The 57,671-nt window shown below is 69.3% G+C and carries 46 protein-coding genes (2 of these 46 only partly in view); 27 read left to right on the top strand and 19 right to left on the bottom strand.

Translation table 11 applies throughout. The features are described from left to right. On the top strand, positions 1-129 hold the 3' portion of the coding sequence (locus tag AC2EWF_RS16885; protein ID WP_483640553.1) for a coniferyl aldehyde dehydrogenase. Its footprint begins 1,302 nt before the window's first position; 129 of the gene's 1,431 nt are visible here — the last part of the coding sequence; the start codon falls outside the window, past its left edge; its stop codon occupies positions 127-129. A gap of 229 nt (positions 130-358) precedes the next feature. Here AC2EWF_RS16885 and AC2EWF_RS16890 read toward each other — a convergent pair whose 3' ends face one another. Then, positions 359-1,861 carry an OmpP1/FadL family transporter gene (locus AC2EWF_RS16890; RefSeq protein ID WP_483640554.1) on the bottom strand — a complete coding sequence of 501 codons (1,503 nt, stop codon included), beginning with the start codon at positions 1,859-1,861 and terminating at the stop codon, positions 359-361. A 184-nt stretch (positions 1,862-2,045) separates the two neighbouring features. On the opposite strand from AC2EWF_RS16890, the gene AC2EWF_RS16895 reads away from it, so the two are divergent. Together AC2EWF_RS16895 and AC2EWF_RS16900 are read left to right on the top strand one after the other, a co-directional pair. Next, entirely contained in the window at positions 2,046-2,339 is a 294-nt protein-coding gene (locus AC2EWF_RS16895; RefSeq protein ID WP_483640555.1) for a YcgL domain-containing protein, read from the top strand. An 88-nt stretch (positions 2,340-2,427) separates the two neighbouring features. Then, a complete protein-coding gene (locus AC2EWF_RS16900) occupies positions 2,428-5,907 on the top strand; it encodes an ankyrin repeat domain-containing protein (RefSeq protein ID WP_483640556.1) in 3,480 nt (1,159 codons plus the stop codon). A gap of 39 nt (positions 5,908-5,946) precedes the next feature. Here AC2EWF_RS16900 and AC2EWF_RS16905 read toward each other — a convergent pair whose 3' ends face one another. Both AC2EWF_RS16905 and AC2EWF_RS16910 read right to left on the bottom strand, forming a co-directional pair. Then, entirely contained in the window at positions 5,947-7,020 is a 1,074-nt protein-coding gene (locus AC2EWF_RS16905; protein ID WP_483640557.1) for a glycosyltransferase family 9 protein, read from the bottom strand. 103 nt (positions 7,021-7,123) lie between these two features. Continuing rightward, a complete protein-coding gene (locus AC2EWF_RS16910) occupies positions 7,124-8,962 on the bottom strand; it encodes a monovalent cation:proton antiporter-2 (CPA2) family protein (protein ID WP_483640558.1) in 1,839 nt (612 codons plus the stop codon). Between the two features lie 98 nt (positions 8,963-9,060). Between AC2EWF_RS16910 and AC2EWF_RS16915 the strand changes: the two genes are divergently transcribed. Further along, positions 9,061-9,855 (top strand): glutaminyl-peptide cyclotransferase, encoded by a 795-nt coding sequence (locus AC2EWF_RS16915; protein WP_483640559.1) that lies wholly within the window; start codon positions 9,061-9,063, stop codon positions 9,853-9,855. A gap of 36 nt (positions 9,856-9,891) precedes the next feature. Here AC2EWF_RS16915 and AC2EWF_RS16920 read toward each other — a convergent pair whose 3' ends face one another. The 3 genes from AC2EWF_RS16920 to hemB all read right to left on the bottom strand — a co-directional run bounded on the left by AC2EWF_RS16920 (position 9,892) and on the right by hemB (position 13,461). Continuing rightward, a complete protein-coding gene (locus AC2EWF_RS16920; RefSeq protein WP_483640560.1) occupies positions 9,892-11,091 on the bottom strand; it encodes a glycoside hydrolase family 27 protein in 1,200 nt (399 codons plus the stop codon). A 298-nt stretch (positions 11,092-11,389) separates the two neighbouring features. Continuing rightward, on the bottom strand, positions 11,390-12,331 hold the full coding sequence (locus AC2EWF_RS16925; protein ID WP_483640561.1) for an alpha/beta hydrolase: 942 nt from the start codon (positions 12,329-12,331) through the stop codon (positions 11,390-11,392). Between the two features lie 137 nt (positions 12,332-12,468). After that, positions 12,469-13,461, bottom strand: a complete 993-nt coding sequence (hemB, locus tag AC2EWF_RS16930) for a porphobilinogen synthase (RefSeq protein ID WP_483640562.1) — start codon at positions 13,459-13,461, stop codon at positions 12,469-12,471. A 166-nt stretch (positions 13,462-13,627) separates the two neighbouring features. Here hemB and AC2EWF_RS16935 point away from each other — a divergent pair, with 166 nt between their 5' ends. The 9 genes from AC2EWF_RS16935 to AC2EWF_RS16975 all read left to right on the top strand — a co-directional run bounded on the left by AC2EWF_RS16935 (position 13,628) and on the right by AC2EWF_RS16975 (position 27,898). Next, on the top strand, positions 13,628-15,232 hold the full coding sequence (locus AC2EWF_RS16935; RefSeq protein WP_483640563.1) for a S53 family peptidase: 1,605 nt from the start codon (positions 13,628-13,630) through the stop codon (positions 15,230-15,232). 99 nt (positions 15,233-15,331) lie between these two features. Beyond that, positions 15,332-16,336 carry a glucokinase gene (gene glk / locus AC2EWF_RS16940; protein ID WP_483640564.1) on the top strand — a complete coding sequence of 335 codons (1,005 nt, stop codon included), beginning with the start codon at positions 15,332-15,334 and terminating at the stop codon, positions 16,334-16,336. Positions 16,337-16,423: 87 nt separating this feature from the next. Further along, complete coding sequence (locus AC2EWF_RS16945; RefSeq protein ID WP_483640565.1) at positions 16,424-17,107, top strand: HAD family hydrolase; 684 nt, start codon at positions 16,424-16,426, stop codon at positions 17,105-17,107. A gap of 179 nt (positions 17,108-17,286) precedes the next feature. Further along, positions 17,287-18,303, top strand: a complete 1,017-nt coding sequence (locus tag AC2EWF_RS16950; RefSeq protein ID WP_483640566.1) for a LacI family DNA-binding transcriptional regulator — start codon at positions 17,287-17,289, stop codon at positions 18,301-18,303. A 200-nt stretch (positions 18,304-18,503) separates the two neighbouring features. Further along, positions 18,504-21,008, top strand: coding sequence for a glycoside hydrolase family 3 protein (locus tag AC2EWF_RS16955; RefSeq protein ID WP_483640567.1), 2,505 nt, complete (start codon positions 18,504-18,506; stop codon positions 21,006-21,008). A gap of 33 nt (positions 21,009-21,041) precedes the next feature. Next, on the top strand, positions 21,042-22,433 hold the full coding sequence (locus tag AC2EWF_RS16960) for a sugar porter family MFS transporter (protein WP_483640568.1): 1,392 nt from the start codon (positions 21,042-21,044) through the stop codon (positions 22,431-22,433). A gap of 250 nt (positions 22,434-22,683) precedes the next feature. Continuing rightward, positions 22,684-25,116, top strand: coding sequence for a TonB-dependent receptor (locus AC2EWF_RS16965; protein WP_483640569.1), 2,433 nt, complete (start codon positions 22,684-22,686; stop codon positions 25,114-25,116). A 157-nt stretch (positions 25,117-25,273) separates the two neighbouring features. Further along, a complete protein-coding gene (locus tag AC2EWF_RS16970) occupies positions 25,274-26,863 on the top strand; it encodes a tryptophan halogenase family protein (RefSeq protein ID WP_483640570.1) in 1,590 nt (529 codons plus the stop codon). 306 nt (positions 26,864-27,169) lie between these two features. Then, complete coding sequence (locus AC2EWF_RS16975; protein ID WP_483640571.1) at positions 27,170-27,898, top strand: SEL1-like repeat protein; 729 nt, start codon at positions 27,170-27,172, stop codon at positions 27,896-27,898. 55 nt (positions 27,899-27,953) lie between these two features. Here AC2EWF_RS16975 and AC2EWF_RS16980 read toward each other — a convergent pair whose 3' ends face one another. The 3 genes from AC2EWF_RS16980 to secB all read right to left on the bottom strand — a co-directional run bounded on the left by AC2EWF_RS16980 (position 27,954) and on the right by secB (position 32,920). Continuing rightward, on the bottom strand, positions 27,954-30,968 hold the full coding sequence (locus tag AC2EWF_RS16980) for a DEAD/DEAH box helicase (RefSeq protein ID WP_483640572.1): 3,015 nt from the start codon (positions 30,966-30,968) through the stop codon (positions 27,954-27,956). A 140-nt stretch (positions 30,969-31,108) separates the two neighbouring features. Further along, complete coding sequence (locus tag AC2EWF_RS16985; protein WP_483640573.1) at positions 31,109-32,134, bottom strand: NAD(P)H-dependent glycerol-3-phosphate dehydrogenase; 1,026 nt, start codon at positions 32,132-32,134, stop codon at positions 31,109-31,111. Between the two features lie 273 nt (positions 32,135-32,407). Next, a complete protein-coding gene (gene secB, locus AC2EWF_RS16990; protein WP_483640574.1) occupies positions 32,408-32,920 on the bottom strand; it encodes a protein-export chaperone SecB in 513 nt (170 codons plus the stop codon). A 292-nt stretch (positions 32,921-33,212) separates the two neighbouring features. On the opposite strand from secB, the gene rpmB reads away from it, so the two are divergent. From rpmB to AC2EWF_RS17005, 3 genes are all read left to right on the top strand, one after another. Beyond that, positions 33,213-33,449: a 50S ribosomal protein L28 gene (gene rpmB, locus AC2EWF_RS16995; RefSeq protein WP_367843115.1), complete on the top strand. Its 237-nt coding sequence runs from the start codon at positions 33,213-33,215 to the stop codon at positions 33,447-33,449. An 11-nt stretch (positions 33,450-33,460) separates the two neighbouring features. Continuing rightward, a complete protein-coding gene (rpmG, locus tag AC2EWF_RS17000; protein ID WP_181303365.1) occupies positions 33,461-33,628 on the top strand; it encodes a 50S ribosomal protein L33 in 168 nt (55 codons plus the stop codon). A 212-nt stretch (positions 33,629-33,840) separates the two neighbouring features. After that, the gene (locus tag AC2EWF_RS17005; protein ID WP_483640575.1) at positions 33,841-34,383 is read left to right on the top strand and encodes a DUF3016 domain-containing protein; all 543 of its coding nucleotides are present in this window, start codon (positions 33,841-33,843) and stop codon (positions 34,381-34,383) included. Positions 34,384-34,459: 76 nt separating this feature from the next. On the opposite strand, the gene AC2EWF_RS17010 is transcribed toward AC2EWF_RS17005, so the two are convergent. Next, entirely contained in the window at positions 34,460-35,650 is a 1,191-nt protein-coding gene (locus AC2EWF_RS17010; protein WP_483640576.1) for a DesA family fatty acid desaturase, read from the bottom strand. A 166-nt stretch (positions 35,651-35,816) separates the two neighbouring features. On the opposite strand from AC2EWF_RS17010, the gene AC2EWF_RS17015 reads away from it, so the two are divergent. From AC2EWF_RS17015 to AC2EWF_RS17040, 6 genes are all read left to right on the top strand, one after another. Further along, positions 35,817-36,578 (top strand): ABC transporter ATP-binding protein, encoded by a 762-nt coding sequence (locus AC2EWF_RS17015; protein WP_483640577.1) that lies wholly within the window; start codon positions 35,817-35,819, stop codon positions 36,576-36,578. Next, positions 36,575-37,330, top strand: coding sequence for an ABC transporter permease (locus AC2EWF_RS17020; protein WP_483640578.1), 756 nt, complete (start codon positions 36,575-36,577; stop codon positions 37,328-37,330). Before AC2EWF_RS17015 ends, AC2EWF_RS17020 begins: the two co-directional genes overlap by 4 nt. Continuing rightward, positions 37,330-38,685: a GldG family protein gene (locus AC2EWF_RS17025; protein ID WP_483640579.1), complete on the top strand. Its 1,356-nt coding sequence runs from the start codon at positions 37,330-37,332 to the stop codon at positions 38,683-38,685. Before AC2EWF_RS17020 ends, AC2EWF_RS17025 begins: the two co-directional genes overlap by 1 nt. After that, the gene (locus AC2EWF_RS17030; protein WP_483640580.1) at positions 38,682-39,176 is read left to right on the top strand and encodes a hypothetical protein; all 495 of its coding nucleotides are present in this window, start codon (positions 38,682-38,684) and stop codon (positions 39,174-39,176) included. The genes AC2EWF_RS17025 and AC2EWF_RS17030 overlap by 4 nt, the downstream gene beginning before the upstream one ends. Further along, positions 39,176-40,003: a bifunctional DNA-formamidopyrimidine glycosylase/DNA-(apurinic or apyrimidinic site) lyase gene (gene mutM, locus AC2EWF_RS17035; RefSeq protein ID WP_483640581.1), complete on the top strand. Its 828-nt coding sequence runs from the start codon at positions 39,176-39,178 to the stop codon at positions 40,001-40,003. The genes AC2EWF_RS17030 and mutM overlap by 1 nt, the downstream gene beginning before the upstream one ends. A gap of 170 nt (positions 40,004-40,173) precedes the next feature. Further along, complete coding sequence (locus AC2EWF_RS17040) at positions 40,174-40,773, top strand: nitroreductase family protein (RefSeq protein ID WP_483640582.1); 600 nt, start codon at positions 40,174-40,176, stop codon at positions 40,771-40,773. 57 nt (positions 40,774-40,830) lie between these two features. Here AC2EWF_RS17040 and AC2EWF_RS17045 read toward each other — a convergent pair whose 3' ends face one another. The 6 genes from AC2EWF_RS17045 to asnB are packed head-to-tail and all read right to left on the bottom strand — an operon-like array spanning position 40,831 to position 47,564. Continuing rightward, positions 40,831-41,883 (bottom strand): hypothetical protein, encoded by a 1,053-nt coding sequence (locus AC2EWF_RS17045; RefSeq protein WP_483640583.1) that lies wholly within the window; start codon positions 41,881-41,883, stop codon positions 40,831-40,833. Further along, positions 41,880-42,857, bottom strand: a complete 978-nt coding sequence (nadE, locus tag AC2EWF_RS17050) for an NAD(+) synthase (RefSeq protein ID WP_483640584.1) — start codon at positions 42,855-42,857, stop codon at positions 41,880-41,882. Before nadE ends, AC2EWF_RS17045 begins: the two co-directional genes overlap by 4 nt. Before the next feature lie 22 nt (positions 42,858-42,879). Further along, the gene (locus tag AC2EWF_RS17055; protein ID WP_483640585.1) at positions 42,880-43,767 is read right to left on the bottom strand and encodes a N5-glutamine methyltransferase family protein; all 888 of its coding nucleotides are present in this window, start codon (positions 43,765-43,767) and stop codon (positions 42,880-42,882) included. 9 nt (positions 43,768-43,776) lie between these two features. Beyond that, positions 43,777-45,342, bottom strand: a complete 1,566-nt coding sequence (locus tag AC2EWF_RS17060) for a class I adenylate-forming enzyme family protein (protein WP_483640586.1) — start codon at positions 45,340-45,342, stop codon at positions 43,777-43,779. Continuing rightward, positions 45,339-45,584 (bottom strand): acyl carrier protein, encoded by a 246-nt coding sequence (locus AC2EWF_RS17065; RefSeq protein WP_483640587.1) that lies wholly within the window; start codon positions 45,582-45,584, stop codon positions 45,339-45,341. Before AC2EWF_RS17065 ends, AC2EWF_RS17060 begins: the two co-directional genes overlap by 4 nt. Before the next feature lie 39 nt (positions 45,585-45,623). Beyond that, positions 45,624-47,564 (bottom strand): asparagine synthase (glutamine-hydrolyzing), encoded by a 1,941-nt coding sequence (gene asnB, locus AC2EWF_RS17070; RefSeq protein ID WP_483640588.1) that lies wholly within the window; start codon positions 47,562-47,564, stop codon positions 45,624-45,626. Between the two features lie 476 nt (positions 47,565-48,040). Here asnB and AC2EWF_RS17075 point away from each other — a divergent pair, with 476 nt between their 5' ends. Further along, positions 48,041-49,120 (top strand): polysaccharide deacetylase family protein, encoded by a 1,080-nt coding sequence (locus AC2EWF_RS17075; RefSeq protein WP_483640589.1) that lies wholly within the window; start codon positions 48,041-48,043, stop codon positions 49,118-49,120. A 61-nt stretch (positions 49,121-49,181) separates the two neighbouring features. On the opposite strand, the gene AC2EWF_RS17080 is transcribed toward AC2EWF_RS17075, so the two are convergent. Then, positions 49,182-49,955 (bottom strand): hypothetical protein, encoded by a 774-nt coding sequence (locus tag AC2EWF_RS17080; protein ID WP_483640590.1) that lies wholly within the window; start codon positions 49,953-49,955, stop codon positions 49,182-49,184. A gap of 85 nt (positions 49,956-50,040) precedes the next feature. Further along, positions 50,041-50,661, bottom strand: a complete 621-nt coding sequence (locus AC2EWF_RS17085; protein ID WP_483640591.1) for a thymidine kinase — start codon at positions 50,659-50,661, stop codon at positions 50,041-50,043. A 97-nt stretch (positions 50,662-50,758) separates the two neighbouring features. On the opposite strand from AC2EWF_RS17085, the gene AC2EWF_RS17090 reads away from it, so the two are divergent. Together AC2EWF_RS17090 and AC2EWF_RS17095 are read left to right on the top strand one after the other, a co-directional pair. Continuing rightward, complete coding sequence (locus AC2EWF_RS17090) at positions 50,759-52,738, top strand: UvrD-helicase domain-containing protein (protein ID WP_483640592.1); 1,980 nt, start codon at positions 50,759-50,761, stop codon at positions 52,736-52,738. 77 nt (positions 52,739-52,815) lie between these two features. Further along, on the top strand, positions 52,816-54,405 hold the full coding sequence (locus AC2EWF_RS17095; RefSeq protein ID WP_483640593.1) for a tetratricopeptide repeat-containing sulfotransferase family protein: 1,590 nt from the start codon (positions 52,816-52,818) through the stop codon (positions 54,403-54,405). A 9-nt stretch (positions 54,406-54,414) separates the two neighbouring features. Here AC2EWF_RS17095 and AC2EWF_RS17100 read toward each other — a convergent pair whose 3' ends face one another. Then, on the bottom strand, positions 54,415-55,449 hold the full coding sequence (locus tag AC2EWF_RS17100) for an AI-2E family transporter (RefSeq protein WP_483640594.1): 1,035 nt from the start codon (positions 55,447-55,449) through the stop codon (positions 54,415-54,417). Between the two features lie 135 nt (positions 55,450-55,584). On the opposite strand from AC2EWF_RS17100, the gene AC2EWF_RS17105 reads away from it, so the two are divergent. Next, complete coding sequence (locus AC2EWF_RS17105) at positions 55,585-56,448, top strand: 5'-nucleotidase, lipoprotein e(P4) family (RefSeq protein ID WP_483640595.1); 864 nt, start codon at positions 55,585-55,587, stop codon at positions 56,446-56,448. 356 nt (positions 56,449-56,804) lie between these two features. Further along, positions 56,805-57,671, top strand: the 5' portion of a protein-coding gene (locus AC2EWF_RS17110) for a hypothetical protein (protein ID WP_483640596.1). It continues 78 nt past the right edge of the window; 867 of the gene's 945 nt are visible here — the first part of the coding sequence; the start codon lies at positions 56,805-56,807; its stop codon lies beyond the right edge, outside the window.

Genomic DNA, 57,671 nt, shown 5'->3' on the forward strand with positions numbered 1-57,671 from the left:
GGCTTCCGCACGTTCTCGCACCTGAAGCCCGTGTTCCGCCAGGCGCGCTGGAACGGTGCCGGCCTGCTCAACCCGCCCTACGGCGCGCGCTTCCGGCGCGTGCTGGGTCTGCTGCTCAGGCGCGGCTGAAGCCCGCAGTCCACGAAAAAGGCCTCCGCGCGAACGGGGAGGCCTTTTCTGATCTGATGCCCAAACCCTGGCCTGATGCCGGGAAAATGCTGTCGTGCATTTTGCCGACCCGCCAAGTCCGGACTGCGTCCGGCCCCGGCTCCGCGCGTCGATCACTGAAATGACCGGCCCGCGAACGATCCGTCCATGGATCATGCTTTCAGGCCGTCAAAAGGAGGCCTGAAAGCGGTCAGAACTTGTACTGCGCCGACAGGCTCAACAGATTGCCGTAGTCGTCGAAGCTGCCGGTAAGCACGTCGCCGGTGGCGCTGGTGGAGCCATTCACGCCGGCATGGCTGACGAAGATGTGCGCGTACGAGGCATTGATCTCGAAGTGCTCGCTGGCCTTGTAGCCGATGCCGAAGGTAGCCATGCGACGCGCGGCGTCAGGCACCCGCGGATCGCGGTTCGAGGCATTCATCGGCGCCTGGTCGATCGCCACGCCGGCACGCAGGGTCAGCTTCTCAGTGGCGTAGTACTCGCCGCCCACCGAGGCATACCAGGTGTCGCGCCAGTTGAACGGCAACACCGTGGTCGGCTGCGCCGGGTTGGCGTAGTTGACCGTGAGCTGGCGCAGCACGCTCCACTGCGTCCAGGCCAGGTCGAAGCCCAGGCCGAACTTTTCTTCCTGGTGCCAGTAGCTCAGGGTGGCGACGGCCGGGTTGGTGAGGCGGGCCTTGCCGCTGGTGTGCTGGAACGGCGGGATGCTGCTCGACAACGCCGGGTTGGCCAGCAGCAGGTCGTAGCCCGGCGTGGTGGTGAAGTTGGCGGTGCCATCGATGTCGTGGGTGATGCGCGAGCGATAGTCCAGCGCCACGCGGTCATTCGCGGTGGGCTTCCAGTACGCACCGACCTGCCAGCCCCAAGCCCAGTTGTTGCCCTTGACCTGGGCCAGGCCGTCCGAGCCCGGCGGGGTTACCGCCGCCACGCCGGCCGCCGCCGCCTGGCCCTGCGCCACCGCCGCCTGGATCATCGCGGCAGCCTGCGCCGGCGGGATCTGGCCAGCGGCCGCGGCCGCCTGGATCTGCGCCACCGCCGCCTGCGTCTGTGCGCCGATGCCCTGCTGGATGCCCAGGCCCACGGCGTTGAAGTTGATCGCGTTGGTCAGGTCGGCATTGGTGCGCTCGGCGATAGCGCTGGCGCCCACGCTCCACTGGTCGTTGATCTTGAACGAGGCCGACAGCGTGCTGTCGAACGACTGCAGCTTGGTCTTGATCGCGTCGTAGCGGCCCATCCAGTTGCTGTCGTATTCGGTCTGGAAGCCGAACGGCACGTCGAGCGCGATGCCGAGGTTCACCCGGTCGCTGACCTTGGTGGAAATGGCCAGCGCCGGCACCGGCAGCGTGGTGCCGGCGTCGCCGCCGTTGCCACCGCTGATCGGGTTGCCCAGCACGTCGTGCGCGCTGCCGCTGAACTTGGCGCTGAAGTTGATCGCGGTGATGTCGGCCTGCACATACGTACCGTCGAGGTCGCTCATCGCCGCGGGATTGTTCGCCACCACCGACACGTCGCCACCGGCCGTGGCGGAACCCGCGTAGGCGCGTCCCATCGCCTTGGCGCTGTTCTCTTTCAGCTGGAAGGCACTGGCATGCGCCATGCCCGGTGCGATCAAGGCGCCTGCAACGGCCACGCTCAGCGCGGCCAGCGCCAGCGGACGGGAGGCGCTCGAGAGGGAACGGAAGGACTTGTGCATCACGTGCTCCTGCAGATCGGGATGGGCGGCCCGCATGTTTCGGCTGTATCACACGAAATTCATACGGATGTTTAACATACGTGTACGCACTGTGCCCGCTCGCCCTGGGTGTTGCAAGTGCTGGCGCAGCAATCAGTATCCACCATGATAATGGCCGGTTGCGCCACACACCGAGGGCAGGATCATGCAATGTTTCGTCTACGCCAGCCGCCGCAAATCCGATACCTACCTGTGGCTGGCCGAGCGCGATGGCTTCGGCGTACTGCCCTCGCCGCTGCGCGAGATGCTGGGAGAGCTGCGCTTCGCACTGGAGCTGCCGCTGGATGAGCAGCGTCGCCTGCCGCGCGGGGACGCCGCGCAGGTGCTGGCGCATCTACGCGAACGGGGCTGGCACCTGCAACTGCCACCGGAGGGCGCACTGGCCGGTTCCAATCACCCGGCGTACGGCGCCACGCTGCGCGACGCGAAGCAGGACTGAGCTCGCCACGCCGGGTGCCGCAGCGCACCGGCCGAGGCGTTAACGCGAGGTTACCGTCTGTGGCCGTCACGGTTCCTATACTGTAACGATGACCCAGCCCAAATCGCGCCGACGCCCTCCGTTCCTGCAGGCTCTCGCCTGGTTCGTTCCCGGATTGATCGCCGTGGCGTTGGCCGGCCTGGTCGCCCACCCGCTGACCCTGATTCCGTTGCTGCTGGCGAACGCGCTGACGATGGCCGCGGTCTGCCACGCGATCGGTTTCGATCCCGAGCCCAGCTTTGCGCGCACCGTGCTGCGCCGGGGCGCCGCGCACCTGGTGATGTTCACCGGCTACGCGGTGATCGTATTCCTGCTGGTGGCGTGGCCGATGCTCGCGCTCTCGCAGACGCACAGCCTCGCAGCCACGCTGGCGCTGGTCGCGACCCTGGTGCTGGCGCTGGCCGTGCTGTGGCGGCCATGGCCCGCATTCGGCCTGGTGTTCGTGTGGGACGACGCCTATCCCGCGCGGCACGACGGCTCGTGGATCTTCACCGCCACGCTGCGCAGCCTGATGTTCGGCCGCCACCTCGCACGCGAGGAACGCTTCTTCAGCCACTTCCTGCCCGCGGCGCTGGCCCTGTTGACACTTTCCTGGGGTGCGATCGCGCTGAGTGGCCTGTATGGCATGCTGCCGTCGGAAATCCGCACCGCGGCGCTGGCGCTGTACGGCGTGCTGCTGTTGCCGCTGGGATGCCTGATCGTTGCCAACCGCACGCTGCGCACCCTGCTTTGCGCGCAGCACGACCGCCATCGCCAGCGCGCTGCAAGTGCCGATGCACCCGGCGCCAAGCCCGCCACGCCGGTGGCCGCCACCCCGCTGAGCGAACAAGAGCGCACTGCCGGCACGCCGGAACAGGCCGCCGCCCTGCTCGCCGCCACCCGCGACGGCGACGTCGAGCGCGCGCTGGCCCTGGTCGAAGCCGGCGCCGACCCGGCCACCGCGCCGCCCGCCGCGGACCGCGACCAGCGCCCGGTGCTGATGCTTGCCGCGCTGCTGCCGGACACCCGCCTGTTGCGCGCGCTGATCGCCAAAGGCGCCGACGTCAACCGCGCCAGTGGCGGCCTCACCCCGCTGCTCGCCGCCACCCGCGACAGCTGGCACGGCCGCTCCGAAGCAGTGATGACCCTGCTGGCGAATGGCGCGAATCCGCTCGCCGCAGACGCCGAAGGCCGCACCGCGCTGCACGGCGCGGTGCTCAGCGAGGAACCGATGGTGGCGGCGATGCTGCTGGATGCCGGCGCGCCGATCAACGCGCTGGACCAGGCCGGTGTCAGCCCGCTCGCGGTAGCCTGCCGCGCCGCGAACTGGCCGCTGGCGAAGTTCCTGCTCGAACGCGGCGCCAAGCCGGCGCCCGCGAACGGCGAGCCCGCCCTGGTCGCCGCCGCCGGCATCGCGGACGACGATGCGACCGGCGTGAAGCTGTTGCTCAAGCACCGCGCCTCGGTGAACGCAGTAGACGCGCGTCGCCGCAGTGCGCTGATCACCGCTGCCGCCGAAGGCCACGAGCAGATCGCCCGAGCCCTCTGCGCTGCCGGTGCCGACGTCACTCTGGCCGACCGCCACGGCAGCACCGCGCTGATGGAAGCGGCGCGCGCCGGCGCGGTGGGCATCGTGCAGCGCCTCGCCGAAGCGCAGCCCGACGCGCGCGCCCGCGACAGCCATGGCCGCGACGCGCTCACGCTCGCCTGCCAGTCGCCGCGCGCCCACGCCGATACCGTGCGCGCCCTGCTCGCACTGGGCGCCGAACCCAAGACGCCGGGCAGCGACGGCCGCAGCGCGCTTGACCACGCGGCGGCCGCCGGTCGCTGGGACCTGGTCGCCCTGCTCGATCCGGAGACCCCGCTGCCGGCCAGCCTCGGCGATGCGGCGATCGCCGATGGCGCCGACACCCCGGCGCATCTGCTCGATGCGCTGCGTTTCGGCCACTGGGCGATCGTTTCCGGGTTCGCCGCGCGCGTGCGCGACTGGCCGCAGGCGCAGCTGGCCCGGCTTTACCTCGACCTCGCCCAACCCGGCCAGAGCCAGGCCCGGCGCTGGCTGCTGGACCATGGCCTCGACGCAGAGGCAAGGCTTGCCGCGCAGCAGCCCGACGACGAGCACGACGACGAAGCCGTGATCGCCGACGATGAGCGCGCGGCGCTGCCGCCGCTGGGCCGGCGCCTTTTCGACGCGCTGCTGCCGCAGCTGCCCGCCGCCACCGAGGCGGTGGAAGACCTGTTGCAGGCCGGCGCCACGCCCGCCGGCGCCGGCCTACTCGCCCAGGCCCTGCAGCGGCTGGGCGGCTCCGCGCAAGGTGCGGCGCTGCCGCTGGCCCTGCTCGAACGCGGCGCCGATCCGTTTGGCGCGGACGCGCGCGATCGCACGCCACTGCAACTGGCCGCGGCGAATGGCCACGGCGAGCTGCTGCAAGCCCTGCTGGCGCGCGGTTGCAATCCGAACTGCCGCGACCGCGACGGCCGCACGCCGCTGTCCGCCGCGCTGGAACACGGCGAAGCCGCGCTGCCGCTGGTGCGTGCGCTGATCGCCCACGGCGCCGACGCCGAGGCCGCCGATGCCAACGGCGAGACGCCGCTCGGCCTTGCGCTGGAGCACCCGGCGATCGAACGCTGGCTGGACTGGGGTACCTGGCCGCGACCGCGCCGCCTGCTGCGTGCCGAAGACCTGCCCGCCGCGGCGCAGGCCAACGCGCTGGTCGCGGTGCAGCGCCTGCTGGAACTGGGCTTCGCGGTCGACACCGTCGACGCGCACGGCGCCAGCGCACTGCTGCATGCCTGCGGGGCCGGCCATCGCGAGACCGCGGCCTGCCTGCTGGACGCCGGCGCCAACCCCGCTTTGGCCTCGGCGAACGGCATCACCCCGCTGGCCGCCGCCGTGGCCGGTGGCCGCGAAAGCACGGTGGCGCTGCTGCTGGAGCGCAACGCCGACGTCGACCAGCGCCTGCCGAACCAGAGCACCGCGCTGATGGTGGCCGCGGCGATGGGCCGCGCCGAGCTGGCCGAGGCGCTGCTCGCCGCCGGCGCCGACGTCAATGCCGTCGACGCGCGCGGCCACAGCGCCCTGCACGCCGCCGCGCAATACGGCTTCGAGCACAACGACAGCCTGCGCGCACGCCGCCTGCTCGACGTGCTGCTCAGGCATGGCGCCGACGTCAACCGTGCCGACGGCGAAGGCAAGACCGCGTTGCTGCTGTTGCTCGGCGCCCAGTTGCGCCCCGGCAGCGACTGCGACGCCACCCACCTCGGCGCACTGGTGCCGGTGCTGCTGGAAGCCGGCGCCGATGTGGCGCATGCCGACCAGCGTGGCGTGACCCCGCTGCACGCCTGCGCGATACACGCGCTGCTGCCGCCGGCCCGCGTGCTGCTGTCGCGCGGCGCCGAACGCGCCGCCGCCGACGCTTTTGGCCGCACCGCCGCCGACGTGGCGCGCCAGCTCGGTTACGTGGACATTGCCCACGAACTGGCGGTGCGCAGCAGCGCGATCCCCAGCGTACGCCAGACCCTGCGCCAGCCGGCCCAGCCTGCAGAGTGACGGCAGGCGCCGGTTGATCGACCGGCGGCGCCGACGTGATCAGGCCACTGCGCGCCAGCGCGCCTGCCGCGGCGGCAGGCTTCGCCAGGCGTCGGCGACCTGCGCCACCGTGAGGTTATCCACCCGCGAGTCGCGTGAGGCGCCGCCCAGCACCGTCACTGCGCCTCCCGGCGCGGCGCGCGGCGCCTGGTGCGGGGCCGCCGCGCTGTCGAACATCACCGCCAAGGGACAGCCCAGCGCGGCGGCGAGATGCGCCAGGCCCGTGTCCGCCGACACCATGCTGTGCGCGCAGGCCAGCAAGGCCTTCAACCGTGACAGCGGCAATTCGTCGGCAACCGACACCACCGCTTCGCTGGCCGCGATGGCGCGGATATCTTCCAGGCAGTCGGCTGCCCGCGGACTGCCGCACAACAGCACCCGCGTGGAGGGCATCGTCTCCAGGATCGTCCAGGCCAGCGCTGCCCAGTGCTGCACCGGCCATGCCTTGTCGTCGTCCTCGATCGCGCGCATGCCGCTCCAGCGCGGACTGCGCTTGATCGCCGGGTGCAGCAGCACCAGCGGGTGGCCGTGCAGGCCGCGGGCGCGCAGCCAGCGCTCGCAATCGCTCCGTGCCGCTTCGTCGATGCGCAATTGAGGGGCCGCACCGGGATCGATCGCCAGCGCATCGCAGCGCCCGTGGAACGCGGCCGGCGTGTCGTCGCCGAAACGCAGCAGGTGGTCCACTGCGTGTTCGTCCTCGCATGGCGGCGTGCTGCCCAGGTATGCACAATGCCCCGCCGGCACGCCCGCAAGCCCGAGCATGCGCTGGATACGCAGCAGCGCGGGCAGCTGCGGCTCGCAGACGTAGACCGGCGCCTCGAACCGTTCGCGCAGCCAGCCGATCGCACGCCAGCGCTCGCGGCTGAGCAGCAGCGGCCGACGCGGCGCCTGCAGGGCGAACACCTCGGCCACCTCGGGCTGGTCCGCGTACAGTTCCGCCGGCCACGCGCCGACCGCGAGCAGGTCGCAGGGCTGGCCGTAGCGCTGCTGCAATTTGTGCAGCAGCGGCTGCAGCAGCACGGTGTCGCCGAGGCGACCGAAGCGGATGACGAGCGGATGCGCGGGCTTGGGCATGTCCGTCGAAACGCCGCTGGCCGGGCCGCGTTGACGGCAGGAAATTGCGTCCGCGGAAACCTGCACAGGCCGCGGAACAGGGTGAAGGCATCTTGCGGGCAGGTCAGTCCGGACTGGTCAGCGGCGTGTCCGGATGGCGCTCGCGCGCCTCGCGCGCCTGCGGCTCGGCGTCGGCCTCGAACAGCCTGTCGAGATCGGCCAGCGCCTCCTTCGTGGTCTGCACCAGCTTGGCTTCGTCGTCGTAGACGAGGTACTGCGCCTTGATGAGTTCGGCATCCTGCCGCCGGAAGCGTTCCACGCGGTCCGCCGCGCGTTCGGGCGTCAGGCCCAGCGCGATCAGCGTCTGCTTGCTCATCTTCAGGCTGGAATACAGCGTCTCGCGGATCGGCTCGTCGATGCCCAGGTCCATCAACCTCCACACGTGCTGACGGTTGCGTGCGCGCGCCACGATCTTCAGGTGCGGGTACATGCGTCGCACCACCCGCGCCACGTGCAGGCTGGACTCCGGTTCGTCACTGGCCAGCACGAACACTTCGGCCTTGTCCGCCTGCGCCGCGCGCAGCAGTTCGGGCCGCGCGGGGTCGCCATAGAAGATGTCGTTCCAGCGGCCGAAGCGGCGGATCAGGTCCATCTGCTCGACGGAGTGGTCCAGCGCCACGAACGGGATGCCCTCGGCACGCAGGATACGCGCCACGATCTGCCCCATGCGGCCGTAGCCCGCGAGGATCACCCGTGGCGAGTGCGCCACGATGGTGTCGAAATCGCGCGCGGGCTTGCGCACCTTGTTCGCGCCCAGCAGCTTCGCCAGCCCCGCCACCAGCAGCGGCGTCAGCGCCATCGACAAGGTGATCGCCAGGACCAGCAGGTTGTGCAGGCGGGTGCTGACCAGCCCCTGCTCGTCGGCAAGCTTGAGCACCACGAAGGCGAACTCGCCGCCACAGGCCAGCAGCACGGCGAGACGCAGCGCGTCGCCGCGCTCCAGCCCGCCCACGATGCGCCCCAGCGGCCACACCAGGGCGCCCTTCAGCAACAACAGCGCGGCCACCACGCCCAGCACCAGCAGGGGCTCGCGCAGCAGCAGCGAGATGTCCATTGACATGCCCACGCTGATGAAGAACAGGCCGAGCAGCAGCCCCTTGAACGGCTCGATGTTGGATTCCAGTTCGTGGCGGTATTCCGAGTCGGCGAGCAGCACGCCGGCGAGGAAGGCGCCCAGCGTCACCGACACGCCGGCCACTTCCATCAGCAGCGCCACGCCCATCACCACCAGCAGCGCAGTGGCGGTGGACACCTCCACCGCGTCAGCCTTGGCCACGAAGCGGAACACCGGGCGCAGCAGGTAGCGGCCGCCCACCACCACCGCCACGATCACGCCCACCGTGCGCAGCGTGCCCGCGAGATCGAAGCCGTGGCTGGCCGTGCTGCTGGCCAGCAGCGGCACCGCCGCGATCAGCGGGATCGCCGCCAGGTCCTGGAACAGCAGGATCGCGAATGCCTGCCGCCCGTAGGCCGTGCCGGCCTCCTTGCGTTCACCGAGGATCTGCAGGCCGAACGCCGTGGAAGACAGCGCCAGGCTGCCGCCCACGATCATCGCCGCGCCCGGCACCAGGCCCAGCAGCCGCCAGGCGATCACGGCGATCACCGCGCTGGTGGACAGCACCTGCAGCAGGCCGGTGCCGAACACCGAGCGACGCATCACCCACAGCCGCTGCGGCGACAGCTCCAGGCCGATCACGAACAGCATCAGCACCACGCCGAACTCGGAGATTGCGGCGACACCCGCCGTGTCGCCCACCAGCCGCAGCGCCTGGGGACCGATCGCGATGCCGGCCAGCAGGTAACCCAGCACCGAGCCAAGCCGGAAACGCTTGGTCAGCGGCACCGCGATCACCGTGGCCAGCAGGAACACCACGGCAACCTGCAGGAAATGATGGCTGTCCACGTGCACTCCGTTCCGTTCGCGGGTCCCGATTATTCCACGTGCCCGCATTCACCTGCTGTGCTGCCACGCCAGGCCACGGCGTGGGATCATCCACGGCCATGAAAATCCTTGCCGCCATCGCCATCGCCATCGCCGCATTCGCCCTGGCTTCCGCCGCCCCGGCACGCGCTCACGGCCACCTACCCGTGTACGGCTACCGCGTGGTGCACAGCTATCCGCATGATCCGCAAGCCTACACCGAAGGCTTGCTGTATCTGGACGGTCATCTCTACGAGAGCACCGGCCAGGTGGGTGCCTCCAGCGTGCGCAAAGTGGAGCTCGGGACGGGCAAGGTGCTGCAACAGTCCCCCACGCCCTGGCCGGACTATGGCGAAGGCATCGCGGTGTGGAAGGACAAGCTGATCCAGCTCACCTGGAGGAACCAGCAAGGCTTCGTCTACGATCTCGCCACCCTGAAGCCGCTGGCGCGATTCCCCTACGCCGGCGAAGGCTGGGCGCTCACCAGCGACGGCCAGCGGCTCTACATGAGCGACGGTACGCCCACCATCCGCATCCTCGATCCCGACACGCTGCAGCAGACCGGCAAGATCGACGTCACGGCCGACGGCCAGCCGCTGCAGAACATCAACGAGCTGGAATGGGTGAAAGGGCAGATCTACGCCAACGTGTGGCTCACCAGCCGCATCGCGCGCATCGACCCGGCCAGCGGCAAGGTGGTCGGCTGGATCGACCTGGCCGGGCTGGGCCCCAAGCCGGAACAGCTGGCCGACCCCACCAACGACGTGCTGAACGGCATCGCCTACGACGCGCAGCATGACCGCCTGTTCGTCACCGGCAAGTGCTGGCCGAAGCTATACGAGATCAGGCTGACCGGGCCGAAACGCAGACACTGAGTCCAAGGTCTCCTGCGGCCACCACGCGGCCGGTGCTTACCCGGCCCGGATGCGGTACATCGCGCTGGCGTGGGGCTGCAGATTGACCGCGATGCTGCCGTCGCCGCTGCGCCCGCGGTGCAGCCACAGGTCGCGTATCTCGTAGCGCCCCGGCTTCAGACCGATCTCGGCCGGAGCCATGTTGACGTCCTGTACACCGTCGGTCTCGTTGAACACCACCACGGCCCGGCTGCCGTCCTTGAGGGGCTTGACGATCACGTGGATGCCGTTGGCATCGCGCACCTGGCGCCCCTGCACGCCGAGCGGGTCCTGGTCGACGGCGATGACTTCCTTGTTGAGCAGTATTTCCAGCGCCGCCGGCTTGATCTTGCGCAGGTCGGTGCCGATCAGCAGCGGCGACGCCATGATGGACCACAGACTGAAATGGCTGCGGTATTCCGCGTCGGTCATGCCACCGTTGCCCACCTCGAGCATGTCCGGATCGTTCCAGTGCCCGGGGCTTGCGTAGCGATCGAGCAGCACGTTCTGCCTGAAGACTTTCAGCATCGACGCATAGCTGTCGCTGATGTCGCCGGTGGTGCGCCAGGACTGTGCGTTCACCGGCGGCTTGCCGGCCCACAGCCAGGGCTTGTTCTCGCCCCATTCGCATACGCTGAAGAAGATCGGTCGGCCGGTCGCGCGCAGCGCTTCCGCCATCGCGGTGTAACGCTGCAAGGCGGGTATCTTCTGGTTGTTGCAGTTGTCGTACTTGAGATAGTCCACACCCCACGCGGCGAAGCTCGCGGCATCCTCCTTTTCGTGCCCGAGGCCGCCTGGGAAGCCGCGGTTCTCCTGCAGCGGCTCGCAGGTGGAGGTGCCGGCGCTGGAATAGACGCCGAACTTCAGGCCACGCGAGTGGATGTAGTCGGCCAGCGCCTTCATCCCGCCCGGGAAGCGCCTGGGGTTGGCCTGCAGCCGACCGTTCTTGTCGCGCTGCCAGTCAGCCCAGCAATCGTCGACGTTGACGTAGCGGTAGCCGGCGTCACGCAAACCCAGGCTGACCATCTTGTCCGCGATGCCGCGGATCATCTGTTCGTTGAATTCATCGCGACAATGGGTGGAGTTCCAGTTGTTGAAGCCCATCTGCGGAACGGCGCCAAGCCGCGCCGGTGCACTGGCCGCGGCCTGCAGCGGCAATCCAAGGAGCAGTACCGGCAACAAGGCCAGCTTGGCGACGAGCAGGTTCACGCGTTTCATGGGCGGATCTCCCGAGGCATGGAATTCCGAATCATTGCAATAGACATGTGTGCGACGGGAGCCCGTGCCCAGGCAAGGCAACCACAGCACTGCCGACTATCCATCAACGTGCACGCCGGATGGCCTCGTCTCAGCCCCCCTCACGCGGAACGCAAAATTATCATATAAGCCTACAATATTACCAAGCTGCACAGCAGCATTTGCTGCGACGCAGGGTCACGCGGATCGATCTCGCGGGCATCTTCGTCAAGCTGCCGGAGGTACGGGCGCAGCGCCATGAAGGCTGCGCCACGCCTGCTCAATGCGGCAACACGCCTATCGTGCGCAGCCACGCCTCGGCAAGTGCGGGCCAGCCGGTGATCGGCTGCGGCGTTCGGCGCAGGCCGAAGGCGTGGCCGCCGTGCGCATACAGGTGCAGCTCCGCCGGCACATGCGCCTTCGCCAACGCGGTGTAGTAGACCAGCGACTGGTCCACGCCATCCGTGTAATCGTCTTCCGCCTGCACCAGGAAGGTGGGTGGCGTCTCGCGCGTCACCGGCACGTTGCGGTTAGGCGTCCTGCCGTCGTCCGTGAGGTGGCCGGGATAGATCGCCAGCGCAAAATCCGGCCGGTCACTTTCCTTGTCGGCCGCATCCACCGGCTGGTACAGCTGGCGCCTGAAATCCGTGCTGGTTTCCGCCACCAGGAAGCCGCCCGCGGAGAAGCCGATCACACCGATCCGCTGTGGATCGACGTGCCACTCCGCCGCGTGGAAGCGCACCAGTCTTATCGCCCGTTGCGCGTCCTGGAGGGTAGGCACCGACAGCGCAAAATCGTCAGGGTAGGTTTTGCGTCGCCAGTCGTAAGGCAGGCTGGGCACGCGGTACTTCAGGAGCACGCAGGTGATGCCGCGGAAGGTCAGCCAGTCGCAGATCTCGGTGCCTTCGAGGTCGATGGCCAGCACCTGGAAACCGCCACCGGGAAACACCACCACGGCGGTACCGGTGTTCTTGGCCTTGGGTGCATAGACGGTCAGCGTGGGCCGGCTCACGTTGGCCACCGCCGCCCAGGGCCGGCCGGCGATCAGATGCCCCGTCCGCGAGGTTTCCGTCTCTGGCCCCGGCATGGCCTGTGCATCGGGTACCGCACCCGGCCACAGCTGCAGCTGCTCGTGCCCGGCAGCGGGCTGCCACACGTCAGCCTTCGCTAGCACACTCATGCAAGAAAGCAGCAGGCACAGCAACACGATCCGCGGCTTCATGGCACTCCTTCGCCCTGGCGCTCGACCAAGGCTGCACGGTCAGGATGGGAAATCAGGTGGAACCCCACTCCCATGCTGCATGCCACGCGGGTGTCGCCGCGGCCGGTTTCAGGGAAATTCTCGGACAGGCGTTGCGGCTACTCACCGCGCAGCCAGCGCGCCGCATCCAGCGCGAAGTAGGTGAGGATGGCGTCGGCCCCCGCACGCTTGAACGCGGTGAGTGTTTCCAGCACCACGGCCTTCTCGTCCAGCCAGCCGTTCTGTGCGGCGGCCTTGAGCATCGCGTATTCACCGCTCACCTGGTAGACGAAGGTAGGCATGCCAAAGGCGTCTTTCACCCGGCGCAGCACGTCGAGGTAGGGCAGCCCCGGCTTCACCATCACCATGTCGGCGCCCTCGGCGATGTCCAGCTCCACCTCGCGCAGGGCCTCGTTGCTATTCGCCACGTCCATCTGGTAGGTGTGCTTGTCGCCCTTGCCGAGGTTGGCTGAGGAGCCCACCGCATCGCGGAACGGGCCGTAGAAGCTCGATGCGTACTTGGCCGAGTAGGCGAGGATGCGGGTGTGGATGTGGCCGGCTTCTTCCAGCGCCTCGCGGATCGCGCCGACGCGGCCGTCCATCATGTCCGAAGGTGCCACCACGTCCATGCCGGCATCGGCCTGGGCCAGCGCCATCTTCACCAGCGCCTCCACGGTGGGCTCGTTCATCACGTAGCCCGACGTGTCGATCAGGCCATCCTGGCCGTGGGTGGTGTAGGGGTCGAGTGCCACGTCGCCGATCAGGCCCAGATCGGGGTATTTCCCCTTCAAGGCCCGGGTGGCGCGGTGCATCAAGTTGTCAGGATTCCACGCCTCACGTGCGTCCTCGCTCTTCACGCCCTGTGCCGGCGAGGGAAACAGTGCAAGCGCGGGAATGCCGAGGCGCACGCATTCCCCGGCCAGCTTCAGCAGCTCGTCGATCGAGAGGCGATCCACGCCCGGCATCGATGGCACTGCCTCGCGCCGGGCCTCCCCGTCGATCACGAAGGCCACCATGACGAGGTCGCCGGGCAGCAGGCTGTGCTCGCGCATCAGTGCGCGGGAGAAAGCGTCGCGGCGCATGCGGCGCGGACGAATGGCGGGAAAGCTCATGGGGCGGTCTCGCGGAAGATTCCGGGCATTTTAGCGCCGTGCCGCGCAACCACGGCCCCGCGGACGCTTTGCCGCAACCGCACCACACGAAGCGCCAACATCTGGCCTACGTCCCGCATACACGGTTCGGCGCAGGCTCGCCACGACCACCACGGGAGGCACCTCCATGAACGCTACCGAGCGCCACCTTGCCCGCGCCGGCCATCCCTTTCCCGCCGGGACGCGTTACCTCGGACCGCACAGCAGCCGCACACCACTAGAGGTCACCGTGGTGTTGCGGCGCATGGGGCAGGCGCCGACCCCGGCGTCATGGCCGCGGTCGCCGCGCTGGCCGCGCGGCGAATTCGGCGCGCACTGTGGCGCCGACCCAGCCGACATCGAGCGCCTGCGCAACCATGCCCGCGCACACGGCCTGGTGGAAACCGGTTGCGATCCGCACCGGCGCGTGCTGCACCTCAGGGGCTCGGTGGACGCGCTGCAACGAGCGTTCGGCGTGCAGCTGGGGCGCTACCGGATGCCCGGCACGCGGCGCTACGTGGTGGGCTGCGAACACGCCCCCGCCCTGCCGGCCGACATCGCACCGTCGGTGCTCGCCGTGCTGGGGCTGGATCGCCGGCCCGTCGCGAAGCCGCACTTCCGCAAGGCACTGGCCACGCCGAACCAGACCTACACGCCGCCCCAGGTGGGACAGCTGTACGCCTTTCCCGCGGACACCGACGGCAGCGGCCAATGCGTGGCACTGATCGAGCTGGGGGGCGGTTTCCGCAAGACCGACCTCGCCACCTATTTTGCCGCCCTGGGCATCGCCACCCCGCCGGCGGTGACCGCGGTGCCGGTGGCCGGCGGCAAGAACAGCCCCGGTGGCGCGGCCGATGCCGAGGTGATGCTGGACATCGAAATGGTGGGCGCACTGGCGCCGGGTGCGGCGATCGCGGTGTACTTCGCACCCAATACCGACCAGGGCTTCTACGAAGCGATCTCGCAGGCCGCGCACGACGCGACCCGCAAACCGTCCGTCATCTCGATCAGCTGGGGTGGGCCCGAGGACAGCTGGAGCGCCAGCTCGCTCGCCGCGATGCAGAGCGCGCTTGAGGACGCCGCCGCACTCGCCGTCACGGTGACCGCCGCGTCAGGCGACAGCGGTTCCGGCGACGGCGAGAGCGACGGCCAGCCACATGTGGATTTCCCCGCCTCCAGCCCCTGCGTGCTGGCCTGCGGCGGCACCACGCTCACCGCCAGCACCCTTGCGATCACCGGCGAAACGGCATGGAACGAGACCGCCACCAACGAGGGCGCCACCGGCGGCGGCGTCAGCGTGGACTACGCACTCCCCACATGGCAGCAGGGCGCTGGCGTGCCGAAGGCGCCGAACGGCTACGCAGGCCGCGGCGTACCCGACGTGGCGGGCGACGCCGACCCCCTCACCGGCTACCGGGTGCGGGTGGACGGCAAGGACGAAATCATCGGTGGCACCAGCGCAGTGGCGCCGCTGTGGGCCGCGCTGGTGGCCCGCTGCAATCAGTCGCTGGGCCGCGCGGTGGGCGACGTGCATGCGGCGCTGTACCAGGCGGCCGGCGGTACGGCTTTCCGCGACATCACCCAGGGCAACAACGGCAGCTACGCCGCCCGCCCGGGCTGGGACGCCTGCACCGGGCTGGGCAGTCCGGACGGCCAGGCGCTGCTGGCCGCGCTGGCGGCGCAGAACCCGCCGGCCGCAGGCGCGCCGCCTCACCGACCGGGCAGGCACCATCCCGGGCACGGGCACGCCTGAACCGCCGTTCGCGCACCATACGTATGCACACAGTAGACGGGCACCGGCCTGACAAGGCACGCTTGCCCTTTGTGCGATGCCACACAGGCTTTTCCCCCGATGCCCCAAGGAACCCCCTCCACCCTGCTTGCCGACCTCGGCGGCACCAACGTGCGCTTCGCGCTGGCCGGCGCCGACACCGCGACGCCACTGGTCATGGACAGCATCCGGCGTTACCGGGTGAAGGATTTCCCCTCGCTGGCCGACGCCGCGCGGCGCTACTTCGCCGACACCGGCTACGCCGCGTCGCAGGCGGTGATCGCCGCGGCGGGGCGCATCGCCGGCGGCGAGACGGTGAAGGTCACCAACAATCCCTGGGCGATCGCGGCGCACGCGCTGCAGGCCGAGCTGGGCATGCAGTCGGTGCGGCTGGTGAACGATTTCGCGGCGCAAAGCATGGCGGTGCCGCTGCTGGCCGCCGACGCGCTGTCGCCGGTGGGTCCGCTGGGGGCGCCCGCGCTGGGCCGGCCGCAGCCGCAGACCTTCGTGGTGATGGGGCCGGGCACCGGCCTCGGCGTGGCCGGCCTGCTGTGGCGCGACGAACAATGGATCGTGCTGGAGAGCGAGGGCGGCCATGCCGGCTTCGCCGCCCACACCACCGAGGACGTGGAGATCCTGCACCGGCTCAACGCGCGCTTCGGCCGCGTCTCCAACGAGCGCATGATCTGCGGCAACGGCCTGGTGAACCTCTACCTCGCGCTGGCCGACATCACCGGGCAGCCGGCCGAGGACTATAGGCCGGAGGACATCACCGCGCACGCCGAGGACGGCAGCGATCCACTGTGCGTGCGCACGGTGGAAACGCTGGCCGGCATCTTCGGCAGTGTCGCCGGCGACCTGGTGCTGAGCCTGGGCGGCTGGGATGGCGTCTACCTCACCGGCGGCGTGCTGCCCTTCCTGCTGCCATGGCTGCATCGCGGCGGCTTCCGCGAACGCTTCGAGGCCAAGGGTCGCTTCCGCGAGACGATGGAGCGCGTGCCCACGCTGGCCATCGTGCACCCGGAACCAGGCCTGCTCGGCGCGGCGGCGATCGCCCTGCGCGCCGCAGGCCAGCGCCTGACCTGATCTTTGCGACCATCCCTGGCCGTACATTTCGAAGCCGCCCGCCTGCGATCGCAAACTTCCACGCCCCACTCCCCGCACGGATCCGCCATGCCACGCCGCGACAGCGCCTTCCTGTTCGACCTCGACGGCACCCTCGTCGACAGCGTCTACCAGCACGTGCTGGCGTGGAAGGAGGCGCTGGACAGCGAAGGCATCGACCTCTCCGTGTGGCGCATCCATCGCCGCATCGGCATGAGCGGCGGCCTGTTCACGAACATGCTGCTGCGCGAGACGGGGCAGACGATCGACGAGGCACGCCGCCAGCGGCTGTACGACGCCCACGCCGACGCGTTCAACCGCCAGCACGCGCAGGGCGCGGTGAAGCCGTTGCCCGGCGCGCGCGAACTGCTGGACTACCTTGCCGCGCAGGAGATTCCCTGGGCGATCGCCACCAGCGGCCAGCTGCGCACCGCCCGCCACAACCTGGAAGCGCTCGGCGTCGACCCTTCAAAGGTGCCGGTGGTGACCCGCGACCAGGTGCGTCACGCCAAGCCCGATCCCGACCTGTTCCTCGCCGCCGCCGAGCGGCTGGGCGTGGACATCCACCGCGCCATGGTGGTGGGCGACAGCGTGTGGGACATGCTCGCCGCCCGGCGCGCCCGCGCGCTTGGCATCGGCCTGCTCTCCGGAGGCTACGGCGAGGACGAGCTTGCCCGCGCCGGGGCGTTCCGCGTGTACGAGGATCCGGCCGACATGCTCAGGCGCATCGACGAGGTGGCGGCGCGCGCCTGAGAGCCGGTCCAAGATCTCCACACGCGCGGCGTCGGTGTGGTGCGGCCCCTGGAACAGGGGAGCGCGCTGCCACCTGCGCCTCCACGGCGAGGCGGTGCGAACTAGGTGGCGACCCTGGACAGGCTCTAATATCCGGGCCATTGCGCGTCACCGGACAGCGGCAGGAGATTCGAAACACCATGCGAGTGCGGCTGGAAGATGTGGCGCGCGCAACAGGCGTCTCGCCCAAAACGGTCTCCCGCGTCCTGAACGAGGAGCCATCGGTCAAGGAAGCCACGCGCCAGAAGGTCCTGGCCGCGATGGAGTCGATGAACTACCGCCCCAGCCTTGCCGCACGCGGCCTCGCCGGCAGCCGTTCTTTCTTGGTCGCGATGCTGTACGACAACAACGACAATCCCGCGTCGACCTATCTGGCCGAAATCCAGGATGGCGTGCTCGGTGCCTGCGAAGCCCACCGCTACAGCATGATGGTCTGCCCGCTGCGCCTGCGCGGACAGGATTTCGTCCGCCGCGTCGACGCCCTGGTGGCCGACCACCACGTCGATGGCGTCGTGTTGACGCCGCCGCTCACCGACAACCGCAAGCTGCTGGCGCGGCTGCGGGAGCACGGCGTGGCGCACGCCTGCATCTCTCCGGTGCGCCACAAGGATGTCGTCGGCGTCTTCATGGACGAGCAGAAGGCGGCCAACGACCTGGTCACCCACCTGATCGGCCTCGGCCATCGGCGCATCGCACACGTCGTGGGCATTGCCGACCACGGCGCCAGCCGCTGGCGGCAGGCCGGGTACAAGGCCGCACTGACCGCCGCCGGCCTCTCCGTCGACCCTCAGTACATCGTGCAAGGCGGATTCACCTTCGGCTCGGGCGTCGTCGCGGCGCGCCAGCTGTTCACCCTGAAACATCGGCCCACCGCGATTTTCGCGGCGAACGATGACATGGCCGCCGGCGTCATGTGGACGGCCAACGAAATCGGCCTCAAGGTGCCACGCGACCTTTCCGTGTGCGGTTTCGACGACACGCCAATGGCGACCCAGCTCTGGCCATCGCTCACCACCGTGCGGCAGCCCAGTCGCGAGATGGGCAGGCTTGCCACCCAGCAGCTGCTGGAGCAAGTGCGCGGACGCGGCGAGGGGCGACTGGTGCAGATTCCCTACGAGCTGCAGGTCCGCGCATCGACTGCCGCACCGCCGGACTGATCGCGCAGCGGCCCGCACCCATCCGGCGTACCCGCGGGGCCACGGGCTTGCGCCGGAAGAATTCCCGAGGCGGCTCCGGCGGCTGAAGCGCCCGGGCGCGCGGCGCTCGCCGGTTTTTTTGCAGCAAAAGTTGACAGCGCTGTCATTTTTGCCGGACATTACCGCCTCGCCAGCGGCCGATGCCGCCGAGGAGCGCGCGAATGACCGTCCGACACCCGCCACTGCCCCGAACCTTGCTCGCCGCGATGCTGGCCTTGGCGCCCATCGGCATCGTGCTGGGCGACGGTTCCGCGGCCGTGCATCCCGCCCTTTGGCCGCAGGCCCACTGGCCGCTGCCGCCGGATGCCGCACTGGAACGGCGGGTGCAGGCGCTGATGGCGAAGATGTCGGTGCGGGACAAGGTGGGGCAGCTGATCCAGGCCGACATATCCAGCATCACGCCGGATGACATGCGCCGATACCATCTCGGCTCCATCCTTGCCGGCGGCAATTCCAAGCCGGGCGGTGGCCGCTTCGCCACGGTGGCGCAGTGGAAGGCGCTGACCGACGCGTTCTACCACGCCGCCATGGATACCTCGGGCGGCCACGCGGCGATCCCGCCGTTGTTCGGCATCGACGCCGTGCACGGCGACAACGGCACCATCGGCGCCACGCTGTTCCCGCAGAACTCCGCGCTGGGCAACGCCCGCGACCCCGAACTGGTGCGCGAGATCGGCGCCGCGACCGCGGCCGAAGTGCGCGCCACCGGCTTCAACTGGAGCTTCGCGCCCACGCTCGCGGTGCCGCAGGATCTGCGCTGGGGCCGCGCCTACGAGGGCTATTCGCAAGATCCGCGCGTGGTGGCGTCCTACGCCGGGGCGGCAGTGGAAGGGCTGCAGGGCAAACCCGGCACGCGCGAGTTCCTGGACGACGCGCACGTCGCCGCGAGCGCCAAGCATTTCCTCGCCGACGGCGGCACGAAGGACGGCAAGGACCAGGGCGATGCCGAGATCGACGAGCAGACCCTGGTCGCCGTGCACGCCGCCGGCTATCCGCCCGCCATCGACGCCGGCGTACAGACCATCATGGCCTCGTTCTCCAGCTGGAACGGCGTGAAGATGCTGGGCAGCAAGGGACTGCTGACCGACGCGCTGAAGCGGCGCATGGACTTCCAGGGTTTCGTGGTCGGCGACTGGAACGCGCACGGCCAGGTCCCCGGTTGCAGCAACGAGGATTGCCCCGCCGCATTCAACAACGGTGCCGACATGCTGATGGCGCCAGACAGCTGGCGCGGCCTGTACGAACACACGCTGGCCGAAGTGAAGTCGGGCGTGATCCCCATGTCGCGCGTCAACGACGCGGTGGCGCGCATCCTGCGCGTGAAGTTCCGCATGGGCCTGTTCACCGCCGGCGCGCCGTCCGCGCAACCACTGGCGCGCGACGCCGACCGCATCGTCGGCAGCGCGGCGCACCGGGCGCTGGCGCGGCGCGCCGTGCGCGAATCGCTGGTGCTGCTGAAGAACGATGGCAACCTGCTGCCACTGGACCCGCACCAGCACATTCTGGTTGCGGGCGAAGGTGCCGACAGCATCTCGCAGCAAAGCGGCGGCTGGACGCTGACGTGGCAGGGCACCGGCCTCCGCAACGCGGACTTTCCCGGTGCGCAATCGATTGGCGCCGGCATCGCCGAACAGGTGAAGGCCGCCGGCGGCGAGGCGGAAATCGCGCCCGACGGGCACTACGCGCGCCGGCCCGACGTGGCCGTGGTGGTGTTCGGCGAGTCGCCCTACGCCGAGTTCCAGGGCGACATCGCCAACCTGTTGTTCCATCCGGGTGACGACCAAGACCTTGACCTGATCCGCCACTTGCGCGGACAGCGCATCCCGGTGGTCGCGGTGTTCCTGGGCGGCAGGCCGCTGTGGCTGAACCGCGAGATCAACGCGGCCAACGCCTTCGTCGCCGCCTGGCTGCCCGGCAGCGAGGGCGGCGGCGTGGCCGACGTGTTGCTGCGCAGGCGCGACGGCCGGATCGACTTCGATTTCCGCGGCAAGCTGGCATTCGCGTGGCCCGCCACCGCAGCGGCCGGCCACGGCAAGCCGCAGTTCCCGCTGGGCTACGGCCTCACTTACGCGGACCATGTCGTGTTGCCGAAGCTGCCGGAACAGTCCGGCATCAGCGGCGACACCGTGCGCGTGGACGACTACCTGGAGAAGGGCAAGGCCGTTGGCGGCTACACACTCTCGCTTGCCGGCGCGGACGGCAGCGCAACCGTGGTGACCGCAACGCCGGCCGCCGCGACGGATGGCAGCCTGCGCATGACCGCGCTCGACTACAAGGCGCAGGAGGACGCGCGTCGCCTCGAGTGGAGCGGCGGCCCGGCCTCACTCACGCTTGCCGCCGCCAGGCCGCTCGACCTCAGCCGCCAGACCAACGGCGACGTGATGCTGATCGCCACGCTGCGCGTGGACGCGCAGGGCGCCCGGCCGGCGTGGATCGGCATGGGCTGCGGCAAGGACTGTCGGGGGCGCATCGAGCTGGGTCCATCGCTCGCGCTGGCGCACTGGCAACGTGTAGGCATACCGCTGAAATGCCTGCGCGCCGCCGGCGCCGACATGCACCACATCACCGAGCCCTTCGTGCTCGGCGCCGACAAGGGAGAACGGCTCTCGATCGCCAGCGCGGCCCTGGGCACCAACGCCGACCACGTGCTCGACTGCGCGCGCTAGCGCAGTCCGCAATGCCTGCCTGAAGGGGAACCCATGACCGACACCCTCGCCATGGCGGCACCCAGGCGCAGCGGTTTCGCGACCATCCTCACCTGCGTGCTGGCGGCCCTTGCCGGCCTGATGTTCGGGCTGGACATCGGCGTGATCTCGGGCGCCACCCGATTCATCCAGGCCGAGTTCAAGGTGTCCAACCAGGTCATCGAATGGATCGTCAGTTCGATGATGCTGGGTGCGGCGATCGGCGCCGTCGCGGCCGGCTGGCTCTCGGCGACACTGGGTCGCAAGCGGTCGCTGGTCCTCAGCGCCCTGCTGTTCGTGGGCGGATCGCTGCTGTGCGGCCTCGCATGGTCGGCGTGGATGCTCGCCGGCGCGCGCCTCGTGCTCGGGCTGGCCATCGGCACCGCAACGTTCACCGCTCCGCTATACCTTGCCGAAGTGGCGCCCGGACGCATCCGTGGCGCCATGATCTCCAGCTACCAGCTGATGATCACCATCGGCATCTTCGTGGCCTTCCTCTCCGACACGGCGCTGAGCTACGGCGGTGCGTGGCGCTGGATGCTCGGGATCGTCGCCCTGCCCGGCGCCCTGTTCCTGCTGGGCGTACTGGGCCTGCCGGAAAGCCCCCGCTGGCTATTGCTGCGCGGGCGCCGTGACGAGGCCATGGAGGTGCTGGAAAAGCTGCGCGAGGATCCGGAAGAGGCACGCCGCGAGGCAGACGACATCGCGCTGCAGCTGGAATCGCCGCAACACGGCTGGCGGCTGTTCCTGTGCAATGCGCACTTCCGCCGCGCGGTGGGGCTGGGCGTGCTGCTGCAGGTCATGCAGCAGCTCACCGGCATCAACGTGGTCATGTACTACGCGCCGCGGATCTTTGCCGGCATGGGTTTTGGCGGCGGGGCGCAGATGTGGGCAACCACCATCGTCGGCCTCGTCAACATGCTGGCGACCTTCGCCGCGATCGGCCTGGTGGACCGTTGGGGTCGCAGGCCCATCCTCTACTTCGGCTTCGCCGTCATGGCGGCCAGCCTTGGCGCAGCGGGCGCGCTGATGCAGGCGGGCACGCCGACACACGCCCTGCAAGCCGCCGCGGTCGCCGCGCTGCTCGTCTTCATCGCCGGCTTCGCGATGTCCGCCGGGCCCGTGGTCTGGACACTGTGTTCGGAGGTGCAGCCGCTCAGGGGACGCGACTTCGGCATCGCCTGCTCCACCTGCGCCAACTGGATCGTCAACATGGCCGTGGGCGCCAGCTTCCTCAGCCTGCTTGACGGCATCGGCACGGCGCGGACGTTCTGGCTGTATGCGGCGCTCAACCTGGTCTTCGTCGCCTTCACGCGCGCCTGGGTCCCGGAAACCAGCAGCGTGACGCTGGAGCAGATCGAACGGCAGCTGATGTCCGGGCGCCCCCTGCGCAGCCTGGGTCGATGAGTCCGCCGCAGCACGACGCGGGAATCACCGGACCGCTTCATATGCGGGCGGCGAGCTGGCTGGTGAATACATCCAATAACCGCATTTCGCACTGCAGCATGATTTGCCCATAGATCGGCGCTAACATGAATTTGACAGCGCTGTCATACATATGTGAGACAGCGCTGTCATTGGGGAAGTGGAACCAAGCCGCCACGGCCACGCCGATGGCACACACGTCAGTCAAGAACAAAGCCGGAGGGGATACCAAATGAAGTTGCGCTACTCAGCGTTGTACGTCGCCCTGTCGCTCATTCTTGCCCCGGGCCTGGCGCAGGCCACGGATCAGGGCACGACACCGCAGGACTCGACGTCCCAAGCCGCGCCGGCCAAGGCGAACAAGCCGATCAAGCAACTCGACACGGTGGAGGTCACCGCGACCAAGCGCGAAACCCCGCTGCAGAAGACCCCTGTCGCGGTCAGCGCGATCAGCGCGGACACGCTCGACAAGCAGCGCGTGATGACAGTGCAGGACCTGACGCCGCTGGTGCCGGGCCTTCAGGCCACCTCCGAAGGCGACCACGGCGTGGTCACGCTGACCATGCGCGGCATCGGCAACGACAGCGCCAAGACCGAGTACGCCGATCCCGAAGTCGCGATCTTCGTCGACGGCGTCTACACCGCGCGCGCCGAAGCCGCGGCCGGCCTGCTGCTGGACATGGACAGCGTGGAAGTGCTGCGCGGCCCGCAGGGCACGCTGTGGGGGCGCAACTCCACCGCCGGCGCGATGAGCTTCCAGACCGCCAAGCCGGACATCGGCGGCGACGCCTCGGGCTATGCGCAGATCGAGGCCGGCAACTACAACCAGTCGGGCGTCCGCGCCGCGGTGAACCTGCCGATCAGCAATACCTTCGCGATGCGCGTCGCCGTGGTGCACGAGCAGCACGACGGCTACGTCGACTACCAGAACCCGGCCACCGAACTGCCCAGCGTGGCGCAGCAGCAGGCGGCTTACCTCGCCTCGGGCGGCACCCTCGCCAACTTCCGTGCGATCGACCCGAACCAGTACGAGCAGAACGGCGCCAAGTACAACGCACAGGACCAGTCCGCCGCCCGTGTGAGCGCGCGCTGGCGGCCCAGCGACGCGTTCACGTGGGACCTCTCCTACGAGTACTTCATCGACCGCGGCACGCCCGACCTCAGCCTGATGCAGACGCCGCGCCCCGGCCAGTCGTTCTGGTCGGCGCTGATCGATACGCCGCCCTACCTGCACCGCAATTCCGGCACGCTGCGCAGCCGCATGGACTGGAACATCAACGACAGCATGGAGTTGAGCTACATCGCCGGCGTCAACCGCTTCTCCGGCCAGGGCAACTTCGACCAGGACGTCGGCGTGCAGGTGCCCACCAGTTTCACCACGGGCGCGTCCTACCAGGCCGACCGCACCAACTCCTCCAACTACAGCAGCTACAGCCACGAAATCGACCTGAAGTCGCGCGGCCAGCAGGCGGTCGACTGGATCGTCGGCGCGTACTACGGCCACGAAGACAACAACATCCGCTTCGACATCCCGATCATGAACGGTACGCAGTTCGGTTCGGTGTCGTGGCAGGGCTCGTTCATCCAGCCCGAGGAACTGGTCAATTCCACGGCCTTGTTCGGGCAGGCCACCTGGAACGTGTCCGACCGTTGGCACCTGACCGGCGGCGTGCGCTGGTCGAGCGACGAGAAGCGCAACGTCGACGGCCGCGGCTGGGGCTGGGATTACGATGCCAGCGTGCCGCAACTGCCGATCGCGCCGAGCACCATCCCCGGCCCGGCGACCGGCTTTGCGGTGTCCACCTACAACGATGCCAAGTACAGCAAGGGCCAGTGGACGTGGCTGGGCCGCATCGACACCGACATCGGCGACCACGGCATGCTGTATGCCAGCGTGTCCACCGGCTACAAGTCGGGCGGCACGCAGGATGCCGGCACGCTGTACAAGCCGGAGACGCTGACCAACTACGAGATCGGCGCCAAGTTCTCCTTCCTCGACGGCCACCTGACCTGGAACAACGCGGCCTACTACGAGAACTTCAAGGACTTCCAGCTCTCCGCGCCCATCACCTACCCGAACGGCAACCGCGGCCTGGGCTTCTCGAACGTAGGCGGCAGCACCAAGGTGGCCGGCTTCGAGTCGGAACTGGCTTACCAGGGGCAAAATGACCGCGCGAACCTGGTGCTCTCCTACATCCCCAAGAAGACCCTGGGCACGCTGGTGTACGCCGGCAGCAACGACTACCAGGGCCTGCCGGCATGCGCGCCGCAATCGGGCATCGCCAGCTGCATGGACATCTCCGGCAACGACCTGGCGCACGCACCGACGGTTTCGCTGTCCGCGATCTACGAGCATGATTTCGTGCTGCCCAGCGGTGCCCGCGTGACGCCACGCTTCAGCGGCCAGTACCAGAGCATGCAGTGGCTCAGCCCGTTCAACCTGGGCAGCGGCGACCAGCAGAAGGCCTACTTCCGTGGCGACCTGTCGCTGCGCTACACCGAACCGCAGGATCGCTGGTGGATCAGCGTGTATTCGCAGAACGTCACCGACGTGAAGGTGCGCACCAACGCCGGACGCTTCCAGATGCCCGACGGCAGCTTCGAGTACGTGTCCGAATACCTCGCGCCACGCACCTACGGCATCCAGTTCGGCACCTCGTTCTGATGCCATGCATGGGCGGCACCGGGCAGCCGGTGCCGTCTACGGTTTGCCATTCTGCGGCGGCGCCCCCTTCATCGAGCGAGCGTCGCCCTCCCTCCCCGGGATGGCGATTTGCCGGGCCCCGGCCGGGGCCCGGCGTTTCTTCTTCGAAGGAGCGAGCATGAAGCGTTTGCGCAAGGTACTCGTGGTGGGCGGCGGCACCGCCGGCTGGCTGACTGCCTGTTACCTGGCCAAGGCGGTGAATGCCGCCGACCCGGCGAGCGTCCAGGTACACCTCGTGGAATCCGACCGCATCGGCCTGATCGGCTTCGGCGAATCCACCTTTCCGTCGATCCGCGGCACCTTGTCGGCGATCGGCCTGGACGAGCGGCGCTTCCTGGCCGAAACCTGCGCCACCTACAAGCAGGGCATCCGCTTCCACCACTGGGTGCGGCCGCCCGGCATGCCCGGCAAGGAACATTTCTTCCATCCCTTCAGCGTGCCCAGCCAGCGCCCCGGCGGCCCCGAGCTGCTGCCGTACTGGCTGCTGGGCGCGGCACCCGCCGGCCTGGGTTTCGCCGATGCGGTGACCATGCAGAGTCTCGTGGTGGATCGTGCACGTGCGCCCAAGCGCCAGCGCGACCCCGATTACCAGGGGCCGATGAACCATGCCTACCAGTTCGACGCCGGCCGCTTCGCCATGCTGCTGGCCGATCATGGCCAGCAGGCACTGGGCATCCAGCGTCACGTGGCGACCGTGGAACGTGCCATGCTCGACGACAGCGGCGGCATCGCCCGACTGGTCACCACCGAGCTCGGCGAACTGGAGGCCGACCTGTACGTGGACTGCACCGGCATGCGCGCCAGCCTGATTGGCGAAGCCCTGCAGTCGCCCTACCGCAGCTGCGGCGACGTGCTGTTCACCGACCGCGCGGTCGCCATGCAGGCGCCCTACCCGCGCCCCGATGCGCCCATCCCCTCGTTCACCCTGTGCACCGCGCAGGAATCCGGCTGGGTCTGGGACATCGGCCTGCAACAGCGGCGCGGCGTCGGCTACGTGTATTCCTCGCGGCATACCGACGCGACGCGTGCCGAAGAAACCTTCCGTCGCTACCTGGGCAGCGCGGCCGACGGTCAGGAGGTCACCCACATCCGCTTCGACAACGGCTATCGCCCGGAGGCATGGCGCGGCAACTGCGTGGCCGTGGGGCTGTCCGGCGGCTTCGTGGAGCCGTTGGAATCCACCGGCATCGCGCTGATCGAACTGGCGGCCTATCTGGTCACGCACCTGCTTCCCGGCGACCGCGACGACATGGGCCGCGCGGCGCGGCACTTCAACGCGATGATGTCCGCGCGCTACGAACGCATCGTCGATTTCATCAAGATGCACTATTGCCTGAGCCAGCGGCGCGACACCACCTTCTGGGTCGAGAACGCCGATCCAGCAAGCATCCCGCCGAGCCTGCAGGACAAGCTGGCGCAGTGGCGGCACCGGCCGCCGCACCGTCTCGATTTCGTCGGCGACCTCGAGATGTTCCTGGTATCGAGCTGGCAATACATGCTCTACGGCATGGAGTTCGAGACCAACCTCGAACCCCTGCGCAACGCCTACCCGCGCGGCGCCGAAGCCAGCCGCGAATTCGCCATGATCCGGCAGGCCGCCATGCAGGCCCTGGACGACCTGCCGGACCACCGCGCCCTGGTCGAGCAGCGTTGCGACGAATACCGCCGGCGCCTGCACGCACGCACTGCGGATGCGGCCATCGCCTGAGCCTCGCGGAGGAGGCGGATACGAGGGGATGTTCGCGCGCCCGGCATCGACCTGCTCTCCAACGGCTACAGCGGCTACGGCGAGAGCGAACCCCTCCGTATCGGCACACTCCGCGGATATGGGGACCCGGCCGACTTGCTCCGGTGCATCGACGAGATAGCGGAGCACGGAAGGCCTAAGTCACCTCTAAGCTCCCAGGCGCAGGCTCGCCAAGTCAATCGACGACACCCGGAGACTTGCCCGCGACACAGGCCCTCGCGGCCGGCTGACCACGGCAAGCACCTGCACACTTAAGGAGGAGCAGTCATGAAGCAGTCCCGGAACTGTCTGCGCAAGGTCTCCTTTGCCATCGCCGTTGGCTGCCTTCTCGCACCAGCATGTGCCTTGGCCGCGTCGTCTTCGACGCCCGCACCGCCGATGGGAAAGAAGATCTACTACTGCCACGAAGGCCTGGAACAGTTCATGCCAGGCGATTACTACGCCTGCCGCGCGAAATACTACTTCCAGCGCGGCCACTATCACCTGGGGCTCGCAGACCTCGAAGAATCCGCCCACTGGGCCAACAAGTACGCGCAATACACGCTGGGCCTGCTCTATTCCAACGGCGACGTGCCCGGCATCCCACAGAACCGCCCGCTGGGCCTGGCGTGGCTGGCGCTGGCGACCGAACGGAAGAACCGGCCGGTCTATCAGAAAGCCTACGAGCAAGCCTATCTCCGCAGCTCGCCGGCAGAGGTCGCCGAAGCGAACCGGCTCTTCAAGCAATTGCGTCCCGAATACTGCGACCAGGTCGCCGGTGCCCGCGCCATGCACCGCTTCGTGCGGGAGATGTGGCCCTTCGAGCTGGCATCGCACGAGGGTGGCATCAGCTACGTTTCGGACTTCACCGATTACCCGGAGCCGGCGGCGAAGGTGGTGCAAGCGCTGTATCAGCGCGCCAGCAGGGATTTCGACGGACTGCAGGGCAACGTGACCGTGGGCACGCTGCAACCACTCGGCGACGCTCAGGCACCAGCCGGGTCCTCGACGCACTGAAGCGCCTGGCAATCAGCGGGCGCGACGCGGAGGATCGATTGCTGGCGCCGGCTAGCTAACCCGGCGCCAGCAACGCATCCAGGTCGTCCTGGTCGAAGCTGAGCTTCTCGCGGCTGCCGCCGCCTTCGAGCACGGCCTCGGCAAGTTCGGCCTTGCGCGCCTTCAGCTCCTCGATGCGCTCCTCCACCGTGCCCGCGGTGATCAGGCGGAACACGAACACCGGCTTGTCCTGGCCGATGCGGTGGGCGCGGTCGCTGGCCTGCGCCTCGGCGGCGGGGTTCCACCACGGGTCGTAGTGGATCACGGTATCGGCGGCGGTGAGGTTGAGGCCCACGCCGCCGGCCTTGAGCGAGAGCAGGAACAGCGGCACCTCGCCCTGCTGGAACTGCTGCACGGGGGTGGCGCGGTCGCGTGTCTCGCCGGTGAGGGTGACGTAGGGGATGCGGCGGCGGTCCAGCTCGTGGGCAATCAGCTTGAGCATGCCGGTGAATTGCGAAAACAGCAGCACCTTGCGGCCTTCGTCCAGCAGCGGCGGCAGCATGTCCATCAGCAGCTCGAACTTGGCCGAGCCGTGCACGCCGCGCGCAGCTTCGAGCTTCACCAGGCGCGGATCGCAGCAGACCTGGCGCAGCTTGAGCAAAGCATCCAGCACCACGATGCCACTGTGCTGGATGCCACGCTGGGCAATCACCTCGCGCAGTTCCTCCGCCAGTGACAGGCGCAGGCCTTCGTACAGTTCGCGCTGGCGGCCTTCCAGCACCACGCGGCGGGTGATCTCGGTCTTCGGCGGCAGCTCCGCGGCCACCTGCGCCTTGGTGCGGCGGAGGATGAAGGGCGCAAGCCGGCGATTGAGGCGCTGCTGGCATTCTTCGTCGCGCTGCTTCTCGATCGGCACGCGGTAGTAGCGGCGGAATGCGTTCTCGTCGCCGAGCAGGCCGGGCACGGCAAGGTCCACCTGCGACCACAGCTCGCCCAGGTGATTCTCCAGTGGCGTGCCGGTGAGGCAGACGTGGCGGCGCGTACGCAGGCTGAGCAGGGCGCGGCGCGCCTGGGTGCGCGGGTTTTTCACCTGCTGGGCCTCGTCCAGCACGGTGAGCGCGAACGGCTGCTTGCGCAGCGGCACCACGTCGCGCGGCAGCAGCGCGTAGCTGGTGAGCACGATGTCCTGCGCGCCCAGCTGGGCATGGGCATCGGCGCGCTGCGGGCCATGCAGGGTGAGCACCTTGAGCGCGGGGGCGAAGCGGGCGATCTCGGCCTGCCAGTTCGGGATCAGGCTGGTAGGCACCACCACCAGCGCGGGCTGGTTGAGGGCGCCGCGCTCCTTCAGCGCCAGCAGATGGGTGATCAGCTGCAGCGTCTTGCCCAGGCCCATGTCGTCGGCGAGCACGCCGCCCACGCCGGCCTCGGCCAGCGCGTTGAGCCAGCGCAGGCCTTCGCGCTGGTAAGGGCGCAGCTCCACCGTGAGCCCGGCGGGAATCGCATCGCTGGCGCGTTCGGCGGCGTCGCGCAGGCGCGCGGTGAAGCCGCGCAGCGCCTCGGGCGCCTCCAGCGCGCCGTCGCCCGGCAGCGCCTCGACCAGTTCCTCCAGCCGCCCCGCCTGCACGCGCGGCAGGTGGAGCTTGGTGCGCGGCTTCTCCAGGTATTCGGCCAGCGGCGCCAGCAGGCCGCGCAGCACCTTGAGCCGTACCGGTACGCGGCGGCGCTCGTCCACCGGCGCGTACCACACGGCGTCCTCCGGCTCGTTCGGCGCGGGGCTGAGGTTCAACTGGTGCTCGGCCAGCGCCTGCGCCACCGCGGGCAGCAGGTTGTGGCGCCTGCCTTCCAGCTCGATGCCGATTTCCAGGTCGAAAGCGTGGTCGTCGGCGTCCTCGGCGGCCTGGCCGTACCAGCGCACCGGCCCTTCCAGCACCTCGAACGGGAAGCTGGGCGCGTACTCCAGCACGAAGCCTTCGGCTTCGAGCTTCGGCCGCAGCGCCATCCAGCGCGCCGGCGTGTTGACCTCCAGCGCACCGGCGTGGCCGGTACCGGGGAACAGCCAGGCGTCGTCGGGCAAGGTGTCGGCCATGTCCCAGGGCAGGCCCTCGGTGTCCACCGCGGGCGTGAGACCGGTGCGTTCGAGCTGCTCCATGGTGGCAAGCTCTTCCGCGCGCCGTCGTGCAATCTCCATCAGCTGGCCGTTGCGCACGCGGCGCACCAGCGGCTCGCCGCCGCGACCCGGCAGGCGTTCGCCCGCGTAGTCGAAGGACAACCGCGCCCAGGCCAGCGGCGAGGTACCGGCGGCCAGGCGTGCGTGGCGGGTCAGTGCGTGCAGGGTCAACACGGGCTTCGGTGTCAGCTCGGCGCGCTGCAGTTCATCGAACACCTGCGGCGGCGGGATGCGCGCGGCCAGGCGGCTGGCGGGCAGCGTCTCGGCGAGGCGTCGGCCGTATTCGTGCTTCAGCGCCGGCAGGTCCATCCACGCCGTTTCCTCGGGCGCGGCCTCCAGGTGGCCGAGCGTGGCGTGCTCGGCGTCGAGGTACCAGAGGCCGTCTATGCGCAGCAGGCGCTGGCTGTGCGGCAGGCTCGGCAGCAGGCGCTGGCTGCCGTCCGTCTCCAGGTGCCAGTGCCAGTTGAGCGGGTGCGCCTTGCCACGCGACAGGCGCAAGCCGGCGAGGCCGCCAAGGAAGCAGGGCGCCGTGTCCAGCAATTCGATCAGCAGGCTGTCACCGACGTGGCCGCCCAGTCGCGCGTAGCTGCGCCCCTTGCGCTGGCTCTGGGGCAGGCCGAGCACGGCCGCGGCGAGGCGCTGTTCGTGCGGCGGCAACGGCGCCTGGACCAATTGACGGCTGTCCAGCGGCGCGGGCCGTGCGTAGCGGCCGTGCTCGGCCACGGCCAGCAGTACCGGCGCCACTTCGAGGTGGGCCCATGCGGCGCCCTCCTCCGGCATCACTTCCAGGAAGAAACCCAGCACCACCGGCTCGTCGCCGCCCGGCACCCTGGGCGGATCCAGCAGGCGCTGCCAGGCGGCCGGCAGGCGTTCGTCGCGGCCGCCGGTTGGCGTGGCGTGCTGTTTCCCGTCCGGTTGCTGCATGCGCATGCGCCCCGTGGCGACGACCAAAACTCCGAGCTTAGCAGGCGGATCGTGGTTGGAGCGCACCCTGTGCGCGGATGGCCCTTGTGCTCGATCGAGGCCAAAAGCCATCGCGCAAAGCGTGCGCTCCCGCGGGTTCTTCAGGCGTTGCCGAACAGCCCACGCGGGTATTCCGGCTTCTGCTCGCGCGCCATCAGCGCCTTCAGCCCTTCGGCCGGGGTGACTTCGCCATGCAGCACGGCGCGCACGCCGGCGCTGATCGGCAGATCCAGGGCGTGCTGGTCGGCCAGCCGCGCCACTTCGTCGGCGGCGAGCACGCTTTCCACCACCTGGCCGATCTGCCGCACCGCCTCGTCGATCGCGACGCCCTTGCCCAGCGCGAGGCCCAGCCGGCGGTTGCGCGAAAGGTCGCCGGTGCAGGTCAGCACCAGGTCGCCAAGGCCCGACAGGCCGATCAGGGTCTCGGGACGCGCGCCCAGCGCCACGCCCAGGCGCAGCATCTCGTTCATGCCGCGGGTGATCAGGCCGGCACGGGCGTTGAGGCCCAGACCCATGCCATCGGCGATGCCGGTGGCTACCGCCAGCACGTTCTTCATCGCACCGCCGAGTTCGGCGCCCAGCATGTCGCCGCCGGTGTAGGCGCGCAGGTTGGGCGCATGCAGCAGGTTGGCGACGCGCTGCGCACAGGCGGCGTCTTCCGAATGCACGGTGACCGCGCTGGGCAGGCCGGCCGCCACTTCCCTGGCGAACGAGGGTCCGGTGATCACGGCCGCCGGGCTGTCCGGCAGGCGCTGCGCCACCAGTTCATGCAGGAAGCGGCCGGTGCCAGGCTCGAAACCCTTGGTGGCCCAGGCCAGCGTCGCGCCGTCGTCGAGCAATGGCGCGACGTCCTCCAGCATCGCGGCGAAGGCGTGGCTGGGCACCACCAGCAGCACGACACCGGCGCCGCGCACGGAAGCAGCCAGGTCGGGCTCGTAGGCCAACGCAGCCGGCAACTCGATGCCCGGCAGGTAGCGCTGGTTGCAGCGCGCCGCAGCGATCGCCGCCAGTGCGGCCGGATCGCGGCCCCACAGCCGGGTCGGAACACCGTTTCGCGCGGTCAGTGCGGCCAGCGCGGTGCCCCAGGAACCGGCGCCGAGTACCGCCAGGGTGGGATGCTGCGTCATGCGGCCAGAGCCTGCTCATGGCCTCCAAGTACCTCGCGCCGGGAGCTGTTTGCGCGCAGGCCAAGGAAGAACGAGGAAGTGGACGTCCGTCCACGACCGAATGATGACGACGGCATGTGGGCAAACAGACCCGGTCCGCAGGGTTGCCACCGAATGGCCGCCATGCGGCAGCGCGCAGCTTGACCTGACGGCCAGTCAGCCGCTGCGCCACGCACCACCACCCGACGGCCATTCGATGGCAACGCGAGGTACTTGGAGGCCATGAACAGGCTCTTAGCTGTTGAGCTGGACCGGTGCGTCCCCGCCGCCGGCGGCGCGGCGCATCTGCTCGGCGTACAGGGCGTCGAAGTTGATCGGCTGCAGCAGGAACGGCGGGAAGCCGCCCTCCAGCACCATCGAGGAGATCACCTGGCGCGCATACGGGAACAGCAGGTTCGGGCAATAGCTGCCGATCACTCCGGCGCGATCCTCGTCGCCGAAACCGGCAATGCCGAACAGGCCGGCCTGCTCCACCTCGGCGAGGTAGGCGGTGCGCTCACCCAGCGTGCAAGTGAGGGTAACGCTGAGCACCACCTCGTACAGGTCGTTGCCCAGGTCCATGGCCTTGTGGCCCAGGTTCAGCTGCACCTGTGGCGCGGCCTGGTCGCTCTCCCCGGAGAACTCCTGGAAGATCTGCGGCGCGCCCGGCACCTCGAAGGACACGTCTTTCACATAGATCTTCTGCAGCACCAGCTGCGGCGGGTTGCCCTGCGCGCTGGCCTGGCCGTTGGCGATGACTTCTGCCATGGGAATCCCTCTGTCGGTCTGGCGTCAAAAGAGGTGGATTGTTTCATACCTGCCCGCCCCGTGCATACGCGGCGGGGCGCCGCCCGGCCGGCAGGATTGCGCACAGGCCTGTTTCTGCGGGATAATGCGCGGCTTGTCACTGCCGACCCGACCCGTTCGGGGCGCCCGCCACGCGATGCGGGCCTCGCGGCAAGACAAGCGCAAAACCCTCCAGCATCGCGAGGCGCATGGCGCCGCTGGGCCGACGTCGCCCTGGCCAACGGGCGGTCAACAGAACACCACGGAGCTCATCATGGCCCGCATTTGCCAAGTCACCGGAAAAGGTGTGCAGACCGGCAACAACGTCTCGCACGCAAACAACAAGACCCGTCGCCGCTGGTTGCCGAACCTGCACGAGCGCCGCTTCTGGGTCGCCAGCGAAAACCGCTGGGTCAAGCTGCGCGTTTCCAACCACGCGCTGCGCACCATCGACAAGAAGGGCATCGAGGCCGTGATCGCCGAGCTGCGTGCCCGCGGTGAGAAGGTCTAAGGAGAACAGTCATGGCCAAGGGTGCAAACGACAAGATCCGCCTGATTTCTTCGGCCGGTACCGGCCACTTCTACACCACGCAGAAGAACAAGAAGAACACGCCGGAGAAGTTCGAGTTCAAGAAGTACGATCCGGTCGTGCGCAAGCACGTGATCTACAAGGAAGGCAAGATCAAGTAAGCAACGATCCGGGCGCCCAGTGCCCGGGGTACCGTTGCCCGCCCCGGCGCAGGCCGGGGTCCGGTGAAACACCCAAAAACCCGCCGCAAGGCGGGTTTTTTGTTGCCCGTGCCGCCGACACTTCCGGCCCCGGCGTACACCCAGCCGGCGCAACGGCGTTACTGTTCGGTATCCGGGCGATATCGCCCCCCCCCCCGCGGAGGAACGCCGCCATGAAATGCCGGACCGCCTCGTCTGCCCTGCTCGCTGCCTTGCTCGCCGTTGCGGCGCTCGCCGGCGCACCAGCCGTCGCCGCGACCACTAGCGCCACCGCGCCCGCAAATGTCTCGGTCACCTACGACCACCCCGAGAAGTTCACCGAGACCCGCAAGCTGCGCGGCCTGGCGCCCCAGCTCGACAACGACGATTACCTGAAGGTACTCAAGACCTGGCTCGAGAAACGCGCCGGCAAGATGCTGCCGCCGGGCGAGCGCCTCGACATCGTGGTGACCGACATCGACCGTGCCGGCAATTTCGAACCCTGGCGCCGCGGCACACTGCGCGAAGTGCGCATCATCAAGGACGTCTATCCGCCGCGCATCGACCTGCGCTTCCGCCTGCTCGACGCGAATGGCAAGGTGATCCGCGAAGGCACGCGCAAGCTGCGCGATCCGGGCTTCATGTCGGACAGCATCAACACCTCGGCCAACGACAACCTGCGCTACGAGAAGGCACTGCTCGACCGCTGGCTGCGCAAGGGACCGGATCAGCTCTAGCCCAGGCGGTGGACAAGCCCAAACAGAAAGGCCCGCCATCAAGGCGGGCCTTTCGCTTGCGTCGCTGCTAGGCGGATCAGGCGGCGACCGCGTAACCCTTGAGCCGGGCCGCGAAGTCCTGCAGTGCGCGGATGCCGCTCTGTTCCGCCTCGACGATCCACTGCTGCAGACCCTTGAGCGCCTGCTCGGCGCCACGCTGCTCCATCAGGGCGGCGAGGCGGGTGCGGAAGTCGCACACGGTCCTCAGGGTCGGACGCTTGGCCAGCACGGCCTGCAGCTTGCTGCTGCCGTCGCTGTCCAGCCAGCGGCCGCCATCGGCGAGGGCGCGGCGCATGCGGCGCGGCACGGCCTTGATGCTCTCGCCCGCGTGCTGGGCCTCGTCGCGCAGGGTCGGCACGATCACGTTGCAGTAAAAATCGGTCATCGCCTGGAAGCGATGGGTGAGCACCGCCTTGAGCGTCTCGGCGTCGGGCAGCGGCACGTTGGGGCGCACGTCCAGCGTGGGCGCCACGCGCAGCACCTTGGCCAGGCCCACGGCACGGAAGGCGCAGATCGCGGCCCAGCCGATGTCGAACTCCCACTTGCGCAGGGCGAACTTCGCCGAGCTCGGGAAGGCGTGGTGGTTGTTGTGCAGCTCCTCGCCGCCGATCCAGAAACCCCACGGCAGCAGGTTGCGCGAGGTGTCCGCGCTCTCGAAGTTGCGGTAGCCGGCCCAGTGGCCGATGCCGTTGACGAAGCCGGCGGCCCAGAACGGGATCCAGATCATCTGCACCGCCCAGATCGCCGCGCCGATCACGCCGAACAGCGCGATGTCGATGATCGCCATCAGCGTGGGACCCCAGTAGGGATGGGCACCGTAGAGCTTGTGCTCGACCCAGTCGTCCGGCGTGCCGCGGCCGTACTGCTGCATGTCTTCCTTGGAGTGGCAAGCATCGCGGTACAGCGACACGCCGTCCCAGAATACCTTCTTGATGCCATAGATCACCGGGCTGTGCGGATCTTCCTCGGTTTCCACCTTGGCGTGGTGCTTGCGATGGACCGCCACCCACTCCTTGGTGACCATGCCGGTGCTGAGCCAGCCCCAGAAGCGGAAGAAGTGCGCCACCGCCGGGTGGAAGTCCACGCCGCGATGCGTCTGGCTGCGGTGCAGGTACAACGTCACCGTGAAGATGGTGAGCTGGGTCGCCACCAGCAGGTAGACCAGCATGCCCACCCAGCCGGCGTGGACCAGGCCGTTGGACAGGAAATTCAGCACGGTATCGGACATCGGATCGGGACTCGGGGCGGATTCGTGTAGCAGTCTAGGTGAGGGTTTGCCGTACTCGCCAGCATGTTGCCAGGCAGTCCCACCATGGTAGGGGGCGGGCGCTTGCACTTTCGTTAAGCGACGGCGACCGGTTGTGTGAAGATGGGGCCGCATCGACAATCGCGCAATGACCTCCGTCAAATCCGCCGCGCTCCCCGTGCTGCAACTCGACCGCCTCGCCCGCCGCCGCGCCGGGCGCACGGCCGTTCAGGATCTCAGTCTGGCGCTGCTGCCCGGCCAGGTGCTGGGCCTGCTCGGCATCAACGGCGCGGGCAAGTCCACCACGCTGTCGATGATCGCCGGCGCCCTGCGGCCGGACAGCGGCGCGATCCGCCTGAACGGCGAGGACTTCCTGGAACGCCCCGAGCTGGCGCGCCGCCTGATCGGCTGGCTGCCGGAGCGCGCGCCGGTGTGGGCGGAGCTCACCGTGGCCGAACACCTGGACGCCCACGGCCGCCTGCGCGGCCTTGCCGGCCCTGCGTCGCGCGAGGCCCGGGACGCGGTGCTGGCGCGGCTGGAACTGCAGCCGCTGGTGCACCGGCTGGCGGGCGCCCTGTCGCAAGGCCAGCGCCAGCGCCTCGGCCTGGCCTGTGCGCTGCTGCACCGTCCCGCCCTGCTGGTGCTGGACGAACCGGCCAATGCGCTCGACCCGGTGCAGGTCGCCGCGCTGCGCAACCTGATCCGCGAGCAGGCCGCCGCGGGTACTGCGGTGATCCTGTCCACCCACGTGCTGATCGAGGTCACCGCCGTGTGCGATCGCGTGGCGATCCTGCACGAAGGGCGCCTGCACCACGACGGCGCGGTACGCGCGGACGACCATGCCGCGCTGGAACGCCGCTTCTTCGAGATCGCCATGCAAGGCGCCGCGCCGGCGGCACGCGCCGCATGACATTCCTCGCGATGTTCCGTCTCGAATGCCGCCGCCTGCGCGTGCAGCCGCTGGCGTGGGTGATGCTGGCGCTGAGCCTGGCCTGGCTGGGCTGGTGCTTTACCCGCCTGCTGGGCGACTTCCTGGCCGGCGAGATCCAGCGCGCCGCGCTGCCGGACAGCCCCGGCTACGTGGACCTGGTTGCCGTGCCGCTGCTGGGCCAGCTCGCGCAACTGGCCTTCCTGGTGGTGCCACTGCTCGCCATGTCCACGCTGGCCGGCGAACGCCGCAACGGCACGCTGCCTTTGCTGTTCGCCATGGGCCTGCCCGCGTCGCGCATCGTGCTGGGCAAGTACGCCGTGCTGCTGCTGTGGCTGCTGGCGTGGCTGCTGCTGACTCTGGCGATGCCGTTGTCGTTGGCGCATGCCACCACGCCGGACTGGGGCAAGCTGGCCGCCGCCGCGCTGGGCGTCGCCCTCATGCTGGCCGCGCTCGCCGCACTGGCCGTGGCCGCTTCCGCTTTCACCGCGCACCCGGCAATCGCCGCGGTGGTGGCCTTGCTGCTCGGCCTGGCGCTGTGGACGGTGAACCTCGGCGCGCAGGCAGCCGGCATCGACGACGGCGCCATCAGCTGGCTGGCGATGAGCACGCATGAGCAGAACCTGCTGCGCGGGCTGGTTTCCAGCGCCGACGTCCTGTGGTTCCTGCTGGTGATCGCGGTATGCCTCGCGCTGGCCGTGCGCAGGCTGGCGGCCGAGAAGGAGCGCGGCTGATGCAGCGTCTGTGGAAACGCCTCGACGGTTGGCTGTTCGCGCTGCTGCTGCTGGCCGGCGCCGGTGCGCTCGGCTTCCTCGGCACGCGCTACGCTTACGTGTCCGACTGGACCGCGAACGGCCGCGTGAGCCTGTCGCCGCAGAGCCGAGCGGTGCTGGCGAAGCTGGACGGCCCGGTGGAAATCGTCAGCTATGCGAGCCCGCAGGGCGACCTGCGCGCGCAGATCGCGGGCTTCCTGCAGCGCTACCGGCAGGCCAAGCCGGATCTCGCGCTGCGCTTCGTCGATCCGCAGCAGGATCCGGCACGGATGCGCGAGCTGGGCATCGGCGTGGACGGCGAGCTGATCCTGCGCTATCGCGGCCACGAGCAGCGACTCACCGAACTTTCCGAAGCCAGCGTGACGAACGCGCTGGAGCGACTGATCCGCGGCAGCGACCGCATCGTGGCCTTCGTCACCGGCGACGGCGAGCGCCTGCCGGGCGCCCAGGGCAAGCCCGACATGGGCACGCTGATGGGGCAGCTCGCGCAGAGCGGCCTGCGCGCGGTACCGCTGAGCTTCGCGCAGGCGACCGCGGTGCCGCAGGGCACCGACCTCGTGGTGCTGGCCAGCCCGACCGTGGCGCTGCCCGCGGGTACGGTACAGGCGCTGGTCGCCTACGTGCAGGATGGCGGCAATCTGCTGTGGCTGCGGGATCCTGCGGACGGCGACCTCGGCCTGGCCCCGCTCGCCAAGGCACTGGGGGTCGAGGTGCTGCCGGGCGTGTTGGTGGACGGCAGCGGTGCCGCGCTGGGCCTCGACGATCCGCGTCTGCTGGCAGTGGCGCAGTACCCGCCCAACCCGATCACCCGCGGTTTCCAGCTTGCCACGCGCTTCCCGCAGGTGGCGGCGCTCGCGCGCACCGGCGCGGGCGGCTGGACGGCCACGCCGCTGCTGCGCTCCAGCGCACAGAGCTGGACCGAGTTCCATCCCATCGACAACACGCGCCCGTCGGCGATCCGCTATGACGCGGCGGCCGGCGAGTTCAAGGGTCCGCTGGACTTCGGCCTCTCGCTGGCCCGGCTCTCGCCCAGCCCGGACAAGCGCGAGCAACGCGCGGTGGTGATCGGCGACGGCGACTTCCTCTCCAACGCCTACCTGGGCACCGGTGGCAACCGCGCGCTGGGCGAACGCATCTTCAACTGGCTGCTCGGCGACGATGCCCTGGTCGACCTGCCCCGCCAGGGCGTGCCCGACCGCGTGCTGCGCATCGGCCAGGCCGAGCTCAACCTCGTCAGCCTCGGCTTTATGCTGGTGCTGCCGCTGCTGCTGCTCATCGTCGGCGCGCTGATCGTCTGGCGCCGGCGCCGCGCATGAAGCGGGCCGCGCGCAGCCGCCTGTGGCTGATCACGGGCGTGATCGCCCTGCTGGGACTGGCGCTGTGGCAACGGCAGCGTGACGCGCACGACGCGCCGGGCCCCCTGCTCGCACTCGATCCCGCGACGGTCACCGCGGTGACGCTGCAACTCGGCGACGCGCCTGCCGAGCACTACGCGAAACGCGACGGCCACTGGTGGCGCACGGACGGCCAGGGCGTCGACGACCGCTACCTCGACGGCCTGACCGCCGTCGCCGCCGCCCCCGTGCTGCAATGGCGCGCTGCCAGCGACTTCGACGCCGCGAAGATCGGCCTCGCGCCACCGCAGGCGGTACTGAGCCTGGACGGCCAGCGCCTCGTCTTCGGTGCGATGTCGGCGACCGGCCCGCAGTGCTACGTGCAGGTCGGCGCGCGCGTGGCGCTGGTCTCGCTGCGCTTCATGCCACAGGCGCCCAGGGCGGAACACGTCGAATTGCGCGGGGCGCACTGATGCCCGAACTGCCCGAAGTCGAAACCACCCGCCGCGGAATCGCGCCACACCTGGTCGGCCGGCGCGTGACGGCGGTGGTGCTGCGCCGGCCGGACCTGCGCTGGCCGATCCCGCAGGAGGTGTCCGGGCTGCTGCCCGGGCAGCGCATCGAAGCGGTGGAGCGCCGCGCGAAATACCTGTTGCTGCATACCGCGATCGGCAGTGCCCTGCTGCACCTCGGCATGAGCGGCATGCTGCGCGTATTGCCGCCCGATGCGCCGGTCGGCCCGCATGACCACGTGGACATCGCGCTGGCGCGTGGCGCGCACGGGGGCCCGCGCGTGCTGCGCTTCACCGACCCGCGCCGCTTCGGCTGCCTGCTGTGGCAGCCCCCCGGCACCACCCACGAACTGCTGGCGAAGCTCGGCCCCGAGCCGCTCACCGATGCCTTCGACGGCGACCTGCTGTGGCATCTCTCGCGCGGCCGCACGGCGGCGGTGAAACTGTTCCTGATGGACAACGCCGTGGTGGTGGGCGTGGGCAACATCTACGCCAGCGAGGCGCTGTTCGCCGCCGGCATCGATCCCAGCCGCGAGGCCGGCAGCGTGTCGCGGGCCCGCTACGCGCGGCTCGCCGCCGAGGTGAAACGCATCCTCGCGTACGCCATCGAACGCGGCGGCACCACCTTGCGCGACTTCCTCGCCCCCGATGGCGCCCCCGGTTATTTCTTCCGCGAGCTGATGGTCTACGGCCGCAGGGGCGAGCCATGCAAGGTGTGCGGGACGACGATCCGGCAGGCGGTGCTGGGGCAGCGCTCCACGTTCTGGTGCCCGCACTGCCAGCGTTGAGAGCCTGTTCTGGCGATCGGCGTTTCCCGAAGGAAACGGTGTAACCACGGATTGCCGGCTACCGGCAACGGCGCGGCGCGCCCAACATATCCGTCATCCCGAACACGCATACGACCGGAACGCCCTGGCGTCCCGCGGGTTCGGCTTTTCTTTTTTACGGAGCAACCGCCATGAGCAACGCCGTGATCGAACACCTCAAGAAGCGCCGCACCCAATACGCGCTGGGTCGCAACGTGGGCATGGACAAGGACGCCCTGGGCAGCCTCATCCAGCAGGCCATCAAGCACACGCCGTCGTCGTTCAATTCGCAGAGTTCGCGTGCCGTCATCCTGTTCGGCGAGCAGAGCGTGAAGTTCTGGGAGCTGGCCAAGGAAGCGCTCGCCAAGGTTGTTCCGGCCGGGGCCTTTGCGCAGACCGCCGCCAAGCTCGACAGCTTCGCCGCCGGCGCAGGCACCGTGCTGTTCTATGAGGACCAGGACGTGGTGAAGGGCCTGCAGGAGAAGTTTGCGCTCTACGCAGACAACTTCCCGGTGTGGTCCGAGCAGTCGGGCGGCATGGCGCAGTTCGCGGTATGGATGGCGCTGACCGATGCCGGCATCGGCGCCAGCCTGCAGCACTACAACCCGCTGGTGGACGACGCCGCCCGCGCGACGTGGAACGTGCCGGCGTCGTGGAAGCTGCGCGCGCAGATGCCGTTCGGCTCGCACGAAGGCGGCTTCGGCGAGAAGGCTTTCATGGACGACGGCCAGCGCTTCATCGTCGCGGGCTGAGCCGGCGCACACGGCAGGCATGCGGCGAGGATGGCCGGCTGGCCGCCCTCGCCGCGCTCACTCGTCTGCGTCGGACTCGGTGAGGTGCCAGTCCTGCGCCAGCGCGGGCGGGGCCGGGCCGTCGCCCAGCCACTTGCCGACCACCGGCTGGCCCTCGCGCAGGACGAAACCGGCACGACGCCAGCCCGCCATCCGCGCCGCGGGGGCCGCGCATTCCAGCGTGACCGAGGTGCAGCCCTCGCGCCGCGCCGCGTGCACCAGCGCCAGCACCAGCCGGTGGTCGATGCCTTCCACGCCGGCCTCCGACCAGTAGTCGCGCACCTCCAGCACGCGATCCGCGCGCTCGCAGGCGAACCACGCTCGCAGCGGACCGTCGCGCCGGTCGGAGAGCAGCAGATAACGCACGTAGGCCAGCGGCGACCGGTCGAAACGCCAGCGCATCATGGCGGCGTCGTGCATGCCGAGCAGGCCGTCGCCGCGGGGCGAGGCCTGCCAAAGCGCATCCATCCGTGGGTCGGCCTGCTCCGACCAGGCCGCTGTCACGCGCCGGCCCGTCAGCGCGCGCAAGCCGTCCTGCACGGCACGCCCCGCATCCAGCGCGCCACCCAGCGGCGCGGCCAGCCAGCGCGGCAGGCGGCGGCGCAGGTAGCCGGCATGGCGCAACACCCGCGCATGGCGCGACAGCTCGCCGAGCACCGCATAGCCCAGCCGCTTCACCACCGGCAGCGACCTGCGGTTGGGGAAGCCGTAGAGCAGGTCGTAGCGCCCCGCCGCCGAGGCGACCAGCGCCTCCTGCAGCATCAGCGCCGGGCCCAGCGTGCGGTGGCGCGCATTCACCGCCATGTCCGCCAGCAAGCCCGCGCGGATCTCGCGTCCCTGCCACAGCATGCGCCGCGCGCCCACGCCGCAGGTGCCGATCACGGCGTCGCCGTGGCGCAGCATTTGCAGCAGGGCCGGCCCGAACGGGCCACCGAGGTAGAACCAGTCGTACTTGCCGGCGTGCCGCGCGGGATCGCCGAGATTGTCGCGCCAGAGCGCCAGCACCTCGTCGCGATCGCGCGCCAGCTCGGCCAGCGCGATCCGGTAGGCGTTCGGGTCGCCAACCCTCATGCCGTCGCCTCCGGTCCCAGCAGCAGCGGCGCCAGGTGCAGGTAGCGCGTGCTGCTGCGCTTGCGCTCGATGTCGGTGTAGACCGCGGCGGCATCGGCTTCGGCGATGCCGAGCGCAGCGGCCAGTTCGGCCGCCGGGCGCCGGTGCTCCAGCGCCCACAGCGCGAGATCCATCTGCGGCCAGGGCAACGCGAAGTAGAACTCGTCCTGGCCCTGGGCAAGGCTGTAGGTGTCGGTGGTGGGCGGGGCGGTGGCCACGCAGTCCGGCAGGCCGAGGTGGCGCGCCATCCCGTAGACCTGGGCCTTGTACAAGTGTGCGATCGGCTTCACGTCCGCCGAACCGTCGCCGTTCTTCACGAAGAAGCCCTGGTCGTATTCCAGCCGGTTGGGCGTGCCGACCACGGCGTAGTTCAGGCGATCGCCGTGGAAGTATTCCAGCGTCTTGCGCAGGCGCTGCTTGTAGTTGGTGGCGGCGACGATCTGCAGGTATTCGGGCAGTGGCAGCGCACATTCGCGCCGCACGCCCTCGGGCGACTCGGCGATCAGCACGAAATGGTTGATGCCGCCCGCGCTGCCGCCGGCGATGGCGATCTTCATGCGCCAGGCCTCGGTGTAGTCGGGCAGCAGCCGTCGCACCGCCGCGTCGCGGGCGGCGTAGCAGCCAATCGCGGCCAGCGCCGGGGCGATGTCGACGGTCTCCGTGCGCACGCCGAGGTGCTCGGCCAGTGCGCGCGCGTTGCGCGCGCTGGAGGAGGCCGAGTCGCGCTCGGGCAGGATCAGGGTGAACACCTTGTCCGGCCCCAGCGCGCGCACTGCCAGCGCGGCGCAGACCGAGCTGTCCACGCCGCCGGAGATCGCCACCACGAGGCCGCGCTTGTGCAGCACCCGTGCAGTGGCCTCGCGCAGGCGCGCGGCGATGCGCGCGGCTTCGGCGGCGTAGTCCAGTGCGAAGACACCCGGGTCCAATGCTTCCATGTCCAATCCCTCGCGTACCGGCTCAGGCGCGGCGGGCGAGGATCACCCGCACGTCGCCGCGTGCGTCAGCCAGCTGGCGCACCGCATCGTAGTGCGGGTCGCGCAGCAGCCGCCGACCGAGTGCCGGCCCCTGGCCCAGCCCCACTTCCAGAGCCAGCCAGCCCCCGGCGCGCAGCAGGCGCGGCGATTCCTCCAGCAGGCGCAACAGGATGGTCACGCCCAGCGGGCCGCCGTCGAAGGCCAGCCGGGGCTCGTGCCCGGCGATCTCCGGCGCCATCTGCCCCACCTTGGCGCTCAGGATGTACGGCGGCGCGCAGACGACGAGATCGACGGTGCCGTCGAACCCGCCATCGAAGGGCTCCAGCAGGTCGCCTCGGCGCAGCTCCACCCGCGCCAGGCCAAGGTGACTGCGGTTGCGGTCGGCCAGGGCTAGCGCCTCGGCGCTGATGTCGGCCGCGAAGACCGCTGCGCCGGGCACGTGGTGGGCGATGGCGAAGGCCAGGTTGCCCGAGCCGGTGCATACGTCGACCACGCGGGCGGCGGGACGCGGCAGCTCCTGCCGCAGCAGCTCGATACAGGCCTGCGCGAGCTGCTCGGTCTCCACGCGCGGGATCAGCGCCGCGGGCCCGCTCAGCATGTCCAGCCCCATGAAGTGGGCGCGCCCGGTGAGATGGGCCAGCGGTTCGCCGGCGAGGCGCCGTTCGATGAGCTGCTGCAGCCGGCGCCGGCCGGGATCGTCGTCCAGCGGGGGCAGCTCGCCGTCGCGGGCAGTCACCGCCGAACGCGGTTGGCCGGCAGCGGCATGCCAGAGGGCCCGCAAGGCGCTGTCGGGGGTTTCGCACGGCTTGTCCGGCAGCGTCTGCAGGGAACCCGCAAGGTGGTCGCGCAACGACAGGTACAACGTGTCCATGGATATCCTTCAGCCTGGCAGCTGTTCGAGCAAGGCCCTGCGACTGACCTTGCCGGTGGCGGTGCGCGGCAGTTCCGCGCAGATCACGATCTGTTGCGGCACCATGAAGTTCTCGAGCCGCCTCATGCATTGCGAGCGGATCTGCCCGGCACCCAACGTCGACCCCGGCTGCAGCACTACCCAGGCGCGGATCGCCTGTCCCAGTAGCTCGTCGGGCACGCCCGCCACCGCCGCCTCGCGCACGCCATCGATCGCATGCAGCACGTTCTCCACCTCGACCGGGCTCACCTTCTCGCCGCGGGTCTTGATGATGTCGTCGCTGCGCCCGACGAAGTAGAGGAAGCCCCCCGCATCCATGCGAAACCAGTCGTGCGTGCACAGCACGCGCTCGCCGGGCAGCGGACCGGGTCGCAGCATCTGCGCGGAAAGGTCTGGGCGGTTCCAGTAGCCCAGCATCACGTGCGGGCCGCGCACGTGCAGGATGCCCGCCTCGCCCGGGGGCACCGGCTCGCCCGCGGGCGAACGCAGGAACACCTCGGTACCTGGGATCGCCTTGCCCACCGAGCCAGGCTTCGTTTCCAGCAGCTCCGGTTCGAGATAGCAGACCCGCTTGCATTCGGTGAGCCCGTACATCTTGTAGATCAGCGCATGCGGGAAGATCTCGCGCAGGCGCAGCGCCTGCTCGTCGGGCAGCGCGGCGGCGGTGTTGGTGACCCGCGTCACGGCGGGAAAGCACAACGGCTCGCCGCGGTGCGCGGACAGCAGCATCGCGAAGATGGTGGGCACGCCGGGAAACACCGTCACGTCGAACTCGCGCATGCGCGCGAACACCTGCGCGGGGAACGCGAAGGAACGCTCCAGCACCAGGGTCGCGCCCAGCTGCACCGCCATCAGCCACTGGTACAGGCCGTAGTCGAAGGCCAGCGGCAGCGCGCACAGGATGCGTTCATCGGGACCAAGGCGCAGGTACTCGGTCAGGCTGCCGGTCGCGAACAGCATGGACTGGTGCGTGTGCATCACGCCCTTGGGCTGGCCGGTGGAACCCGAGGTGTAGATCAGCGCGGCCAGGTCCAGTGCGATGGTGGCGGGCGGCGCGGCCAGCGGCGCGTTCGCGGCGACCACCGCGTCGAAGGCCTCGATGGCCTGTCCAGCGGGGAGCCGGCCCGAGGCGATCACGCGCAATGCGGGGCGGGTGGCCAGCAGCGGCAGGAACTCCTGCGCGATGTGCCCGTCGGTGAGCAGCACGCGCGCACCGCTGTCGTCGAGCATGAAGCCGAGCTTGTCCGACTTGGTCAGCGGGTTGACCACCATGAACGCGCCGCCGGCCAGCAGCACCGCGAAGATCGCCACCGCGCAGGGCCAGGTGTTGTCCATGTAGATCGCCACGCGGTCGCCGCGCTCCACGCCGCGTTGCCGCAGCGCTTCCGCGAGGCGCAGGGCGCAGTCGAGCAGTTCGGCGTAGCTGTACGCCCTGCCCTCGGCCACCACCGCGGCGTGCAAGGCGCGCCCCGGATCGGTGCCGTGCTCCAGCAGCGCCTCGTGCAGCAGGCGGCGCGGCGCGATCCGGTCTTTCACGCCAAGCTCCGCTGGCGCTCGACGAAACGCACGATGTTGTCCACCGAGTCGAAGTTCTCCGGCAGCATCTCGCTGGCCTTGACCCGGATGCCGAACGCCTCCTCGAGGAACATCACCACTTCCAGCACGCCGGTGGAGTCGATGATGCCGCGGTCCAGCAGCGAGGCGTCGTTCGGCAGCTCGCTGCCGTCGTCGCTGAACAGCAGGTTCTCCAGGATGTAGTGGCGGACGCGTGCTTCCACGCTCGCGGTCTCATTCGGCATCGGGTGCTCCGGTCAGGGTCATGCGGCGGGCCGCCGCAGGAAAAGGTCATCGATCAGCATGGTCGACAGGATGCCCACGAAGGCCTGGTTGTCGGCGAAGCCGATCACGTGGCCGCGCCGGCATTTCTCGAACAGGCGTCCCACCGCGGGTGCGTCGAACCAGCCCGCGGCACGGATGCGGTCGGCGCCCAGCAACTCGGCCACGTAGTCCAGTGGCCTGCCGTCGACGAAGAAGCTGGACTGGTCCGGCGCGCGGTACGGCTGTTTGGTGCGCGCGAGGATGTCCGTCGGCAGCAGGCCGGCGAGCGCCTTGCGCAGCAGGTATTTCTCGGTCATGCCGCGGATCTTCCAGTGCGCGGGCAAGGCGTTCGCGAACTCGACCACGCGGTGGTCGAGGAAGGGAAAGCGCCCCTCGATCGAATGTGCCATCGCCGGACGGTCGCCTTGCGACGGCAGCAGGTAGGCGGCCAGCAGGGTCTTGGCCTCCACGTACTGGTCGCGCGCCAGCGGGCTCCAGCGCGCGATCGCCGGCGGCAGGCGCTGTTCGTACCAGGCCAGCGGATCCCAGCCGTCGATGCCGGCGCGCAGCTCCGGCGCGAGGAAACGCAGCGCATGCCGCGAGCTCGTCCAGCGCGGCGCATGCGCGAAGACCGGCCGGTCGAGCCCTTCCATGCCGCGGCCGAAGAAGGACTGCGCCAGCGCCGCGTGCCGCACCGGCGAATTTCCCAGGTAGCCGTACAGACGGCCAAGCAGGAGCGGGCGGAAACGCGAGTCCGGCTGGCGCGCCCAGAAGCGCCGCACCTTGGCCTCCTTGAAGATGTCGTAGCCGCCGAACACTTCGTCGGCACCCTCGCCGGTCAGCACCACCGTGTAGCCGGCCTGGCGCACCTGCTGTGCCAGCAGCATCAGCGGCACGCCGGCGGTGCGCAGCACCGGCGCCTCGGCGTGGCGGATCAGCTGCGGGAAGGCCTCGCCGATCGCCCGCCGCGTGCAACGCAGCGTGGTGTGTTCGCAGCCCAGGTGGCGCACCATCGCCTGCTGGTGCGTGCTCTCGTCGAACTCGGCCTCGTCGAAGGCGATCGAGAACGTGCGCGTCGCGGCCGCGCCCGCCTCGCGCATCAGCGCCACCACGGCGGAGGAATCCAGGCCACCGCTGAGGTAGGCGCCCAGCGGCACGTCGGCCTGCAGCCGCAGGCGCACCGCGTCGATGAGCAGCTCGCGCAATTCACCGGCGGCCTGCTCCACCGAACGCCAGCGCCGCGCGGGCGCATCCATCTCGGGGAAACTCCAGTCCCAGTAGCGGGTCAGCGTTTCGCGGCCGTCGCGCTCGATCGCCAGCAGGTGCCCCGGCGGCAGGCACTCGACGTCGGCAAACACGCTGCCCGGCTCGATCGCCCCCCAGAACGTGAACGCTTGCGCCAGCCCCTGCGGATCCAGCCGCGCCAGCTCCGGGCGCACGGCGAGCAGTGCCTTGATTTCCGAGGCGAACCAGTGTCGGCCGGCCGCACGCACGTGGTACAGCGGCCGCACGCCGCAGCGGTCCCGCGCCAGCACCAGACGCTGCCGCCCGGCGTCCCACAGCGCAATCGCGAACTGGCCGTTGAGGTGCTCGACGAAGCGGTCGCCGTGCTCCTCGTACAAATGCACGATCACCTCGGTGTCCGAAGCCGTGGCGAAGCGATGGCCGCGCCGCTGCAGTTCCGTGCGCAGGCTGCGGTAGTTGAAGATTTCGCCGTTGAACACCGTCCACACGCTGCGCCGCTCGTTGGCGATCGGCTGCGCCCCGGTGGCCAGGTCGATCACCGCCAGCCGAGCGTGGGCAAGCCCGGCGCCGCCGTCGACATGGAAGCCGTAGCCGTCCGGCCCGCGATGGTGCAGCGTACGGATCATCCGCTGCAGCGTGGCCTGCGCAGCGGCGGGTGCATCGGGGGGACCGAGGAAGCCGGCTATGCCGCACATTGCGTCGTTTCCTCAGGGCCGCGCGCGACCGATTGCGGGTGAAGGCTGCAGCGCATGCCCGGGGCTTGCCGATTCGGCCATGCGTCCGCCGCCCGTGGCCGGCGCCGGCCGACCATGGGGAACCGATGTGATCGATGGCCTGGTCGGCATGGTGGCCCCCTACCCCCTGTGCCGCGGCCGGTTGCGCAGGCGCTTTCCCGGACACGTGTCTGTGCCTATAGAATGCATCAAGAAAGTGTGCGATGCATCACACTTCGAAACAGGTAGTCCGCTTGCCGGCAGGTGGGCGGCAGTCGGCCAAGGGGACTCGTCGACGTGTCACACGCCGTGATGCAGGAAGCGCACATTGCCATGTCGGGCCACGACGCCTCGCCGGCGGTCCGGCATTCGGTCCCGTGCCGTGCGATCGACGGACGCAGGCGCGACCGGAGCCGGTCGACGGCACCCGACCGGACCGACCGCCCGGAGCGGTCACCGTGCTGAACCACGCCGGGCACGGCGAAACGCCGTTCGGCCTGCGCGGACGCCTGGGCCGGCTGTGCCACCGCGCCGGCCTGCTGCGCCTGCTGCAGCAGGCGCGCGGTTGTCTTCATCGGGATCTGCGGCTGCTGGCCTATCACCGCGTGCTGACCGTGGACACTCCCGACCGGTTCGATTTCGACCTCGGCCTGGTCAGCACATCGACGGAGCGCTTCCGGCAGCAGATGCAGCTGCTCAAGCGGCGTTTCAGGCCGATGTCGCTGGGCCAGGTGGTGGCGGCGATCGATGCCGGCGAAAGGCTGCCGGCCGATGTGGTGGTGGTGACCTTCGACGACGGCTACGACGACAACTATCACCATGCCTTTCCGGTCCTGCGCGAGCTGGAGATGCCCGCCACCTTCTTCGTCTCCACCGGCCACATCGACAGCGGCCGCCCCTTTGCCTACGACTGGCTGGTGCACATGATCCTGCGCGCGCCGGTCGAAGAGCTGGCCCTGCCCGAACTTGGGCTGGCGCGGTCCATGCCGACCGCCCGCGCGGCGCGCCGGGTGCTGGCAAGGGAGGTGCTGGATCGGCTGAAGGATCTCGACGACGACCACCAGGCGGCGCTGATCGCGCGCCTCGAGCAGGCCTGGGGCCTGCCCTCCGCGGCGGGCCACGCCGACTGCCGCCCGATGAACTGGACGCAGCTGCGCGAAATGCATGCGGGCGGCTGCGAAATCGGCTCGCACGGCGTACACCACCGCATGCTGGCCAAGCTGCCCCAGCCCGTGCTGGAAGCGGAACTGCGCGACTCCAGGGCCGCGCTGGAACACGAACTTGGTGCGCCCGTCACGCTGCTTTCCTATCCGGTCGGCGGCGACGCCTCGTTCGATGCGCGGGTGGTCGAGGCGGCCGAGGCGGCCGGCTACCGGGCGGCGTGCAGCTACATCTGCGGCACCAACCCGGTGCGCGCACCCAACCGCTATGCGCTGCGACGCTTGCCGGTCGAGCGCGAAATGGACAGCGGCTGGTTCGCGGCGATGTTGACCCTGCCCGAGCTGGTGAGCTACCCGACCGTCAGCCGGGTGTCCTGAGAGTCTGTTCAATACCTCCACGTAGCTCGCGGAGATATTGAGCAGGCTCTGAACCGCCTGTTCAGGACGGCCAGCGGAATTCCACGTGCCGGTTGTTGAATTCGGGATCGTCGAGGCGGCCGCCCGGCTGCGCGACCATCGTTTGCGGCATGCCCTCCACTTCCAGCGCCTGACCCGCGGCGAAGCGGGTACCCAGCGCCTGCATCTCCACCAGCTTCTCGCACAGCACGCCGGCGCGGTCCAGTTCGTGCGCCGGCACCTGGCGGAAACTGAGGTCGGGGCGGCCGAACTTGCGCATGCCGCGGGTATGCACCCAGGATCGCCCGCTGTCCGGCTCGTCGCTGCGCAGGATAAGCACATGGTTGCGCGGCGGCGCGCCGCCCGGCACCAGGTAGCGCGCGCGCCACGTGTCCGCATCGAACAGGCCCATGATCTGCGGGTCGAGGATCGCGCGGCCGCCGATATCGAGCAGCGCGGCGAGCACGCCCAGCGTGTCGCGCAGATAGTCGAGGCCGGGGCTGTCCTGCAGCTGGCCGCGTACCACCAGCACGTCGGGTGCGGTGCGCGCCTGCTCGAAGGTTTCCGGTGCGTCCTCGCGCAGGATCTCGCCCAGCGAACCATTGAGCGGATAACCCTCCCACTTGCGCAACTCAAGGTTCTGGAAGCGCCTGAGATCCACGCCCGCGGGCAAGCCGGGGCTGCCAAAGCGCCTGGCGGGGATCACCAGCTCGCGCTCGAACTTGCCGAACACGTAGAACTGCAGCAGCACGTCCTCGTCGGAACCGGGTTGCCAGTAGGGGCGTGGCCACTCGGGAGCTAGTTGTGCTTCGGTCATCGGATTGCCCGGGATGGAGGGGAATGCGGGGGAAGGCGGGGCCACGGCCAGCTGTCCATTTAGAAAATTGGCGGGATGCAGGTTTTCACAACGGCAATACGCCCTGCTGCAGTTCCACGCGGCCATGGCCTTCGGTGATCTTCTTGAACTCGGCACGGCTCACCGAGACATAACGGTCGTTGCCGCCGATCTCAACCTGCGGGCCATCAGTGACCGCCCGACCCTGCCCGTCTACGCGCACCACCATGGTGGCCTTGCTGCCGCTGTGGCAGATCGTCTTGATCTCCTGCAGCTCGTCGGCCCAGGCCAGCAGATAGCGGCTGCCTTCGAACAGCTCACCGCGGAAGTCGGTACGCAAGCCATAGGCGAGCACCGGGACGTGCAGCCGGTCCACCACGTCGCTGAGCTGCCACACCTGCGCCCGGGTGAGGAATTGCGCCTCGTCCACGAACACGCAGTTCAGCGTGCCGTGCGCGGCGATGTCGGCCTGGACCAGGGCAAGCAGGTTCTCGTCACCGGCGAAACGGCGCGCGTTCGCCTTGAGGCCGATGCGCGACGCCACCACGCCCTCGCCGTGGCGCGTGTCCAGCGTCGGCGTGAGGATCAGGGTCCGCATGCCGCGCTCGTGGTAGTTGTACGCGCTCTGCAGCAGCGTGGTGGTCTTGCCGGCGTTCATCGCCGAGTAATAGAAGTAGAGCTTGGCCATGACGCTGCACCGGATGCCGGGTCGCGCATGGTACCGCGCCGGGCCGCGGCCGGTTGCTCTGCTACCATCGGCCGCCGCCTCACGCCGCCTGCGATCCATGCTCAACCCGCAACAACTGGCCGCCGTCGAACACTGCGATACCCCGCTGCTGGTGCTGGCCGGCGCAGGCTCGGGCAAGACCAGCGTGATCACGCAGAAGATCGCGCACCTGGTGCAGCGGCGGAAACTGGCTGCGTCGAAGATCGCCGCGATCACCTTCACCAACAAGGCCGCCCGCGAGATGCGCGAACGCGTCGGCAAGCTGGTATCGGGCGAGGACGCCGCGGCGCTCACCGTATGCACCTTCCACGCGCTGGGGCTGAAGTTCCTGCAGATCGAGCATGCGCGCGCCGGGCTGCGCCGCGGCTTCTCGGTGCTGGACGCGGACGACAGCGAGGGCATCGTCAAGGAACTCGCGCCGAAGGGCGCGAAGCCCGACGTGCTGTTCGGCCTGCGCAACCTGCTGGGTCGCGCCAAGAACGCCGGCCACACGCCGGAGGAGGCGCTGGCCGCCGCGCGCAGTCCGCGCGAGCTGGAGGCGGCCACGATCTACGAGATGTACCAGGCGCGCCTCGCTGCGTTCAACGCGGTGGATTTCGATGACCTGATCCGGCTGCCGCTGCGCATCCTGGAGTCGGACGACGAATGCCGCGCCGCCTGGCGCGAGCGCCTGCGCTACCTGCTGGTGGACGAGTACCAGGACACCAACGATGCGCAGTACCGCCTGCTCAAGGCGCTGACCGGCGAACGCGGCGGCATCACCTGCGTGGGCGACGACGACCAGAGCATCTACGCCTGGCGCGGCGCCAACCCCGAGAACATCGACCAGCTCGGCCGCGACTGGCCGAACCTGCGCGTGATCAAGCTGGAGCAGAACTACCGCTGCGGCAAGCGCATCCTGCGCGCGGCCAATGCGTTGATCGCGAACAATCCCCACGCGCACGAGAAGAAGCTGTGGAGCGAGCACCCGGAAGGCGCGCCGATCCGCGTGCTGGAGTGCAAGGAGGCCGAACACGAGGCCGAGAAGATCGCCTCGCTGGCCGCCACCCTGGCCGAGAAGCACAAGGCGCGCTGGCACGACATCGCCATCCTCTATCGCGGCAACTTCCAGGCACGCCCGCTGGAGAAGGCGCTGCGCCTGGCACGCATTCCCTACCACCTCACCGGCGCGTTGAGCTTCCTCGACCGCGCCGAGGTGAAGGACGTGCTCTGCTACCTGCGCCTGCTCACCAACCCCAGCGACGACGCCGCCTTCCTGCGCGTGGTGAACGTGCCGAAGCGCGAAATCGGCGCCACCACGCTGGAGAAGCTGGGCCAGTTCGCGCAGGCGAAGCACTGCTCGCTGCTGGAAGCCACCCGCAGCGATGCCGTGCTGCGCCAGCTCTCGCCGCGCCCGGCCGCCGCGCTGGCCGCGTTCTCTGGACTCCTCGACGAACTGCGCAGCGCCTCGCTGCACGAGAGCGCGGCCGACCTGGTCGACCGCCTGCTGAAGCGCACCGGCTATGCGGCCCAGCTCGCCGCCGCCACCCCCGATGTCTCCGTACGCGAGCGCAAGCTCGGCAACCTGCGCGAACTCATCGACTGGTTCCGCGCCATGCAGAAGGGCGACAGCGCCGGTGACCTGGCCGCCCAGCTCGCCCTGCTCAGCCACGCCGACCGCGATGACCCTGGCAACGCGGTGCGCATGATGACCCTGCACGCGGCCAAGGGCCTGGAGTTCCGCTTCGTCTTCATAGTGGGCTGCGAGGACGGCACGCTGCCCCACGACGGCGCCATCGACGAGGGCCGCATCGACGAGGAGCGCCGGCTGATGTACGTGGGCATCACCCGCGCCAAGGAACTGCTCACGCTGTCGTGGTCGGCGAGGACCAAGCGCTACGGCGAGGTGCACAGCAACCAGCCCAGCCGCTTCCTGCACGAACTGCCGCAGGGCGACCTGCACTGGCAGGGCAAGGATCCCGAGGCGGACAAGGAGGCGGTGCGCGAGACCGCCGAATCGCACATGGCGCGGATCAAGGCCATGCTCGCGGGCGCCTAGTTGACGATCGGGCGCCCGCCTTTCATTGTGTGGATGGCGACCGGTCGCCTCTCTGCCCCGGCGCCAGGGGGAATAACGTGATCGACTCGACCCGGGCTTATACCAAGCTCGTCGCCGCCTTCAACCAGAACGACTGGCCGCGGGTGCAGCAGCGCGCCGTACAGCTGCTGACCATCGCGCCAGACGATGCCCGCGTGCATTTCATGGTTGGCATCGCCTGCATGCAGACGCAGCAGGTACAGCAGATGCCGAAGGCGCTGGAGCACCTGCTGAAGGCCACCCACCTGGAGCCCCGGCGTGCCGACTATGTCGCGCAATACGCGAAGGCACTGGCGCAGGCGCGCCGGCTCCGCGAGGCGCGGCTGGTCGCGGATCGCGCGATGACCCTGTCGCCCGGCGACGCGATGACCCTGGATACGCTGGGCATGGTCTACCGGCAGGCCAACGCACTGATGCAATCGGCCAACGCCTTCCGCCGCGCCGTGGCGCTGTCGCCCGATCATGCGGTCGCCCACCTCAACCTCGCCTACGCCCTGAATGCGCTGGGAGACACCGAAGGCGCCGAGCAGGAACTGGAGGCCTGCATCCGGCTCGAACCGCGCCATTGGTACGCCCACCTGCTGCTCGCCCAGCTGCAACGGCAGACCGTGGGGCACAACCACATCGTGCGTATGCACGAACTGCTGGAACGCCAGGGCGACGATCCCGGCGCACAGCTCCTGCTCAATATCGCACTGGGCAAGGAATGCGACGACCTCGCCGACTACCCGGCCGCGTTCAGGCACTACACGCTCGGCAAGGCGGCCGGCAGGCGCATGCGGCCCTATGCGTTCGCGCGCGACGAGGCGATGTTCGATGCTCTGGTCCGCGCCTTTCCCGCCGCCGAAGGCGAAACCGCCACGGGCGACCCCACGCGCGAGCCGATCTTCATCATCGGCCTGCCGCGCACCGGCACCACCTTGCTGGACCGCGTCATCTCCAGCCATCCCGACGTATGTTCCGCCGGCGAGCTGCAGAACTTCCCCACCCTGCTGCAACGGGCCTCCGGATGTCCCACCGCCCTGCTGGGCGAAGCGGACATCGCGGCCCGCACCCGCCACGTCGACTGGCAGCAGCTGGGTGCGGCCTACCTCGCCAGTACGCGACCGGTCACGGGGGAGACGCCGCGCTTCATCGACAAGATGCCGCACAACTTCCTCTACGCCGGCTTCATCGCCCGCGCGCTGCCGAACGCGAAGATCGTCTGCCTGCGCCGTGACCCGCTGGACACGTGCATCGGCAACTTCCGCCACCTGTTCGAGCAGACATCGGGCTTCTACGACTATTCCTTCGACCTCGACGACATCGGCCGTTACTACATCCAGTTCGACCGCCTGCTGGCGCACTGGCGCAAGGTGCTGCCCGGCCGCATCCACGAGGTGCAGTACGAATCGCTCGTCGAGAACACCGAAGCCACCGCACGCGACCTGCTGGCCTTCTGCGAACTGCCCTGGAGCGACGCCTGCCTGCGCTCCGAGAGCAACACCACGCCGGTCAACACACCCAATGCCTGGCAAGTGCGCGCGCCGATCTACCGCGATGCGGTGGGACACTGGCGGCACTACGAGACCCAGTTGCGCGACCTGCGCGGGATGCTGGCCGGGGCCGGCATCGGCAAGGCGGACTGAACCCGACGCTCAGATCAGGCGCTGCGCCTCGAGCTCGCCCTTGAGATACGCGTAGTAGATCGGCGCGGCGATCACCCCGGGCAGGCCGAAGGCGGCTTCCAGCAGCAGCATGGCGATCAGCAATTCCCACGCCCGCGCATGGATCTGCGAACCCACGATGCGGGCGTTGAGGAAGTACTCCAGCTTGTGGATCAGCACCAGGAAGCCGAGCGCGGCGATGCCCACGCCCAGCGACACCGCCAGCGCGGCGATGGTGATGGCGGTGTTGGAAAGCAGGTTGCCCACCACCGGCAGCAGCCCGACGATGAACGTGATCGCCACCAGGGTCTTGGCCAGCGGCACGTGGATGCCGAGCAGCGGCAGCACGCCGAGCAGGAAGATTGCGGTGAGCACGGTGTTGACCAGCGAGATCTTGATCTGGGCGAACACGATGTCGTGGAACGCCTGGGCCAGCCGATGGCTGCGCTGGCCCAACGTCGCCGCCAGCGGCCCCACTTGGTGCGGCGGCCGGGTGCGGCTGAGCGCCACGATCGCGCCCAGCACCAGGCCGATCAGGATGTGCACGAACGCGCGCGCCGCCTCCTTGCCGGCCAGTTGCAGCTCCACCGCGTGCTTGCGCGCCAGCTCCACCACGCCGTCGCGCAGATCGTCCACGCTGTCGGGCAGGTGGTCGACCAGCATCGCTGGCAATTGCTGGCGCGCCTTTTCCACCAGCGGCATCAGCTGCTGCTGCCACAACAGCTCGGGGTTGCCCAGCTCGCTCCGGAAGAAGCTGATCGCGCCGAGGATCAACAACACCAGCAGGCCCACCACGACGGCACCGAGCGCGGCGACCACCACCACCCGCGCGCGGTCGCCCGGAATGCGTCGCCCCAGCAGCGGCACCGCCGCCTGCACCAGTTCGTACACCAGCAGGCCCGCCAGCAGGGCGGAGAGCAGATGCAGCACCAGCACCAGCACCAGCGCCAGCGCAGCCAGCACGTAGCTGGTCACGCGGATGGCGGGCGAACTGGCGCGGGGCGCGACAGACGTCGGATCGTGCATGCGGACTCCGGCGATGGCGGGAATGGCGGGGATGACGCCAGTCTGTCAGCCGGAGGCGGGCGCAGCCAGCCCCGGACACCTGCCTGTCGTAAAATCCTGCAACACTCGCCGTTCCCATCCGGAGATACCAGCCCCATGCGACTTCAGCTGCCGCTGGCCCTGGCCGCACTCGCCCTGCTCACCGGCTGCGCCGCCACGCCGCCACACCACCCCGCCATGCCCGTGGCAGCCGCCAACGACAACCTGGATGCGGTGGCCTGGGCGCAGACCGCGATCGAACACGACCTCATCTACCTGCAGACCTACCGGGACGCCCAGTCGCGCCTGCTGGCCGCCTTGCACGACCCTCGGTGGGACGCCTTGACGAAGGAGGATCGCGCGGTGCCGGCCACCGGCCTGCCGCCCGCGGTGGTGCTGGACATCGACGAGACGGTGCTGGACAACTCGCCCTACCAGGCCCGGCTGGTGAAGAGCGGCGGCCAGTACGACGAGGCGAGTTGGGCCGCATGGTGCAAGGAGGAACGTGCCCGTGCCATGCCCGGCGCGCTGGCCTTCACGCAATTCGCCGCCGAACACGGCATCGCGGTGATCTATCTCTCCAACCGCGCGCAGGACCTGGACACGGCTACCCTGGCGAACCTGCGTAGGCTCGGTTTCCCGGTGTCCGGCCCCGAAGCTTTCCTCGGCCTGGGCACGGTGCTGCCGGGCTGCGAGCAGGTGGGTACCGAGAAGGGCTGCCGTCGCCAACTGGTGGGCCGCAAGTACCGCGTGCTGATGCAGTTCGGCGACCAGCTGGGCGATTTCGTCGATGTCGTCGCCAATACCGTGGCTGGCCGCAAGCAGGCCATCACCGGCTACATGGGCTGGGTGGGCACGCGCTGGTTCGTGCTGCCCAACCCCACCTATGGCGCCTGGGAGCCGGCCCTGTTCAACAACGACTGGAGCGCACCGCCGGCGCAGCGGCGCCAGCAGAAACTGGATGCGTTACGTTTTAATTGATATAAAACATGAAGTTACAAAGCAAAACAAAAGTGTTGCCTCAAGTTTAACGGCCCGGTAATATCTGCCTCGCCTACCTGCTGCTGACCGCAACGTTTCCGCAGGCAAGGCCATTTCCCACCGGCTCCGCCGGATTGCCCCGCGAGGCTACGCCCGCGGGGTTTTTCTTGGGTCTTGCGGCCATTCCTGATCGCGACGGCCGTACCGGCAACCGTCGCTGGCCATGCCGTTCGGGAGGCGCTCGCTGTCCGCAAGTTCGCGCGATCGACCCTTGTTCACCCCGGCAGTGCCGCTTAACCTGATCCATCACCGCGCCCGCCGGCGCCTCCCGTTTACCCGACCAGCGAGCCTTGCCCATGCGCTTCCGCCCCCTCCGCCGCCACCTGCTGCCCCTCGTCGCCTTGCTGGTCCTGGCCGCCTGCCACCACCAGGACGAGGCCGCGCAGGTCGGCGGCAGCACGCCGGAGGCGGCCGTGCAGGGTTCGATCGACCTGCTCAAGGCAGGCGATTTCAACGGCCTGTGGAAGCACGCCCTGCCGCCGGCCGAATACGCCACCTTGCGCGCGGACTGGAGTCGCCACAACGCGAACCAGCCGCCGGTCAGCGCCGCGGAGAAGGCGAAGTTCGACGAGACCGTGCAGAAGCTCACCGGCCCTGATGCCGACGCCAGGCTCTACGCCGAGGTGCAACCCAAGCTCAGCCAGATGGAGCAGCAGTACAAGGACCAGCTGCCGGTGCTGATCAGCGTGGGCGACGCCCTGCTGAAGAACGGCGTGGCGCAGAACAAGGACCTGGACGCCGAGCAGAAGGCCCAGGCCAACCAGCTGATCGACGTGCTGGCGCCGTGGGCGAAGCAGGCGCCGTGGTTCGACCAGACCAGGGCGAAACAGTCCGTCGGCGTGCTGGTGGCCACCGCGCGCAAGCTCGACCTCAAGAGTCCGGACCAGCTGCGCACGCTGGACTTCGATGCCGCGATGGCGAAGTACGCCACCGGCTACGCCGGCCTCAAGCAGTTGCTGGCGATCTACGGCCTGTCGGTGGACGATGCGCTGGACTCGGTCAGGCTCAGCACGCTCTCCAGCAAGGACGGCCGTGCAGTGGTGAAGATCGACTACACCTTGCTCGGCAAGCCGCTCTCCGCCGAATCCACGCTGGTGCAACGGGCCGGCCGCTGGTACAACGAATCGCTGATCAACAATGTGCACGAGGCGCATGAGCGCCTG

Source organism: Rhodanobacter sp. sgz306013 (genome assembly GCF_057031145.1).

Bases quoted from the DNA above. Each gene is read 5' to 3' on its own strand.
- AC2EWF_RS16890 (WP_483640554.1), bottom strand. From the start codon at position 1,861: ATGCACAAGTCCTTCCGTTCCCTCTCGAGCGCCTCCCGTCCGCTGGCG.
- AC2EWF_RS16895 (WP_483640555.1), top strand. From the start codon at position 2,046: ATGCAATGTTTCGTCTACGCCAGCCGCCGCAAATCCGATACCTACCTG.
- AC2EWF_RS16900 (WP_483640556.1), top strand. From the start codon at position 2,428: ATGACCCAGCCCAAATCGCGCCGACGCCCTCCGTTCCTGCAGGCTCTC.
- AC2EWF_RS16905 (WP_483640557.1), bottom strand. From the start codon at position 7,020: ATGCCCAAGCCCGCGCATCCGCTCGTCATCCGCTTCGGTCGCCTCGGC.
- AC2EWF_RS16915 (WP_483640559.1), top strand. From the start codon at position 9,061: ATGAAAATCCTTGCCGCCATCGCCATCGCCATCGCCGCATTCGCCCTG.
- AC2EWF_RS16920 (WP_483640560.1), bottom strand. From the start codon at position 11,091: ATGAAACGCGTGAACCTGCTCGTCGCCAAGCTGGCCTTGTTGCCGGTA.
- AC2EWF_RS16925 (WP_483640561.1), bottom strand. From the start codon at position 12,331: ATGAAGCCGCGGATCGTGTTGCTGTGCCTGCTGCTTTCTTGCATGAGT.
- hemB (WP_483640562.1), bottom strand. From the start codon at position 13,461: ATGAGCTTTCCCGCCATTCGTCCGCGCCGCATGCGCCGCGACGCTTTC.
- AC2EWF_RS16935 (WP_483640563.1), top strand. From the start codon at position 13,628: ATGAACGCTACCGAGCGCCACCTTGCCCGCGCCGGCCATCCCTTTCCC.
- glk (WP_483640564.1), top strand. From the start codon at position 15,332: ATGCCCCAAGGAACCCCCTCCACCCTGCTTGCCGACCTCGGCGGCACC.
- AC2EWF_RS16945 (WP_483640565.1), top strand. From the start codon at position 16,424: ATGCCACGCCGCGACAGCGCCTTCCTGTTCGACCTCGACGGCACCCTC.
- AC2EWF_RS16950 (WP_483640566.1), top strand. From the start codon at position 17,287: ATGCGAGTGCGGCTGGAAGATGTGGCGCGCGCAACAGGCGTCTCGCCC.
- AC2EWF_RS16955 (WP_483640567.1), top strand. From the start codon at position 18,504: ATGACCGTCCGACACCCGCCACTGCCCCGAACCTTGCTCGCCGCGATG.
- AC2EWF_RS16960 (WP_483640568.1), top strand. From the start codon at position 21,042: ATGACCGACACCCTCGCCATGGCGGCACCCAGGCGCAGCGGTTTCGCG.
- AC2EWF_RS16965 (WP_483640569.1), top strand. From the start codon at position 22,684: ATGAAGTTGCGCTACTCAGCGTTGTACGTCGCCCTGTCGCTCATTCTT.
- AC2EWF_RS16970 (WP_483640570.1), top strand. From the start codon at position 25,274: ATGAAGCGTTTGCGCAAGGTACTCGTGGTGGGCGGCGGCACCGCCGGC.
- AC2EWF_RS16975 (WP_483640571.1), top strand. From the start codon at position 27,170: ATGAAGCAGTCCCGGAACTGTCTGCGCAAGGTCTCCTTTGCCATCGCC.
- AC2EWF_RS16980 (WP_483640572.1), bottom strand. From the start codon at position 30,968: ATGCAGCAACCGGACGGGAAACAGCACGCCACGCCAACCGGCGGCCGC.
- AC2EWF_RS16985 (WP_483640573.1), bottom strand. From the start codon at position 32,134: ATGACGCAGCATCCCACCCTGGCGGTACTCGGCGCCGGTTCCTGGGGC.
- secB (WP_483640574.1), bottom strand. From the start codon at position 32,920: ATGGCAGAAGTCATCGCCAACGGCCAGGCCAGCGCGCAGGGCAACCCG.
- rpmB (WP_367843115.1), top strand. From the start codon at position 33,213: ATGGCCCGCATTTGCCAAGTCACCGGAAAAGGTGTGCAGACCGGCAAC.
- rpmG (WP_181303365.1), top strand. From the start codon at position 33,461: ATGGCCAAGGGTGCAAACGACAAGATCCGCCTGATTTCTTCGGCCGGT.
- AC2EWF_RS17005 (WP_483640575.1), top strand. From the start codon at position 33,841: ATGAAATGCCGGACCGCCTCGTCTGCCCTGCTCGCTGCCTTGCTCGCC.
- AC2EWF_RS17010 (WP_483640576.1), bottom strand. From the start codon at position 35,650: ATGTCCGATACCGTGCTGAATTTCCTGTCCAACGGCCTGGTCCACGCC.
- AC2EWF_RS17015 (WP_483640577.1), top strand. From the start codon at position 35,817: ATGACCTCCGTCAAATCCGCCGCGCTCCCCGTGCTGCAACTCGACCGC.
- AC2EWF_RS17020 (WP_483640578.1), top strand. From the start codon at position 36,575: ATGACATTCCTCGCGATGTTCCGTCTCGAATGCCGCCGCCTGCGCGTG.
- AC2EWF_RS17025 (WP_483640579.1), top strand. From the start codon at position 37,330: ATGCAGCGTCTGTGGAAACGCCTCGACGGTTGGCTGTTCGCGCTGCTG.
- AC2EWF_RS17030 (WP_483640580.1), top strand. From the start codon at position 38,682: ATGAAGCGGGCCGCGCGCAGCCGCCTGTGGCTGATCACGGGCGTGATC.
- mutM (WP_483640581.1), top strand. From the start codon at position 39,176: ATGCCCGAACTGCCCGAAGTCGAAACCACCCGCCGCGGAATCGCGCCA.
- AC2EWF_RS17040 (WP_483640582.1), top strand. From the start codon at position 40,174: ATGAGCAACGCCGTGATCGAACACCTCAAGAAGCGCCGCACCCAATAC.
- AC2EWF_RS17045 (WP_483640583.1), bottom strand. From the start codon at position 41,883: ATGAGGGTTGGCGACCCGAACGCCTACCGGATCGCGCTGGCCGAGCTG.
- nadE (WP_483640584.1), bottom strand. From the start codon at position 42,857: ATGGAAGCATTGGACCCGGGTGTCTTCGCACTGGACTACGCCGCCGAA.
- AC2EWF_RS17055 (WP_483640585.1), bottom strand. From the start codon at position 43,767: ATGGACACGTTGTACCTGTCGTTGCGCGACCACCTTGCGGGTTCCCTG.
- asnB (WP_483640588.1), bottom strand. From the start codon at position 47,564: ATGTGCGGCATAGCCGGCTTCCTCGGTCCCCCCGATGCACCCGCCGCT.
- AC2EWF_RS17080 (WP_483640590.1), bottom strand. From the start codon at position 49,955: ATGACCGAAGCACAACTAGCTCCCGAGTGGCCACGCCCCTACTGGCAA.
- AC2EWF_RS17085 (WP_483640591.1), bottom strand. From the start codon at position 50,661: ATGGCCAAGCTCTACTTCTATTACTCGGCGATGAACGCCGGCAAGACC.
- AC2EWF_RS17090 (WP_483640592.1), top strand. From the start codon at position 50,759: ATGCTCAACCCGCAACAACTGGCCGCCGTCGAACACTGCGATACCCCG.
- AC2EWF_RS17100 (WP_483640594.1), bottom strand. From the start codon at position 55,449: ATGCACGATCCGACGTCTGTCGCGCCCCGCGCCAGTTCGCCCGCCATC.
- AC2EWF_RS17105 (WP_483640595.1), top strand. From the start codon at position 55,585: ATGCGACTTCAGCTGCCGCTGGCCCTGGCCGCACTCGCCCTGCTCACC.